At 63.2% G+C, this 57,023-nt stretch carries 50 protein-coding genes and 3 pseudogenes (2 of these 53 cut by a window edge); 37 read left to right on the forward strand and 16 right to left on the reverse strand.

Going from position 1 to position 57,023, the window contains the following annotated elements:
• The 9 genes and pseudogenes from J4E58_RS08670 to aspA all read right to left on the reverse strand — a co-directional run.
• On the reverse strand, positions 1-1,698 hold the 5' portion of the coding sequence (locus tag J4E58_RS08670; RefSeq protein WP_087087468.1) for an ankyrin repeat domain-containing protein. 222 nt of this gene lie to the left of the window's left edge; 1,698 of the gene's 1,920 nt are visible here — the first part of the coding sequence; its start codon is at positions 1,696-1,698; its stop codon lies off the left edge, out of view.
• Between the two features lie 71 nt (positions 1,699-1,769).
• Positions 1,770-2,762 carry an AraC family transcriptional regulator gene (locus J4E58_RS08675; RefSeq protein ID WP_085532753.1) on the reverse strand — a complete coding sequence of 331 codons (993 nt, stop codon included), beginning with the start codon at positions 2,760-2,762 and terminating at the stop codon, positions 1,770-1,772.
• Positions 2,763-2,957: 195 nt separating this feature from the next.
• Positions 2,958-3,962, reverse strand: a complete 1,005-nt coding sequence (locus tag J4E58_RS08680; RefSeq protein ID WP_007927556.1) for an asparaginase — start codon at positions 3,960-3,962, stop codon at positions 2,958-2,960.
• Between the two features lie 99 nt (positions 3,963-4,061).
• On the reverse strand, positions 4,062-5,507 hold the full coding sequence (locus tag J4E58_RS08685; protein WP_007927555.1) for a sodium:alanine symporter family protein: 1,446 nt from the start codon (positions 5,505-5,507) through the stop codon (positions 4,062-4,064).
• Between the two features lie 529 nt (positions 5,508-6,036).
• A pseudogene (locus J4E58_RS31930) lies at positions 6,037-6,244 on the reverse strand (hypothetical protein); the annotation flags it as partial.
• Positions 6,245-6,495: 251 nt separating this feature from the next.
• Positions 6,496-6,768: pseudogene (locus J4E58_RS08690) on the reverse strand (2Fe-2S iron-sulfur cluster-binding protein); the annotation flags it as partial.
• Positions 6,741-6,965 carry a hypothetical protein gene (locus tag J4E58_RS08695; protein ID WP_087087470.1) on the reverse strand — a complete coding sequence of 75 codons (225 nt, stop codon included), beginning with the start codon at positions 6,963-6,965 and terminating at the stop codon, positions 6,741-6,743. The pseudogene J4E58_RS08690 and the gene J4E58_RS08695, both read right to left, overlap by 28 nt.
• 24 nt (positions 6,966-6,989) lie before the next feature.
• Entirely contained in the window at positions 6,990-7,715 is a 726-nt protein-coding gene (locus tag J4E58_RS08700) for a hypothetical protein (RefSeq protein WP_087087472.1), read from the reverse strand.
• Positions 7,716-8,003: 288 nt separating this feature from the next.
• A complete protein-coding gene (aspA, locus tag J4E58_RS08705; RefSeq protein ID WP_007928510.1) occupies positions 8,004-9,428 on the reverse strand; it encodes an aspartate ammonia-lyase in 1,425 nt (474 codons plus the stop codon).
• A 181-nt stretch (positions 9,429-9,609) separates the two neighbouring features.
• Between aspA and J4E58_RS08710 the strand changes: the two genes are divergently transcribed.
• From J4E58_RS08710 to J4E58_RS08730, 5 genes are all read left to right on the forward strand, one after another.
• A complete protein-coding gene (locus tag J4E58_RS08710; protein ID WP_009041373.1) occupies positions 9,610-10,527 on the forward strand; it encodes a LysR substrate-binding domain-containing protein in 918 nt (305 codons plus the stop codon).
• 392 nt (positions 10,528-10,919) lie between these two features.
• Positions 10,920-11,411: a 5-(carboxyamino)imidazole ribonucleotide mutase gene (gene purE, locus J4E58_RS08715; RefSeq protein ID WP_007928512.1), complete on the forward strand. Its 492-nt coding sequence runs from the start codon at positions 10,920-10,922 to the stop codon at positions 11,409-11,411.
• Between the two features lie 11 nt (positions 11,412-11,422).
• Positions 11,423-12,505: a 5-(carboxyamino)imidazole ribonucleotide synthase gene (locus J4E58_RS08720; protein ID WP_007928513.1), complete on the forward strand. Its 1,083-nt coding sequence runs from the start codon at positions 11,423-11,425 to the stop codon at positions 12,503-12,505.
• Between the two features lie 107 nt (positions 12,506-12,612).
• Positions 12,613-12,858, forward strand: a complete 246-nt coding sequence (locus tag J4E58_RS08725; protein ID WP_007928514.1) for a GlsB/YeaQ/YmgE family stress response membrane protein — start codon at positions 12,613-12,615, stop codon at positions 12,856-12,858.
• An 86-nt stretch (positions 12,859-12,944) separates the two neighbouring features.
• Positions 12,945-13,481, forward strand: a complete 537-nt coding sequence (locus J4E58_RS08730) for a DUF3299 domain-containing protein (RefSeq protein WP_087089253.1) — start codon at positions 12,945-12,947, stop codon at positions 13,479-13,481.
• 132 nt (positions 13,482-13,613) lie between these two features.
• Here the strand turns inward: J4E58_RS08730 and J4E58_RS08735 are convergent, their stop codons facing one another.
• Together J4E58_RS08735 and J4E58_RS08740 are read right to left on the reverse strand one after the other, a co-directional pair.
• The gene (locus J4E58_RS08735; protein WP_087087475.1) at positions 13,614-14,513 is read right to left on the reverse strand and encodes a D-hexose-6-phosphate mutarotase; all 900 of its coding nucleotides are present in this window, start codon (positions 14,511-14,513) and stop codon (positions 13,614-13,616) included.
• Positions 14,514-14,585: 72 nt separating this feature from the next.
• The gene (locus J4E58_RS08740; RefSeq protein ID WP_003229628.1) at positions 14,586-14,990 is read right to left on the reverse strand and encodes an acyl-CoA thioesterase; all 405 of its coding nucleotides are present in this window, start codon (positions 14,988-14,990) and stop codon (positions 14,586-14,588) included.
• A 388-nt stretch (positions 14,991-15,378) separates the two neighbouring features.
• Between J4E58_RS08740 and J4E58_RS08745 the strand changes: the two genes are divergently transcribed.
• The 10 genes and pseudogenes from J4E58_RS08745 to J4E58_RS08790 all read left to right on the forward strand — a co-directional run bounded on the left by J4E58_RS08745 (position 15,379) and on the right by J4E58_RS08790 (position 27,218).
• On the forward strand, positions 15,379-16,677 hold the full coding sequence (locus tag J4E58_RS08745) for an MFS transporter (protein ID WP_028683641.1): 1,299 nt from the start codon (positions 15,379-15,381) through the stop codon (positions 16,675-16,677).
• Between the two features lie 252 nt (positions 16,678-16,929).
• On the forward strand, positions 16,930-17,928 hold the full coding sequence (locus J4E58_RS08750; protein ID WP_007928520.1) for a phosphate ABC transporter substrate-binding protein PstS family protein: 999 nt from the start codon (positions 16,930-16,932) through the stop codon (positions 17,926-17,928).
• A 219-nt stretch (positions 17,929-18,147) separates the two neighbouring features.
• Positions 18,148-20,433, forward strand: a complete 2,286-nt coding sequence (locus J4E58_RS08755) for an ABC transporter permease subunit (protein ID WP_009041368.1) — start codon at positions 18,148-18,150, stop codon at positions 20,431-20,433.
• 15 nt (positions 20,434-20,448) lie between these two features.
• Positions 20,449-22,119, forward strand: a complete 1,671-nt coding sequence (pstA, locus tag J4E58_RS08760; RefSeq protein ID WP_007928524.1) for a phosphate ABC transporter permease PstA — start codon at positions 20,449-20,451, stop codon at positions 22,117-22,119.
• Positions 22,120-22,225: 106 nt separating this feature from the next.
• Positions 22,226-23,059 carry a phosphate ABC transporter ATP-binding protein PstB gene (pstB, locus tag J4E58_RS08765; RefSeq protein WP_007928526.1) on the forward strand — a complete coding sequence of 278 codons (834 nt, stop codon included), beginning with the start codon at positions 22,226-22,228 and terminating at the stop codon, positions 23,057-23,059.
• Positions 23,060-23,169: 110 nt separating this feature from the next.
• Positions 23,170-23,931 carry a phosphate signaling complex protein PhoU gene (gene phoU / locus J4E58_RS08770; protein WP_053263132.1) on the forward strand — a complete coding sequence of 254 codons (762 nt, stop codon included), beginning with the start codon at positions 23,170-23,172 and terminating at the stop codon, positions 23,929-23,931.
• Positions 23,932-24,098: 167 nt separating this feature from the next.
• Entirely contained in the window at positions 24,099-25,061 is a 963-nt protein-coding gene (locus J4E58_RS08775) for a response regulator (RefSeq protein WP_087087478.1), read from the forward strand.
• Between the two features lie 556 nt (positions 25,062-25,617).
• A pseudogene (locus J4E58_RS08780) lies at positions 25,618-25,938 on the forward strand (type II toxin-antitoxin system RelE/ParE family toxin); the annotation flags it as partial.
• Between the two features lie 7 nt (positions 25,939-25,945).
• Positions 25,946-26,260 carry a helix-turn-helix domain-containing protein gene (locus J4E58_RS08785; protein ID WP_172962998.1) on the forward strand — a complete coding sequence of 105 codons (315 nt, stop codon included), beginning with the start codon at positions 25,946-25,948 and terminating at the stop codon, positions 26,258-26,260.
• Positions 26,261-26,321: 61 nt separating this feature from the next.
• Positions 26,322-27,218 (forward strand): peptidoglycan DD-metalloendopeptidase family protein, encoded by an 897-nt coding sequence (locus J4E58_RS08790; RefSeq protein WP_007928535.1) that lies wholly within the window; start codon positions 26,322-26,324, stop codon positions 27,216-27,218.
• A 250-nt stretch (positions 27,219-27,468) separates the two neighbouring features.
• Here J4E58_RS08790 and J4E58_RS08795 read toward each other — a convergent pair whose 3' ends face one another.
• From J4E58_RS08795 to phoB, 3 genes are all read right to left on the reverse strand, one after another.
• Entirely contained in the window at positions 27,469-28,809 is a 1,341-nt protein-coding gene (locus tag J4E58_RS08795) for a hemolysin family protein (protein ID WP_007930300.1), read from the reverse strand.
• Between the two features lie 116 nt (positions 28,810-28,925).
• Positions 28,926-30,218: a phosphate regulon sensor histidine kinase PhoR gene (phoR, locus tag J4E58_RS08800; RefSeq protein WP_219735273.1), complete on the reverse strand. Its 1,293-nt coding sequence runs from the start codon at positions 30,216-30,218 to the stop codon at positions 28,926-28,928.
• A 135-nt stretch (positions 30,219-30,353) separates the two neighbouring features.
• Positions 30,354-31,043 (reverse strand): phosphate regulon transcriptional regulator PhoB, encoded by a 690-nt coding sequence (phoB, locus tag J4E58_RS08805; protein WP_007896474.1) that lies wholly within the window; start codon positions 31,041-31,043, stop codon positions 30,354-30,356.
• Positions 31,044-31,194: 151 nt separating this feature from the next.
• Here phoB and J4E58_RS08810 point away from each other — a divergent pair, with 151 nt between their 5' ends.
• Positions 31,195-31,578 (forward strand): hypothetical protein, encoded by a 384-nt coding sequence (locus J4E58_RS08810; protein WP_007930297.1) that lies wholly within the window; start codon positions 31,195-31,197, stop codon positions 31,576-31,578.
• A 69-nt stretch (positions 31,579-31,647) separates the two neighbouring features.
• On the opposite strand, the gene ubiA is transcribed toward J4E58_RS08810, so the two are convergent.
• Complete coding sequence (gene ubiA, locus J4E58_RS08815; protein ID WP_087087482.1) at positions 31,648-32,538, reverse strand: 4-hydroxybenzoate octaprenyltransferase; 891 nt, start codon at positions 32,536-32,538, stop codon at positions 31,648-31,650.
• Positions 32,538-33,044, reverse strand: coding sequence for a chorismate lyase (locus tag J4E58_RS08820; RefSeq protein ID WP_219735271.1), 507 nt, complete (start codon positions 33,042-33,044; stop codon positions 32,538-32,540). Before J4E58_RS08820 ends, ubiA begins: the two co-directional genes overlap by 1 nt.
• A 273-nt stretch (positions 33,045-33,317) precedes the next feature.
• Between J4E58_RS08820 and J4E58_RS08825 the strand changes: the two genes are divergently transcribed.
• The 21 genes from J4E58_RS08825 to tssM all read left to right on the forward strand — a co-directional run.
• Positions 33,318-33,485 (forward strand): rubredoxin, encoded by a 168-nt coding sequence (locus J4E58_RS08825; RefSeq protein WP_007930291.1) that lies wholly within the window; start codon positions 33,318-33,320, stop codon positions 33,483-33,485.
• A 38-nt stretch (positions 33,486-33,523) separates the two neighbouring features.
• Positions 33,524-34,672 carry an NAD(P)/FAD-dependent oxidoreductase gene (locus tag J4E58_RS08830; protein WP_087087486.1) on the forward strand — a complete coding sequence of 383 codons (1,149 nt, stop codon included), beginning with the start codon at positions 33,524-33,526 and terminating at the stop codon, positions 34,670-34,672.
• Positions 34,673-34,860: 188 nt separating this feature from the next.
• Complete coding sequence (locus tag J4E58_RS08835) at positions 34,861-35,136, forward strand: HU family DNA-binding protein (RefSeq protein WP_087087488.1); 276 nt, start codon at positions 34,861-34,863, stop codon at positions 35,134-35,136.
• Positions 35,137-35,765: 629 nt separating this feature from the next.
• Positions 35,766-37,322, forward strand: a complete 1,557-nt coding sequence (gene tssA, locus J4E58_RS08840) for a type VI secretion system protein TssA (RefSeq protein ID WP_087087491.1) — start codon at positions 35,766-35,768, stop codon at positions 37,320-37,322.
• A gap of 33 nt (positions 37,323-37,355) precedes the next feature.
• On the forward strand, positions 37,356-37,859 hold the full coding sequence (gene tssB / locus J4E58_RS08845; protein WP_007930286.1) for a type VI secretion system contractile sheath small subunit: 504 nt from the start codon (positions 37,356-37,358) through the stop codon (positions 37,857-37,859).
• A 29-nt stretch (positions 37,860-37,888) separates the two neighbouring features.
• Positions 37,889-39,364, forward strand: a complete 1,476-nt coding sequence (tssC, locus tag J4E58_RS08850; protein WP_007930285.1) for a type VI secretion system contractile sheath large subunit — start codon at positions 37,889-37,891, stop codon at positions 39,362-39,364.
• Between the two features lie 14 nt (positions 39,365-39,378).
• Positions 39,379-39,786 (forward strand): type VI secretion system baseplate subunit TssE, encoded by a 408-nt coding sequence (gene tssE / locus J4E58_RS08855; protein ID WP_087087493.1) that lies wholly within the window; start codon positions 39,379-39,381, stop codon positions 39,784-39,786.
• A 10-nt stretch (positions 39,787-39,796) separates the two neighbouring features.
• Positions 39,797-40,303 carry a PAAR domain-containing protein gene (locus J4E58_RS08860; RefSeq protein WP_087087495.1) on the forward strand — a complete coding sequence of 169 codons (507 nt, stop codon included), beginning with the start codon at positions 39,797-39,799 and terminating at the stop codon, positions 40,301-40,303.
• Positions 40,304-40,306: 3 nt separating this feature from the next.
• Positions 40,307-41,146, forward strand: a complete 840-nt coding sequence (locus J4E58_RS08865; protein WP_087087497.1) for a hypothetical protein — start codon at positions 40,307-40,309, stop codon at positions 41,144-41,146.
• A 420-nt stretch (positions 41,147-41,566) separates the two neighbouring features.
• Complete coding sequence (locus J4E58_RS08870) at positions 41,567-41,917, forward strand: hypothetical protein (RefSeq protein ID WP_256583122.1); 351 nt, start codon at positions 41,567-41,569, stop codon at positions 41,915-41,917.
• A gap of 20 nt (positions 41,918-41,937) precedes the next feature.
• A complete protein-coding gene (locus J4E58_RS08875; RefSeq protein ID WP_143481859.1) occupies positions 41,938-42,357 on the forward strand; it encodes a hypothetical protein in 420 nt (139 codons plus the stop codon).
• Between the two features lie 24 nt (positions 42,358-42,381).
• A complete protein-coding gene (gene tssF, locus J4E58_RS08880; protein ID WP_007930278.1) occupies positions 42,382-44,169 on the forward strand; it encodes a type VI secretion system baseplate subunit TssF in 1,788 nt (595 codons plus the stop codon).
• Positions 44,133-45,140: a type VI secretion system baseplate subunit TssG gene (gene tssG / locus J4E58_RS08885; protein ID WP_087087505.1), complete on the forward strand. Its 1,008-nt coding sequence runs from the start codon at positions 44,133-44,135 to the stop codon at positions 45,138-45,140. The genes tssF and tssG overlap by 37 nt, the downstream gene beginning before the upstream one ends.
• Before the next feature lie 11 nt (positions 45,141-45,151).
• Positions 45,152-47,806, forward strand: a complete 2,655-nt coding sequence (tssH, locus tag J4E58_RS08890) for a type VI secretion system ATPase TssH (protein ID WP_087087507.1) — start codon at positions 45,152-45,154, stop codon at positions 47,804-47,806.
• A 10-nt stretch (positions 47,807-47,816) separates the two neighbouring features.
• A complete protein-coding gene (locus J4E58_RS08895) occupies positions 47,817-49,334 on the forward strand; it encodes a sigma-54-dependent Fis family transcriptional regulator (protein ID WP_085532817.1) in 1,518 nt (505 codons plus the stop codon).
• Between the two features lie 95 nt (positions 49,335-49,429).
• Positions 49,430-49,570, forward strand: coding sequence for a hypothetical protein (locus J4E58_RS08900; RefSeq protein WP_007930271.1), 141 nt, complete (start codon positions 49,430-49,432; stop codon positions 49,568-49,570).
• Between the two features lie 17 nt (positions 49,571-49,587).
• Positions 49,588-50,781, forward strand: coding sequence for a type VI secretion system-associated FHA domain protein TagH (tagH, locus tag J4E58_RS08905; protein ID WP_087087509.1), 1,194 nt, complete (start codon positions 49,588-49,590; stop codon positions 50,779-50,781).
• Between the two features lie 5 nt (positions 50,782-50,786).
• The gene (tssJ, locus tag J4E58_RS08910) at positions 50,787-51,287 is read left to right on the forward strand and encodes a type VI secretion system lipoprotein TssJ (protein ID WP_007930268.1); all 501 of its coding nucleotides are present in this window, start codon (positions 50,787-50,789) and stop codon (positions 51,285-51,287) included.
• Positions 51,288-51,289: 2 nt separating this feature from the next.
• A complete protein-coding gene (gene tssK / locus J4E58_RS08915; protein WP_087087511.1) occupies positions 51,290-52,621 on the forward strand; it encodes a type VI secretion system baseplate subunit TssK in 1,332 nt (443 codons plus the stop codon).
• Positions 52,622-52,626: 5 nt separating this feature from the next.
• The gene (gene icmH / locus J4E58_RS08920; protein WP_007930266.1) at positions 52,627-53,496 is read left to right on the forward strand and encodes a type IVB secretion system protein IcmH/DotU; all 870 of its coding nucleotides are present in this window, start codon (positions 52,627-52,629) and stop codon (positions 53,494-53,496) included.
• Between the two features lie 14 nt (positions 53,497-53,510).
• Positions 53,511-57,023, forward strand: the 5' portion of a protein-coding gene (gene tssM, locus J4E58_RS08925) for a type VI secretion system membrane subunit TssM (RefSeq protein WP_009046206.1). Its footprint extends 15 nt past the window's final position; 3,513 of the gene's 3,528 nt are visible here — the first part of the coding sequence; the start codon lies at positions 53,511-53,513; the stop codon falls past the right edge of the window.

The raw sequence follows: 57,023 nt of genomic DNA on the forward strand, positions 1-57,023 counted from the left end.
GAACGTCAGCAGGCTCTGGCCGCCGGGTTGCTGGTTGGAGCAGGTGCCACGACCGTAGTTCAGGTTGAGATTGGCACCGGCTTCGATCAGTTGCCTCATGGCCGTGTAGTTGTTGCCCCAGAACGCCCGGTACAGTGCGGTTTCGTTGTCATCCACGGTGTGCAGTTCGAGGTTCTGCGGGTGTTGCAGCAGCCAGGTGAAGCCTTCGAGGTTGCGCTTCTGCTCGGCCAGTTGCATCAGCGGGGTGTAGCCCCGGCTGTTTTGCTCGTCGACGGCGACCCCGGCTTCCAGGAGGAATTTGAGGCGTCCGCCCTGGTTCAGGTCGGGGCTGTCCTTGAGGTCGCGCTCCATGGCCTGCAGGGCCAGGGTGGTCCATTTGTACTGGCCGCTGGTATGGGCGCCGTGGGCCAGCAGCAGTCGGGCGATCTCCAGGTTTGGGGCATCCAGGGCGTGCAGCAGGGCACTGCGCCCGTCGTCGGCCATGACTTCGCCACTGACGCCACCGGCCAGCAAGCGCCGGACCTCGGCCGCGTCGCCGGCATCCACAGCGGCCACCAGCGGCCAGAAGCCCTGGCACGCCTGCGGGTTGGCGGACTTCAGGCCCAGGCGCTGCAGCACCCGCGGCGGCACGCTCAACTGGCGTTGCAGGCGCAGGCCGCAATACAGCCGATAGCGTTCGATGGCGCGGCCCTGGTGGATGTTGTCCAGCGGCCGTTGTTCGAACTGGGCCCAGTCCAGGTCGGCCAGGTTGAGGTAGGTCGGCATGCGCCCGGGTTCCCGGCGCAACACCTCCAACAGCCAGGGGCGGGCGGTTTTCAGCTGGCCGGCCTCGCTGGTCCAGTAGGCGATGTCGTTGAGCAGGCCCGGGTATTCGCTGCGGTCCTGGGCCATGGTGCGAAAGTCATGGGCGGCGAAGAAGTCTTCCACCTGGCGGATGCCCGGCCCCTTGTCCTTGGCTTTGCGCAGTTGCTCGTGGAGTTCGCGGAACTGGGTCCAGACGTCGTCCGCCGTGGCTGGTGGCGTATAGGCATTGAAGGTGATCGGGCCCGTGCCGCTGCTGAAGGGCCGGAACCACGCAGGAAAGCGCTGCAGGGCGTACAACCACTGTTGCTCGATCTCGCTACCGATCGGTTGCAATGGGGTGAAGTCCATCTGGGTCAGGTCGCGGCGGTGACTGACGGCCAGCATCGGCTGCTTCGGATAGCGCTGGTCGATCAGCAGATAACGCTGGCTGAGCTGCCAGTCCGGGCTGATGCAGTCGAAGCTCAAGGGCGTCAGGCTCAGCCCGACTTCGAGCTGATTGCTCGGCGGCCAGTTGTCCGAGACCTGGATCGGGTCGTCCGGCGAGACGCAGGCTCGCAGTTCCTCGGGGCTGAACAGCGGCAAGGGTGGCGACTTGTAGATGCGCTGCTGGTACTGCGCGTCCTGGTAGGCGTTGAGATAAAACAGCCCGCGGTACTGGCTGAGCACGATCCGCGCCGGAAGCTGCTCAAGGCCTGGCAGGGGGAACGGCTTGATCTGCAGGGTGGCGGTTTCCGGTTCGTCCAGGACGATACCGCGGGAGACTTGCCACCATTTGATCTTGGCCAGGTCCAGGTCGAATGCCTGGACGGCGGGCGCGATGGCGAGCATCAGCAGCGCCAGGCCGCTCGCGCAAAAGCGGATGTGCCTGGCAACGATGCCTGTAAAGAAGTTCACGTTTGCAGTCCCTTGCCGATATGAAAGGCCGGCAATGTAATGCAATCGGCGGTTTTATGCCGGGGTTTGTGTCAGGGCCGGAACTGGCTCGGGGCGACGCCGCTCCAGCGCACGAAGGCATGGCGGAAGCTTGCGGTTTCGCTGAAGCCCAGGGCTTCGGCGATGCGGTAGATCGGCAGGTCGTCCTCGCAGAGCATCTGCTTGGCTCGCTCGAAGCGCAGCTCGTCGAGCAGTTCCTGATAGCTGCACCCCAGGTCCTTGAGGTGCCGGCGCAGGGTGCGGGCCGAGCAGTTCATCTGTTCGGCCAGGCCTTCCAGGCCCGGCGCGGCGTCCAGTTGCGCAGCCAGCAGCTGGCGGATGCGCCCGAGCCAGGCCTGGCGCCCGGTGAATTCGGTGTTCTGCTTGCGGCAGCGTTCGGCCATGGCCTGGTGGGTGATGGCGTCCGCCAGGGGCAGCGGCTGTTCGAGCCAGCGCCGGTCGAAGGCGAAGGCATTGCAGGCTGCATCGAATTGCAGCGGGCAGTCGAAGCGCTCGGCATAGCGGCGCTGGTAATCGGGGGCGGGGTAGTCGAAGCGGGCGCCGCGCAAGGGCAGCGGATGGCCCAGCAGGTCGTCGCAGATGACCTTCAACGACACCAGGCAGAACTCGATATTGAAGGTCGCCAGCGCCGGGTTCTCGCGGTAATCCGCGGCGGTCAGCCAGATCAGCTCGCCGTCCGCTTCCAGGCTCAGCTCGAAAAGTGTTCCCAACAGCGCCGGATAACGCAGCGCCAGGCGCAAAGCGTCACCTAAGGTGGCACTGGTGAGCAGGGCATAACCGAGCATGCCGTAGCTGGAGACGTGCATGCGCCGGCCCAGCTCCAGGCCGATATCCCGTTGCAGGGCCACGGCGTTGGCGCACACCAGCATTTCCTGGTTGGTGGTGATGCGGGTGTCGGCGCGGCTCAGGTCGGCGGCGTTGATGCCGCTGCCGGCCAGCAGCGCGTCGCTGGGCAGCCCTTGGTCCTTGAAGGTGTTGAGCACCAGCGAGACGGCGTTGAGGGTGGTGAGGTGGGAGTGCAGCATGTCCGTTTCCAGCCCGGGGGATGCTGAAAACGGAGCAATTTGTATGCCGCGCCTGCGACAAATTCCAACGATGGCGTGGGGCGGCGGCTGGATCGCCGCGTTGCGGCTATCGCGAGCAAGCTCGCTCCTACAAGGGACTGTGGAGCTTCTGTAGGAGCGAGCTTGCTCGCGATGAAGGTGAACGATGACGTGCTGTCAGCTCAGCTCGCCGCACAGGTCCAGTTCCACCAGGCGCCGCACTTCGGCGCTGTCCAGGCCGGCGCCCAGCAGGGCGTTGAGCTTGCCGAAGGCCGCTTCGCGGGTCATGCCGCCACCGGACAGCACGCCGACGCCGCGCAGACGGCTGCCGGCCTCGTAGATGTCCAGCTCCACGCCGCCTTCATGGCATTGGGTGATAGCCACGACCACGATGCCCTGTTCCCGGGCGCGTTGCAGGCTGGCCAGGAACTGCGGGTTATCGCTCGGCCCGGTGCCACTGCCGAAGCACTCCAGCACCAGCGCCTGGATGCCGCTGCCCAGCAGGGCGTCGAGCTGTTCGGCGGCGATCCCCGGCACCAGCGGCAATACGCCGACCCTGGCCAGTTGCTTGGCCTGGCGGTAATCCAGCTGCGCTGGAATCGAGGTCGCCTTGGCTGCGCCACCCTGGCGCTGCAACGCCGCGAACGGATGACGGCCGAAGCTGCGGATTTTCGCGCAGCGGGTCGGCGCCAGCAGTTCACCGTGGAAGTACAGGTGCACGCCCGGCGCCAGGCCCTGGCCGAGAGCGACCAGGGCGCCGCCGAGGTTTTCCCAGGCATCGCTGTCGGTCACCCCGGCCGGCAGCATCGAGCCGGTGAACACCACGCGGGCGGGCAGGCCCAGCAGCTGGAAGCTCATGGCCGCGGCGCTGTAGGCCAGGGTGTCGGTGCCGTGCAGGATCAGCACGCTGTCGCAGCCCTGCACGTCGACCGCATCGACCACGGCTTCGCGCAGGCGCTGCCAGTAGGCGGGGGTCATGTTGGCGCTGTCGATCAGCGGCGCCATCTCGCGAAAGCGCCAGTCGGGCACCACCAGCTCGGGCTGGCTGTGCAGGTAGTCGCGCATCCGCGCCTCGAAACCCGAGGCCGGGGCCAGGCCGTGGGCGCTGGCCTGCATGCCGATGGTGCCGCCGGTGTAGAGCACCATGACGTTCTGCGCGGCAGGATAGGTGTTGGCATTCATTGGGGAGTCTCCGGAACGATGACAGCGTGCGGTCGAGCATGAAGCTGACCGCCGCTTGTGTCACGCCGGGCGCAAGACATGCGCCCGGTTTTTACCCGATCAGCGTTGCGCTGCGGGAATACCTTGCGGCTGAACGTCGGCCTCGGCAGCAACCGACGGGCTGGTCGGCCAGGCCTTCAGGTCCAGGTCCAGATCGGTAAATTTGCTGGAGTCGAACACTGGCTGGCTGACGCCGGCGCGGCGCTGCTCGTCGTAGTCGCGCATCACGCGCAGGCCGACCTTGAACAGCATGGCCAGGGCCACCAGGTTGACGAAGGCCAGGCAGGTCATGGTGATGTCGGCGAAGGCGAACACGGTCGACAGGTCCTGCATCGAACCCCAGACCACCAGCGCCAGCACCAGGCCGCGGAAAGTCATCAGCGCAGCGCGGTTGCGGGTGAGGAACTGCAGGCTGTTCTCGCCCAGGTAGTAGTTGTAGAGGATGCAGGTGAAGACGAACAGCGACAGCGCGACGCTGACGAACATGCGGCCCCAGTCACCGACCACGGCGGCCAGCGAGTTCTGGGTCAGGACGATGCCGTCACCTTCGAAGCCTGGGGTGTAGAAGCCCGACAGCAGGATCAGCAGCGCGGTGCAGGTGCAGATCACGAAGGTGTCGAGGAACACGCTGAAAGCCTGGACCACGCCTTGGGCGCCCGGGTGCTTCACGGCGGCCACGGCGGCGACGTTCGGCGCACTGCCCAGGCCCGCTTCGTTGGCGAATACGCCACGCTTCACGCCCATGACAATTGCGCTGCCGAGCAAGCCGCCGAAGGCCGGGTCGAGACCGAAGGCGCTCTTGAAGATGGTTTCCAGCATGGCTGGGACCTGTTCGATCTGGGTGCCGATCACGTACAGGGTCACGCCGATATAGGCCAGAGTCTTGATCGGTACCAGCAGGTCGGACACCGAGGCGATGCGCTTGATACCGCCGATGAAGGTGATGGCCAGCAGCACCGCCAGGACGATACCGGTGTGTTGTGGGTCGAAGGCAAAGGCGTTCTGCAGCGAGTGGGTCACGGTGTAGGACTGCAGGCCGATGAAGGCGAAGCCGTAGGTGACCAGCAGCAGGATCGAGAACACCACCGCCATGCCTTTGAGCTTCAGGCCGTGCTGGATGTAGTAAGCCGGACCTCCACGGTACAGGCCGTCGCCATCGGCGCGCTTGTAGACCTGGGCCAGGGTACATTCGAAGAAGCTGCTGGACATGCCGACCAGTGCGGTCACCCACATCCAGAACACCGCACCCGGACCACCGAGGGTCACGGCGATGCCGACACCGGCGATGTTGCCTGCTCCGACACGGCCGGCAAGGCTGAGCATCAGGGCCTGGAACGAGCTGAGTTGCCCGGCGCTGCCTTTGAGGCTGTCGCGGAACACCGCGAACATGTGGAAGAAATGGCGCAATTGAACGAAACGCGAGCGGATCGTGAAGTAGCTACCGAGCCCGACAATGAGCACGATCAGTACTTTCCCTGAGAGGAAGTCGTTGATGACTTCGAGCATGGAGTATTCCTCGCTGTTTTTTGTAAAGGCAGAAGCTGGGCGGTCCGAAACATCGAGTTACACACCGTCGCGCGGGCAGCACGACAGGTGGGGCGAGTGTTCGTCCCGGTTCCAATTCGCGGGTTGTTATTAGTTCGGGTTTCCCATGGGGTTGAGCCTCGTTACCGACGGCTGTCCATGTGAAGAGGGGGCGCACTATACCGGTGCGCGCGCCCGCCGTCTGCATGTAGCGCGTCGAGCCGAGGAACGGCAGGCGGGGAAAGGGGCTGAATCGGTTCTTGCGCCGGAGCCTCGGCACGCTTTACCGCCTCCGTAGGAGCGAAGCTTGCTCGCGATGAACGTCAACGAAAATGCGGTGTGGCTGGCAGAGCGCCGCTTTGCGGCTATCGCGAGCGATCGAGCGTCGACCGGCCGCTCCTACAGAAGATTCCCGTCGCAGACGATACCGGCGACAGCTTTGTGTTTTCGTAGGAGCGGGCCGGTCGACGCTCGATTGCCCACGATGGGCGGCGGCGCGGTCCGGCAGGCCTCAGAAGTAGTAGCCGATATTGACGTTGGTCCGGTAGTACCACTGGTTGCTGCCCACCGAGCTGGTGCTGGTGAAGCCGCTGCCGTTCTCCGCGCCACCGTAGGGGTTGGCGTTCCGGGCCCAGGAACTGCGCGCCCACGGTGTACATCTGCGAGTCGTCCCAGCCTCTTTGGTTTTTCATCATCCGGCTGTAGCCGCTGCCGAGCTGGCGAGGCTGCGAACGGCACCGCAGGGGCCGCCATCCGGGCGCTGCGGTGCATCAATGGAAGCGCGGTTGGCAGGTTTTGCGGCTGCTGCGCAACCGATCGCAGCCTCGCAGGCTCGGCAGCGGCTACAACAGCCGTTTTGCAGCCTCTCAGCGGTTTTGTGGGTTTGGTGGTACGTAACGGCCGTACAGCCTTTGCCTCGCAACGATTACGTAGCAATTACGTAACCGTTACGTAGCAATTACATAGCGCGCTAGAGATCCCGCACCAGGCGCCGGCTCTTGCGGCCGGAGACGCAGACCATCATCGATCGGTTGGCTGTCCGTTCGGCCTTGGTCAGCACGCCGTCGCGGTGGTCAATCTCGCCTTCCACCACCCGCGTTTCACAGGAGCCGCAGACCCCTTCGCGACAGCTATGGTCGATGTCGCAGCCGGCTTCGAGCAGCACATCCAACAGGCTCAGGCCGGGCTCCACGGACAGAGGCTTGCCGGACTTTTTCAGCTCGACGCTGTAACTGCTCTGGGCGGGCATTTGCTCAAGAACTGTTGCAGTCCTTGTTGATATGCCTGGGACGGCATGAGGTCACTGTGTTTGGCGATGTGATAGGCCAGGCCCTTATGTTCCAGCTCGGCGCAGGCCACGGCGTAGAAGTCGGGCGTTTCCCGCAGGTGCGCGATCTGCTCCCAGGCCAGCGTGCTCTTGCCGCCCTTGGCGTTGCTCAACGTAAAGCCCCGGTCGCTTGCCGCTCAGGCTGGAAACTGCGGTATATGCTGTTCCACCCACTCGAACAGGCGCTCGTCGAGCAGCGGTCGGTAGCGGTCGTAGGTGTCCTGGTGGCTGTTGAAGAGTGGGTCCTGATTGATCCGCGCGGCCAACGCGCTGGGGCTGTCGCTCCCGGCATGGCTCGCCCTCAGGTGTTTCTGTCGCTGATCGGCCTGTTCCAGGGTGTCCGCCAGGGCGTCCAGTTGCAGGTGCCTGAATTGGGCGATGACCTGGGGCAGGTGAAAGTGCAGGGCACTGTCAAAGCCTTCCCAGTCCTCAAAGGCCAGCCACTCGTGGAGCACCATGAAGCAGCGCGGTGCCGGTGCCAGTTGTTCCAGCGGCTCGAAGGCCAGCCAGTACTGGCGCGGCAGCTGCTCCTCGGTTTCGATGGCCTGGGCGATCAGGTCCAGGGCCCGGCCCTTGTCTCGGTGATGTTTGCGCAGGATGCGCTGGGTCAGGGTGAAGCCCGCTTCTTCTATAGCGTGCAGGGCACGGTTCAGGTCGTAGCCGGCGTTGTGCAGGTGTTCGCGGGCTTGCTCGGGAGGCAGGCCGGACTTGTCCATCAGTAACTGCAACAGCTCGGACTTGTAGAGCTCGGCGGCTTGCTGGGGATTGCCCGCGCAGCGGGCCAGCAGGGTTTGGGCGTGGCGCAGGCCGATGGGGATCAGGTTGCGCAGTTGTTGAAGGGCCTGGATGTGCGTCGGGTCCATCGACGGGATGCCTTGGTATTCGTTGCCGGTCGCGGCGGGAGGTCGATTATCTACCCTGATGGCCGGTTGTGCTTGGCCAAAGCCTGGGCGAAGTATCGCGAAGGCCTGGATCTGTAGCCGCTGCCGCAGGCTGCGATCGACCGCGAAGCGGGCGCGGCGGTTTCAAGGGCAGGTAAAGGAGCAGGCAAAAAAAAGGGCTTGGAGAAGAATCTCCAAGCCCTCAAAAGGTGAGAGGTGTCTAGTCCCTCGACCTGGTGAGCGGTGCCCTGTGGCCAGGGCGGGCGTTGGTCAGGCTTTGAGCGGGACCAGACGCGGGGCAATCATGTTTTCCGGGCGCAGGATGTCGGCGAGCATGGCGTCGTCGAGCAAGCCTTCTTCGCGCACCAGTTCCAGTACGCCGCGGCCGCTTTCCAGGGCGATGCGGGCGATACGGGTGGCGTTTTCATAGCCGATGTACGGGTTCAGCGCGGTGACCAGGCCGATCGAGTGCTCGACCAGTTCGCGGCAGCGCTGCTCGTTGGCGGTGATGCCGGTGATGCAGTGCTCGCGCAGCATGTCCATGGCGCGTTGCAGCAGGCGGATCGAGTCGAAGATCTTGAAGGCGATCAGCGGCTCCATCACGTTCAGTTGCAGCTGGCCGCCTTCGGCCGCGATGGTCAGGGCCAGGTCGTTGCCGATGATCTGGAACGCCACCTGGTTGACCGCTTCCGGGATCACCGGGTTGACCTTGCCGGGCATGATCGAGCTGCCTGGCTGACGCGCTGGCAGGTTGATCTCGTTGATCCCGGTACGCGGGCCGCTGGACAGCAGGCGCAGGTCGTTGCAGATCTTCGACAGCTTGACCGCGGTGCGCTTGAGCATGCCGGAGAACAGCACGAAGGCGCCCATGTCGGAGGTGGCTTCGATCAGGTCGGCGGCCGGTACCAGCGGCTGGCCGCTGATGGTGGCCAGGCGCTGGACGGCCAGGGCCTGGTAACGCGGGTCGGCGTTGATGCCGGTACCGATGGCGGTACCGCCCAGGTTCACTTCGGTCAGCACTTCCGGCGCCAGGGTCTTCAGGCGGGCCAGGTCTTCGCTCAGGGTGGTGGCGAAGGCGCGGAACTCCTGGCCCAGGGTCATCGGCACGGCGTCTTGCAGCTGGGTACGGCCCATCTTCAGGACGTGGCTGAATTCTTCACCCTTGGCGGCGAACGACTGGATCAGGCTGTCGAGGCTGGCCAGCAGCGCGTCGTGGCCCAGCAGCAGACCCAGGCGGATCGCAGTCGGGTAGGCGTCGTTGGTCGACTGCGCCATGTTCACGTCGTTGTTCGGGTGCAGGTACTGGTATTCGCCCTTGCTGTGGCCCATGGCCTCCAGCGCGATGTTGGCGATGACTTCGTTGGCATTCATGTTGGTCGAAGTGCCAGCGCCGCCTTGAATCATGTCCACCACGAATTCTTCGTGGAAGTCGCCGCGGATCAGACGGGCACAGGCTTCGCTGATGGCAGCGTGCTTGGCTTCGCTCAGGTGACCCAGCTCGCGGTTGGCGTCAGCAGCTGCCTGCTTGACCATTGCCAGGGCCACGACCAGTTTTGGGTAGTGCGAAATCGGAACGCCGGAGAGGCGGAAGTTGTTCACCGCTCGCAGGGTCTGGATGCCGTAATACGCTTGAGCAGGTACTTCGAGTACGCCAAGCAGGTCTTTTTCTGTGCGGAAAGATGCAGCGGAGGACATGATAGAAATCATCTCGATATGGACCCGGTCTGTGCCGGAACGCTGCGAATCCTAGGCCTGCGGGAAAATTTGGGCCAATGCTGTTAAACACTGGCCTATGCATAAACGGCATAATGCCCATGTGACGCCGCTTGCGCGGCAAGCGTGTGACCTAAAATGGTGCGCTCCCCGGGAGGACGTGATGAATCTGGAAAGCAAATGGCTCGAGGACTTCAGTGCCCTGGCCGCCACCCGCAGCTTCTCGCAGGCCGCCGAACGGCGCTTCGTGACCCAGCCGGCTTTCAGCCGACGGATCCGCAGCCTGGAAGCGGCGCTGGGGCTGACCCTGGTCAACCGCTCGCGCACGCCGATCGAACTGACGGCGGCGGGGCAGCTGTTCCTGGTGACCGCGCGCACGGTGGTCGAGCAACTGGGCGAAGTGCTGCGGCACTTGCATCACCTCGAAGGCGGGCAGGGCGAAGTGATGCAGGTCGCCGCGGCGCACTCCCTGGCCCTGGGTTTCTTCCCGCGCTGGATCGCCCAGTTGCGTAACGAAGGCCTGAACATCGCCACGCGGCTGGTGGCGACCAACGTCGGCGACGCCGTGCATGCCCTGCGCGAAGGCGGCTGCGACCTGATGCTGGCCTTCTATGACCCGGACTCGGCCATGCAGATGGACCCGGAAATCTTTCCTTCGCTGCACCTGGGCCAGACCGAGATGCTGCCAGTGTGCGCGGCGGATGCCGCCGGCAAGCCACTGTTCGACCTGGAAGGTGAGGCCAGCGTGCCGCTGCTGGCGTACAGCGCCGGGGCGTTTCTCGGGCGTTCGGTGAACCAGCTGCTGCGCCAGCGCAACCTGCGGTTCACCACGGTCTATGAAACCGCCATGGCCGACAGCCTCAAGAGCATGGCCCTGGAAGGCCTGGGGATTGCCTGGGTGCCGCACCTGAGCGTGCGCGCCGAACTGGCCCGCGGTGAACTGGTGGTCTGCGGCGGCGCGCAATGGCATGTGCCGCTGGAGATCCGCCTGTACCGCTGCGCCCTGGTGCGCAAGGCCAACGTCCGGTTGCTGTGGCGCAAGCTCGAAGGTGGCGCGGCGCAGGGCACAGGCAACACCTGACCTGTAGCCGCTGCCGAAGGCTGCGCTCGCTCTGGGCGGCACTCCGTCGCAGGGGCCGCAAAACCTGGCGACGCGGTCTGTCTGAAGGAGTGGGAATACCCCCTTTGCGCCGGCTTCGCCGTCGATCGCAGCCTGTGGCAGCGGCTACAGGAATCTGGCAACGATCCTGGCCCATGCTGACTGACCCTGAAGTCAATAAAACCGCCGCTTTGCGCCTGAAACATGGTGTATGACAGATGGTCGGCAAAAGTGCGTTTAATGCACCTTTTTCGGTATACTGCGCGGCCTTCGGCCGGTTCGCCCGGCCATAATTCGTACATTCAAGCCACGCATTCCGCGTGGCTTGTTGTTTTTGACGCGCCCGCGGGCGCCCAGAGAGAAGAGGCACGACGATGAGTGCATTGGTTGGCGTGATCATGGGCTCCAAGTCCGATTGGTCCACCCTTAGCCACACCGCCGATATGCTGGAAAAGCTCGGCATCCCTTACGAGGTGAAAGTGGTCTCTGCCCACCGCACCCCGGACCTGCTGTTCCAGTACGCCACCGATGCCGAAGCGCGTGGCATCGAGGTGATCATCGCCGGTGCCGGTGGCGCGGCCCACCTGCCAGGCATGTGCGCGGCCAAGACCCATCTGCCGGTGCTGGGTGTTCCGGTGCAGTCGTCGATGCTCTCGGGCGTCGACTCGCTGCTCTCCATCGTGCAGATGCCCGCGGGCATTCCGGTCGCCACCCTGGCCATCGGCAAGGCCGGCGCGATCAACGCCGCGCTGCTGTCGGCGAGCATCCTTGGCGCCAAGCATCCGCAATTTCATACTGTGCTGAAAAAATTCCGCGCTGAGCAGACAGACAGCGTCCTGGACAATCCAGACCCACGCATCGCCTGAGGTTTTTGACGATGAAGATCGGTGTAATCGGTGGCGGCCAACTGGGTCGCATGTTGGCTCTGGCGGGCACTCCGCTGGGGATGAACTTCGCTTTCCTCGACCCGGCTCCGGACGCCTGTGCCGCTGCCCTGGGCGAACACCTGCGAGCCGACTACGGCGATCAGGATCACCTGCGCCAGCTGGCTGACGAAGTGGACCTGGTGACCTTCGAGTTCGAAAGCGTGCCGGCGGAAACCGTGGCCTTCCTGTCGCAGTTCGTCCCGGTCTACCCGAGCGCCGAAGCCCTGCGCATCGCCCGCGATCGCTGGTTCGAGAAGAGCATGTTCAAGGACCTGGGGATTCCGACCCCGGCGTTCGCCGACATCCAGTCGCAAGCCGACCTGGAGGCCGCCGTGGCCAGCATCGGCCTGCCGGCCGTGCTGAAAACCCGCACCCTGGGTTACGACGGCAAGGGCCAGAAAGTCCTGCGCAGCCCTGAAGACGTGGTCGGCACTTTCGCCGAGCTGGGCAGCGTGGGGTGCCTGCTGGAGGGCTTCGTGCCGTTCACCGGCGAAGTCTCGCTGATCGCCGTGCGCGCCCGCGATGGCGAAACCCGCTTCTACCCGCTGGTGCACAACACTCACCACAGCGGCATCCTCAAGCTGTCCGTGGCCAGCAGCGATCACCCGCTGCAGGCCCTGGCCGAAGACTACTCCAGCCGCGTGCTCAAGCAGCTGGACTACGTCGGCGTGATGGCGTTCGAGTTCTTTGAAGTCGACGGTGGCCTCAAGGCCAACGAGATCGCGCCACGGGTGCACAACTCCGGGCACTGGACCACCGAAGGCGCCGAGTGCAGCCAGTTCGAAAACCACCTGCGGGCCGTCGCCGGCCTGCCGCTGGGCTCGACCGCCAAGGTCGGCGAGAGCGCGATGATCAACTTCATCGGCGAAGTGCCGGCGGTGGAGAAAGTCATCGCCATCGACGATTGCCACCTGCATCACTACGGCAAGGCTTTCAAGGTCGGGCGCAAGGTCGGTCACGCCAACCTGCGCTGCAAGGACAAGGCAACCCTCGAGGCGCAGATCCTCAAGGTCGAAGCGCTGATCGCCGAATAACTTCCTGAGGCCGCGGTGGAACCAATCGGGGCCGCCGTTCTCTGATGGCAGGATGCCAATGCGCTAACTAGGCTTTGGCATACCTAACTCATACAGAGGGAAATGCCATGGGAATTATTGGAACCATCTTTATCGGCTTGATCGTTGGCCTGCTGGCTCGCTTCCTGAAACCGGGCGACGACAGCATGGGCTGGATCATGACCATCCTGCTCGGTATCGGCGGTTCGCTGGCAGCCACCTACGGCGGCCAGGCCCTGGGCATCTACCAGGCGGGCCAGGGCGCGGGCTTCATCGGCGCGCTGGTTGGCGCGGTCGTGCTGCTGGTGATCTACGGCCTGGTCAAAAAGAACTGATTTAGCGACAAAGCCCTCTCTGCTGCGCAGGTAGAGAGGGCTAGAATGCCCGGCGTTGTCTTGTCCCTTTCTTGCCGAGCTCCTTCATGCGCCGTCTTCTGTTGACTCTTGTTCTGCTGGGCTCGGGCCTGGCCCATGCCGGCGAACTGCCGGAAACCGACTGGCTCGAACTGATGCCCAAGTCGGACCAGAAAGCCCTCGAGCAAATGCCGGAAATCGATCACAACTCCCCCGAAGCCAATGGCACCTTTACCGAAAAGGGCGGCCTGAAGCAGAGCAAGGGGTTGCCGGCGGTGATGTATTCGACCAAGACCGTGCCGGCCATGAACGGCAAGGACATCCGCATCGGCGGTTATCCGGTGCCGCTGGAGTCCGATGCCAAGGGGCGCAGCACGCTGTTTTTCCTCGTGCCTTACCCGGGCGCCTGCATCCATGTGCCGCCACCGCCGCCCAATCAACTGGTGCTGGTGCGTTTCCCCAAGGGCGTGAAGCTGGACGATATCTACACGCCACTGTGGGTCACCGGCCACCTGAATATCGAGACGGTCAGCAACGACCTGGCCGACGCGGCCTATGCGCTGGATGCGCAGAAAGTGCGGGTGGTGCAGGAGTCGGATCTGTAAGACGTGATGCCTTCCCCGTAGGAGCGAAGCTTGCTCGCGATGGACTTCAACGATTACGCGGGTTCACTGAAATCTTGCGGTGTGTTGGCCGCGTATCGCGAGCAGGCTTCGCTCCTGCAGAAGAATCCGGCGTTACAGCGCTACGCTGGTAACGCTCACGCCCAGGGTATGACTGGCGCCCGGCGCCAGGGTCACCACGTCATCCATCACGTTGGCGGTCTCGATGCACAGCATGCGTTGCCAGCCATCGTCGGCCATGTCGCTGAACTGCTCGGCGCGGGCGATCCACGGGTTCCAGATCACCGCCGAGCGCGAGCCGTTGCTGGTCAGCTGGATGCGCCGCTCCCAGGCCGGGTCGACGATGCTCAGCTGTGGCGGAGGGGCGAGGTAGATACGGTCGGTCTCGCCGGTGAAATGCAGGTCGCCGGACTGCTGTGCAGTCTTCCAGTCGTCCAGGGTCTCGATGTAATTCAGGCCGTCCAACCCTTCGACGTGCACCTTGCGCACATCGCTGACCGCGAAGTAGCTGTGCAGCGCCTGGCTGATGGTGACCGTGTCGTCGCCCAGGTTGTGGCTGGTGAGGTTGATGTGCAGTTGCTCATCGAGGCGGATGCTCAGCTTCAGCTCGACCTGGTGCGGCCAGCCTGGCAGCCCGCCTTCGGGGATCGGCAGTTGCAGCTCCACCAGCAGGCTTTCGCCTTCGGCCTGGATGCCCAGCAGCTCCCAGTCGGTGGCGCGGACCAGGCCGTGGGCCCCGGCCGGCTCGCTGCCCTGGCGCATGGCCTGGACGCTTTGCGGGTTGCGCGCGAAGTTACCGAACCACGGCCAGCACACCGGAACGCCGGCGCGGATGCTTTTGCCGGTCTTGAACACGGCCTCGTCGTTGAGCCAGATCAGCGGCGGTTGCCCGGCCAATTGATAGCTGAGGATGTGCGCGCCTTGCTGGGCCACCAGCAGTTCGGCCTGACCGTGGCGGATGCGCCAGCAGTTCAGTTCATCCAGTTTCACCGTTTCAACGTGAGGGGTAGGCATGGTGCTGTTCTCGTTCAAAAGCAGGGCTGCTATGGACCACGTAACAGCCGCCGGGTTTAACCCACGCCGAATTTAACGGGCCCTGGGTGGAACCGAGCGGGTGCGGCCACTGCCGTCAATGGCAACGAACACGAACACCGCCTCGGTGACCTTGCGCCATTCGCTGGACAGCGGATCGTCGCTCCAGACCTCGACCATCATCTGGATCGAGCTGCGACCGATTTCCAGGGTCTGGGTATAAAAGGAAAGCTGCGCGCCGACCGCGACCGGCACCAGGAATGCCATGCGGTCGATGGCGACGGTGGCGACACGCCCGCCGGCCACGCGACTGGCCATGGCGGTACCCGCCAGGTCCATCTGGGCCACCAGCCAGCCGCCGAAAATATCGCCAAAGCCGTTGGTTTCGCGGGGAAGCGCGGTGATTTGCAAGGCCAGGTCGCCTTGCGGGATTGGATCTTCTTGTTCGAGCTCTATCATGCCGGGGGTGCCTCTGACCCGTGACTCTTCATTGGTACTTCAGGTGAATAGCCGTCTTGAGGAAAAACGATTCAGCCCGAACATACTACGTTCGTCACGTTCTTCGTAAGGCGTACTAAAGGGAAACTCTGCGAAACCGGCTGGCCCAGTCGGCGCCTGGGGCGCCCAGCGGCGTTTTCGCACAGCAACCCTTGCCGGGGCGGCGTTGCTCCAATGCCTGCGAGTATATCGGTCGACAGGCTCGGCGACGACCATCCGGTTCTGATTTTGATTGTCAATTGTGCCCGTCTATGTGCTTTTTCGAACAATTTGCTATCGTGCCGAACCTGCCAGGCCACAACCAGCGCTGTTGCGGCTTCCAGAACTGACTATAAGAGAAGCCCTTGCCATGACCACTGTGCCTTCGAGCGTCGCGCAGCCCGCGCAACCTGCTCGTCCGTTGACCCGCAATGACTACAAGACCCTGTCGCTGTCCGCCCTGGGCGGCGCGCTGGAGTTCTACGACTTCATCATTTTCGTGTTCTTCGCCACGGTGGTCGGCAAGCTGTTCTTCCCCGCGGACATGCCCGAGTGGCTGCGCCTGATGCAGACCTTCGGCATCTTCGCCGCCGGCTATCTGGCCCGCCCCCTGGGCGGGATCGTCATGGCGCACTTCGGCGACCTGCTCGGGCGCAAGAAGATGTTCACCCTGAGCATTTTCATGATGGCGGTGCCGACCCTGATCATGGGCCTGCTGCCGACCTACGCGCAGATCGGCATGTGGGCGCCGATCCTGTTGCTGCTGATGCGGGTGATCCAGGGCGCGGCCATCGGCGGTGAAGTGCCGGGCGCCTGGGTGTTCGTTTCCGAGCATGTGCCGCAGCGACATATCGGCTACGCCTGCGGCACCCTGACCTCGGGCCTGACGGCTGGCATTCTCCTGGGTTCGCTGGTGGCCACCGCGATCAACAGCATCTATACCCCGGGCGAAGTCGCCGATTACGCCTGGCGGATTCCGTTCCTGCTCGGCGGCGTGTTCGGCCTGTTCTCGGTGTACCTGCGCCGCTGGCTGCACGAAACCCCGGTGTTCGCCGAGCTGCAGCTGCGCAAGGCCCTGGCCGAGGAAGTGCCGCTGCGCGCGGTGCTGCGCGACCACCGCAGCGCGATCATTCTCTCGATGCTGCTGACCTGGCTGCTGTCCGCCGGGATCATCGTGGTGATCCTGATGACCCCGACCGTGCTGCAGACGGTCTATCACTTCTCCCCGACCACCGCGTTGCAGGCCAACAGCCTGGCGATCGTGTTCCTGAGCCTGGGTTGCGTGGCGTCCGGTGCGCTGGCCGACCGTTTTGGCGCCGGCCGGGTATTCGTGTTCGGCAGCGCGTTGCTGCTGGCGACTTCCTGGACCTTCTACCACAGCCTGCTGGATCACCCGGACTGGCTGTTCCCGCTGTACGCGCTGACCGGCCTGCTGGTGGGCACCATCGGCGCGGTGCCGTATGTGATGGTCAAGGCCTTCCCGGCGGTGGTGCGCTTCAGCGGCCTGTCGTTCTCCTACAACCTGGCCTACGCGATCTTCGGTGGCCTGACGCCGATGGTGGTGACCGCGCTGCTCAAGGAGAGCCCGATGGGGCCGGCCTATTATGTTGCAATTATTTGCAGCATCGGGATCCTGGTCGGCCTGTACCTGTGGAAAAAGGATCGCTGATCCTGTGACCCTGTAGCCGCTGCCGAAGGCTGCGAACGACCCGAAGGGGCGCGGCGATCTTCAGGGTCCTGGAGATCCTGTAGACCTATCGCAGCCTTCGGCAGCGGCTACAAAACGCTCTATAAAGAAAGGCCAGCCTTCCATCGCGAATGCTGGCCTTTCATCTAATTGTCATATTTCAGCCATAGAGTGTTCACACGGCCTACAGATACTTGGCCCGACTTAACACACCCTATCTGCTAGGAGTAAGGCATGAAACTGAAGCGTTTGATGGCGGCAATGACTTTTGTCGCTGCTGGCGTTGCGACTGCCCACGCGGTTGCCGCTGTTGACCCTGCTATCCCGAGCTACACCAAGACCACTGGTGTGTCGGGCAACCTGTCCAGCGTCGGCTCCGATACCCTGGCCAACCTCATGACCCTGTGGGCCGAGCACTACAAAAAAGAATACCCGAACGTAAACATCCAGATTCAGGCCGCTGGCTCCGCCACCGCGCCACCTGCGCTGACCGAAGGCACCTCCAACCTGGGCCCGATGAGCCGCAAGATGAAGGACACCGAACTGGCTGCCTTCGAGCAGAAGTACGGCTACAAGCCAACCGCCATCCCGGTTGCCGTGGACGCCCTGGCGGTGTTCGTGCACAAGGACAACCCGATCCAGCACCTGACCATGGAACAGGTTGACGCAATCTTCTCGTCGACCCGCCTGTGCGGCGCCAAGGCCGACGTCAAGACCTGGGGCGACCTGGGCGTGACCGGCGACCTGGCCAACAAGCCGGTCCAGCTGTTCGGTCGTAACTCGGTATCCGGCACCTACGGCTACTTCAAGGAAGAAGCCCTGTGCAAAGGCGACTACAAGCCTAACGTCAACGAACAGCCTGGTTCGGCTTCGGTGGTCCAGTCCATCAGCTCCTCGCTGAACGGCATCGGCTACTCGGGCATCGGCTACAAGACCGCCAGCGTGAAGACCGTGGCCCTGGCCAAGAAAGGCAGCAGCGACTTCATCGAAGACACCGAAGAAAACGCCCTGAACGGCAAGTACCCGCTGTCCCGCTTCCTGTACGTGTACATCAACAAGGCCCCGAACAAGCCTCTGGCCCCGCTGGAAGCCGAGTTCGTGAAACTGGTCCTGTCGAAACAGGGCCAGGAAGTGGTAGTGAAAGACGGCTACATCCCACTGCCAGCCAAAGTCGCCGCCAAGGCACTGGCTGACCTGGGCCTGCAGGAAGGCGCTGCAGTCGTAAAGAAGTAACACCCTAGGTCCGGGCCTGTCCCGGACCTTGTAGGAGCGAGCTTGCTCGCGACATGATGGCGAGGCCAACGCAGCATCTGTGTCTGGCGGCTCCCATCGCGAGCAAGCTCGCTCCTACACCCCTCAATTTTCGATCCGCTGCCAGCTCTGCTCCGCGGCGGATTTGTTGCGTCACTGCATTGTCATCTTTCTGTCATACAGGATCGCTAGGGTGTGCGCATGAATGATCTGGCCAACTCCACCATGACTCCGACTTCTCCCCCCAAGCGCATTGACTTCAATACGCCTGAGCTGCAACGCAAGCGCCGCATCCGCGCGCTGAAAGATCGCCTGACCCGCTGGTACGTCCTCGTTGGCGGTCTGGCCGTGCTGGCCGCGATCACCCTGATCTTCTTCTTCCTCGCCTATGTCGTGCTGCCCCTGTTCCAGGGCGCCGACCTGACCGCCAAGGACCCGCTGACGCCAGCCTGGATGCAGGACGCCGGCAAGCCGCTGATGTTCTCCCTGGAAGAGCAGAACCAGGTCGGCATGCGGGTTTCCGACAAGGGCCAGGCGCTGTTCTTCGACATCGACAACGGTGCCGAGCTGCGCCGCGTCGACCTGCCGATCCCGGCCGGCACCACCGTGACCGCTATCGGCAAGGATCAGCCGGGCAGCCCGCTGGTGGTGGTTGGCCTGTCCAACGGCCAGGCGCTGGTGTTCCGTCACACCTATAAGGTCAGCTATCCGGAAGGCAAGAAAACCATCTCGCCAGCCATCGAATACCCCTACGGCGAAACCCCGATCGTGCTGAACGAGCAGGGCGGTGCCCTGGAGCACGTCAACCTCAACGCCACCGATTCGGCGCTGGTGGTGGCCGGTTCCAGCGGCGCGCAACTGCATGTGCTGCAGCTGACCCGCGAAGAAAACATGATGACCGGCGAGGTCACCAGCGAGCAGAACCGCATCGAGCTGCCGCAGATGACCGAACCGGTCAAGGCCATGTACATCGACCCGCGCCAGCAGTGGCTGTACGTGATCAACGGGCGTGCCCAGGCCGACGTATTCAGCCTGCGCGACAAGAGCCTCAACGGTCGCTACAAACTGCTGGAGGATGCCGATGCCGAAGTGACGGCCAGCACCCAACTGGTGGGCGGTATCTCGCTGATCATCGGTACTTCCAAGGGCGGCCTGGCCCAGTGGTTCATGGCCCGCGACCCGGACGGCGAACTGCGCCTGAAGCAGATCCGTACCTTCCAGATGGGCACCACGCCGATCATCGAAATCACTGCCGAAGAGCGCCGCAAGGGCTTCGTCGCCCTGGACGCCTCGGGCAAGCTCGGCGTGTTCCACAGCACCGCGCACCGCACCCTGCTGGTGGACCAGGTGGTCGAGGGCGAAGGCCTGTTCGGCCTGTCGCCACGGGCCAACCGGGTGATCGTCGAAGCCGGCGGCAAGCTGCAACCGCTGGTGCTCGACAATCCGCACCCGGAAGTGTCCTGGAGCGCGCTGTGGAGCAAGGTCTGGTACGAGAACTACGACGAGCCTAAATACGTCTGGCAATCGACCGCGGCCAACACCGACTTCGAACCCAAGCTGAGCCTTTCGCCACTGACCTTCGGTACGTTGAAGGCAGCGTTCTACGCGATGCTGCTGGCAGCCCCACTGGCGGTGGCCGCGGCGATCTACACCGCTTACTTCATGGCTCCGGGCATGCGCCGCAAGGTCAAGCCGGTGATCGAGCTGATGGAAGCGATGCCGACGGTGATCCTCGGCTTCTTCGCCGGCCTGTTCCTCGCGCCTTACGTCGAAGGCCATCTGCCGGGCATCTTCAGCCTGTTGATGCTGCTACCGATCGGCATCCTGGTGGCCGGTTTCGTCTTCAGCCGCCTGCCTGAGTCGGTGCGCCTCAAGGTGCCGGATGGTTGGGAAAGCGCGATCCTGATCCCGGTGATCATCCTGGTGGGCTGGTTCTCGCTGTACATGAGCCCGTTCATGGAGAACTGGTTCTTCGGCGGCGACATGCGCATGTGGATCTCCCATGACCTGGGCATCACCTACGACCAGCGCAACGCCCTGGTGGTCGGCCTGGCCATGGGTTTTGCGGTGATCCCGAACATCTACTCGATCGCCGAAGACGCCGTATTCAGCGTGCCGCGCGGCCTGACCCTGGGTTCCCTGGCCCTGGGCGCCACGCCGTGGCAGACCATGACCCGCGTGGTGATCCTCACCGCCAGCCCGGGCATCTTCTCGGCGCTGATGATCGGCATGGGCCGCGCGGTCGGCGAAACCATGATCGTGCTGATGGCCACCGGCAACACCCCGGTCATGGAAATGAACCTGTTCGAAGGCCTGCGCACCCTGGCGGCCAACGTCGCGGTGGAAATGCCGGAGTCGGAAGTCGGCGGCAGCCACTACCGCGTGCTGTTCCTCTCGGCGCTGGTGCTGCTGCTGTTCACCTTCGTCATGAACACCCTCGCCGAGCTGATCCGTCAGCGTCTGCGCAAGAAATACTCGTCGCTTTAAGAAAGGTAGAAGTCTGTGAAACAGAACTCCCTGAATGGATGGTTCAAGAGCGGCGCCCCGGGCGTCTGGATCAGCGGTGGCGCGGTGTCCATCGCGGTCATCATGACTATCGGCCTGTTGGCGGTGATCGCCGTGCGCGGCCTGGGCCACTTCTGGCCGGCAGACCTGGTGCATGCCCACTACGACGTGCCGGGCCAGGCCAACCACCTGGTCATCGGCGAAGTGGTGCAGAAAGAAGAAGTGCCGCGGGCACGCCTCAAGAGCGCTGGCCTGCCGGTGCCGGACGAAGGCCCCGAGTTCATGACCCGCGAGCTGATCAAGGTCGGCAACCGTGACCTGAACGGCAACGACTTCACCTGGATCGTCGGCGACTGGCTGACCAACCAGACCACGCCGCCGGAGCTGATGGCCATCGAGCGGCGCGAGTGGGGCAACTTCTACGGCTACCTGGTCAACGTCAAGCAGGATGGCAAGGTCATCGCCGAAGGCGAAGCGGCCTGGCCGGAACTGCAGGCGCGGATCGAGCGAGTGAACAAGCTGGCGGCCCAGCTCAAGACCCTGGAGAAAGTCGACATCGGCGCGATCAACGCCGGCCTCGAGCGCATCCGCCTGCACGGTCGCAAGCTGGAACTGGACGGCAAGCTCGATGCCGCCGCCCAGGCCGACATGGAAAGCGAACGTGCCGAGCTGAACGCCCGTTACCAGGACGTCGAGGCCCGCCTGAGCGACCTGCACGCGCAGTTCAACCGTGACAGCCTCACCGCCCGCGACGCCAACGGCAAAGAGATCGAGATCAGCCTGGGCAAGGTGGTGCACGCCTACCAGCCGAACGCCATGGGCACCTTCACCAAGCTGGGTTTCTACTTCAGCAAGGTCTGGGAATTCCTCAGCGACGACCCGCGTGAAGCCAACACCGAGGGCGGTATCTTCCCGGCGATCTTCGGTACCGTGATGATGACCCTGATCATGGCGATGATCGTCACCCCGTTCGGCGTGCTGGCGGCGGTGTACCTGCGCGAATACGCCAAGCAGAACACCCTGACCCGGGTGATCCGCATCGCGGTGAACAACCTGGCGGGCGTGCCGGCCATCGTCTACGGGGTGTTCGGCCTGGGCTTCTTCGTCTATGTGCTGGGCGGTTCCCTCGATCGCTTGTTCTTCCCCGAAGCGCTGCCGGCGCCGACCTTCGGTACCCCGGGCCTGCTCTGGGCCTCCCTGACCCTGGCGCTGCTGGCGGTGCCGGTGGTGATCGTGGCCACCGAGGAAGGCCTGGCGCGGATTCCCCGCACCGTGCGTGAAGGTTCCCTGGCCCTGGGCGCGACCAAGGCGGAAACCCTGTGGAAGATCGTGCTGCCAATGGCCAGCCCGGCGATGATGACCGGCATGATCCTCGCGGTAGCCCGCGCCGCCGGTGAAGTGGCGCCGCTGATGCTGGTGGGTGTGGTGAAACTGGCGCCGTCGCTGCCGGTGGACGGCAACTACCCGTACCTGCACCTGGACCAGAAGATCATGCACCTGGGCTTCCATATCTATGACGTCGGCTTCCAGAGCCCCAACGTCGAGGCCGCGCGGCCGCTGGTGTACGCCACGGCGCTGCTGCTGGTGCTGGTGATCGCGACGCTCAACCTGTCGGCAGTGTGGATTCGTAACCACCTGCGCGAGAAATACAAGGCGCTGGATAGCTAAAGCCATTAGCCACAAGCGGCAAGCCATACGCCGCTTTTGCTCAAACTTGCAGCTTGCAGCTAGAAGCTTGCAGCTAGAAGCTTGCAGCTACGAACGGAGTGAGACCATGCAACAAGAAGCACATACCCACGGCATCAACATGTCGGCCTTGGGCCGCGACAAGCAGAGCCTGAACCTGGACCAGGAAACCGTGGCCATCGAAGTCCCGGGCCTGAGCCTGTTCTACGGTGAGAAGCAGGCGCTGTTCGACGTCAGCATGAACATTCCGAAGCAGCGCGTGACCGCCTTCATCGGCCCGTCCGGCTGCGGCAAGTCGACCCTGCTGCGTACCTTCAACCGGATGAACGACCTGGTGGACGGCTGCCGCGTGGAAGGCGAGATCAATCTCTACGGCAACAACATCTACCGCAAGGGCGAAGACGTGGCCGAGCTGCGCCGCCGCGTGGGCATGGTGTTCCAGAAGCCCAACCCGTTCCCGAAAACCATCTACGAGAACGTGGTCTACGGCCTGCGCATCCAGGGCATCAACAAGAAGCGCATCCTCGACGAAGCCGTCGAGTGGGCCCTCAAGGGCGCGGCGCTGTGGGACGAGGTCAAGGATCGCCTGCATGAATCGGCACTCGGCCTGTCCGGTGGTCAGCAGCAGCGTCTGGTGATCGCCCGCACCATCGCCGTGGAACCGGAAGTGCTACTGCTCGACGAGCCGTGCTCGGCGCTCGATCCGATCTCCACCTTGAAGGTCGAAGAGCTGATCTACGAACTGAAATCGAAGTTCACCATCGTGATCGTGACCCACAACATGCAACAGGCCGCGCGTGTCTCCGACTACACGGCGTTCATGTACATGGGCAAACTGGTGGAATTCGGCGACACCGATACGCTGTTCACCAATCCGGCGAAGAAGCAGACCGAAGACTACATCACCGGTCGGTATGGCTAGCAGCAGCCGCGAGCCGCAAGCTTCAAGCGGCAAGTGAGAGCGGTTCGAGTACGACACAACATGGCTTGCAGCTTGTAGCTTGCAGCTCACAGCTTTTGCGGAGCACACACATGATTTCTAAGGAAGGCTTGACCCATCACATCTCCCAGCAGTTCAACGCCGAGCTCGAGGAGGTGCGCAGCCACCTCCTGGCGATGGGCGGGCTGGTCGAGAAACAAGTCAACGACGCCGTCACCGCGCTGATCGAAGCCGACTCGGGGCTCGCCCAGCAGGTGCGCGAGATCGACGACCAGATCAACCAGATGGAACGCAACATCGACGAAGAATGCCTGCGCATTCTCGCCCGTCGCCAGCCGGCGGCTTCCGACCTGCGCCTGATCATCAGCATCTCCAAGTCAGTGATCGACCTGGAGCGTATCGGCGACGAATCGACCAAGATCGCCCGTCGCGCCATCCAGCTGTGCGAAGAAGGCGAAGCCCCGCGCGGCTATGTGGAAGTGCGGCATATCGGCGACCAGGTGCGTAACATGGTCCGCGATGCGCTGGATGCTTTTGCCCGCTTCGACGCCGACCTGGCGCTGTCGGTGGCCCAGTACGACAAGGTCATCGACCGCGAGTACAAGACCGCGTTGCGCGAGCTGGCCACCTACATGATGGAAGATCCGCGCTCGATCTCGCGCGTTCTGAGCATCATCTGGGTCCTGCGCTCCCTGGAGCGGATCGGCGACCACGCGCGCAACATCTCGGAGCTGGTGATTTACCTGGTGCGCGGCACCGATGTGCGCCATCTGGGCCTGAAGCGGATGAAGGAAGAAGTTGAAGGCACCAGTGCCGAAAGCGCTAATGTTCCGGGTGAAGCTGACGATAAGTAAGGTTGCCCGAGAGAAGCGCCCGGCCCTTTGGCCGGGCGTTTTCGTTTATGGGGATTTAACTTGAAAAGCAGCGCCCGCGAACGAAAAGTCCCGGCGTGACTGAAGAGTTTTGGCAAAGTGCCATCAGTAAAGCGTTATGCTAGCCGGGATTTTTAAAGGGGTGGTCGATGAGTAAGGTAAGTGTGTTGGTGGTGGATGACGCTTCGTTCATTCGTGACCTGGTGAAGAAATGTCTGCGCAACTACTTCCCTGGCATCAAGATCGAGGACGCCATCAACGGCCGTAAAGCCCAGGCCCTGCTGGCCCGTGAAGCCTTCGACCTGGTCCTGTGCGACTGGGAAATGCCGGAAATGTCCGGCCTGGAGCTGCTGACCTGGTGCCGCGGCCAGGAGGCGATGAAGGCCATGCCGTTCATCATGGTCACCAGTCGCGGCGACAAGGAGAACGTGGTGCAGGCGATCCAGGCCGGCGTCTCCGGCTACGTCAGCAAGCCGTTCACCAACGAGCAACTGCTGACCAAGGTCAAACAGGCGCTGAACAAGGTCGGCAAGCTCGACACCTTGATGAACAGCGCGCCGACCAAGATGAACTCGGCGTTCGGCAATGACTCCCTGAGTGCCCTGACCGGCGGCAAGGCCGAAGTCATCGGCGCCGCGCCGACGGCTGCGGCGGTCAATCCGTTTGCCAAACCTGCCGTGGTGTCCGCTCCTGCTCCCGCCGCAGCCCCGTCTCGTGGGTTGCTCAACAGTCCGCCGGTGAAGGCGCCGGCTCCTGCCGCCGCCGCGTCTGCTGGTGGTCGTGGCCAGGGGCAGTTGCGCCTGCCCAGCGGTACTCAGCAATGCGTGATCAAGGCGCTGAGCATCAAGGAGGCGCTGTTGGTGGTGAAGCGCACCGATACGCTGCCGCAGGTGCTCGACAGCGCCGTGCTGGACCTGGAGCAGGGCGACAATGCCGAAGTGGCGCGCCTGAACGGCTACCTGCATGCGGTGGTGGCCTATGAGCCGAAGCCGGACAGCGAGTGGTTGCAACTGACCTTCCGCTTCGTCGACCAGGATGCGCAGAAGCTCGACTACATCTCCCGCCTGATCGCCCGCGGCACGGCGCAGAAGCACTTCGTCCCCGGCGCCTGACGGGTTCCTGCCCCCTGTTTCGCGGGTAGCCACGCCTCTGTAGGAGCGAGGCTTGCCCGCGATGACGTCCGTCCTGACGGCGCACTTTCCGGACGGCTGACCCCGACCCTGTAGCCGCTGCCGCAGGCTGCGATAAGGCCGAAGGCCTTCAGCGATCTCAAAACCTTGTGCTCCCTTCGGCGACAACATCCCCATACCAGTGCCAGTCTGCGTTTGAATGTGGCGCGAAACCTGCTGCAAACACTTTCCTGTACCACGCTTTTGCACGCTGACGAGGGTGATCTGGGGCGTGTCACTCAGGCGCTGTATCTGTTGCTGGATGATGGTTGTGATGTGTTGCAGGCGGCGCAGTGCAAGGCGTTGGGGGAGGGGGCAGTGGTTTGATGCCGTGTGTCCGATTCTCTGTTTTTCAGGTTGATTTATATCTGTACTGATATAGGTTGTGATCTGTGCTTTTGGCTTTTCTTGTGCCTGGCCACGCTTTGAAACAACCCGGTCGCGCGCTGTGGCGGTCGGGTTGTTTAACCTCTCTGGGGTCAGTAACGGGAGAGGTTCGATGCCTAGGCACAAGGATGTGGTGTTTGTCGGGAGCGCGCTCCGGGACCTCCGGGCTTTTCCGCTGGATGCGCGAAGGGCCGCGGGTTTTCAGCTGGATCTGTTGCAGCAGGGCGAGCCGCCCTATGACTGCCGGTCGATGAAAACCGTGGGGCCGGGGGTGTTCGAGATCAGGATCAGTGAGGATTCAGGAGCGTTTCGGGTGTTTTACGTGGCCAACCGGCCCGCGGCCATTTATGTGCTGCACGCCATGCGCAAGACCACCCGCAAGACCGAAGCGCGGGACATCGAGCTGGCTCGGGCCAGACTTCAGGAGATAAGTGCACGCCATGACCGATCACATGCATACCGAGCGTTTCGCCAGTGTCTGGGACGCGCTCGAAGGTTCGCCCCAGGAAGCCGCCAATATGCGCCTGCGCTCCAAGCTCATGCTGGAGCTGGGCAAGACCATCAAGGCCTGGGGTGTTTCGCAGAAGGAGGCCGCCAGTCGGCTCAATATCACCCAGCCGCGGCTCAACGACGTGCTCAGCGGCAAGATCAACAAGTTTTCCCTGGATGCGCTGGTCAACCTCTCCGACGCCGCGCACCTGGGGGTCGATATCAGTTTCAGTCCGTCGGCAATGGAACCTCTGGTGCAGGGTTGATTCATACAAAGTCCACGTCGGGCTGCTAGCCTGACTTCAGGCTTTCCTCAGAATCTTGCCCATGTTCATGCACCTGCTGTTTTCCTGCGGTCTGTTGCTGGCTGCCACCTCGGCCATGGCCATGACCATCTACAAGTCCACCGACGCCAACGGCGTGGTGTCCTACAGCGACCGTCCGTCGCCGGGCGCCCAGGTGTTCGTGTTTCGCGATCGCATGGTCGAGCACCTGGAACGCCAGGTGCGTCTGGACGTCGAGAAGAGCTGGGGCGTGGACAGCGTTTTTGTGCGTAACGACCTGTATGCGCCGGTGGAGATCGAGCTGGGGTTTACCGGCCTGAAGAACATCCGCAGTGCCCCCAGGCAGCCGATTCGCCGGGTACTGCCGGCCCGCAGCCGACAGCGCCTGGCACAGCTCACGGCCATGCAGGCGGGCAAGCCGCTGATCTATGTCCCGCAGTTTCGTTACTCCCTGGGCGACCCTGCAGGCGCCGCCCAAGCTTATCGTTACCCGCTGCCCTGGCGTGGCGGCCCCTTTCGCCTGACCCAGGGCGCCAACGGCCGGTACAGCCATTTCGGCCCCAAGAGCCGCTATGCCATGGACATCGCCATGCCCGAGGGCACGCCGATCATCGCGGCGCGTGGCGGGGTGGTGGTGAAGACCGAGAACCGCCAGAGCGGGCGCGGCACCGACCCTTCCGGCAATTTCGTGCGGGTGTTGCACAACGACGGCACCATGGGGGTGTACCTGCACCTCAAGCGCGGCTCGGTAAGCGTGCGTGAAGGCCAGCGGGTCGTGGTGGGCAGCCCGCTGGCGTTGTCGGGCAACACCGGCAACAGCAGCGGCCCGCACCTGCACTTCGTGGTGCAGCGCAATACGGGGCTGGGGCTGGTGTCGATTCCCTATCAGTTCAACCAGCCCATCGGTAGCCTGCCGAATTTCGCGCTGGGCAAAAAGTAGCCATGTAGCCGCTGCCGAAGGCTGCGATAAGGCCGAAGGCCTTCAGCGATCTCAAGAGCCTGCGCCCGCTTCGTCGGAGTGCCGCCCAGGTCGATCGCAGCCTTCGGCAGCGGCTACAGGATGATCGGCGGAGCAGGTGATAATCGGGGGGAGGGGATCGCGAGCAATCGAGCCTCGACCGGCTGCTCCTACAGATGAACGCGGTTCATTGTAGGAGTGAGCTTGCTCGCGATGAGGTGTCAGACCGTGCTCAATCGAGCATCAACACCTTGGCCAGGACGATTTTCGGGCCTTTCATCTTCTTGATGATGATGCGCAGGCCTTCGACCTCCATGACCTCTTCTTCTTCCGGTACCCGTTTCAGGGTCTCGTAGACCAGGCCGGCGAGGGTTTCGGCCTCGATATGGTCCAGGTCGATGCCCAGCAGGCGCTCCACCTTGAACAGCGGGGTATCGCCGCGCACCAGCAACTTGCCGGGCTGGTAGGCGAGGATGCCGCGCTCGGCCTTGCGGTGTTCGTCCTGGATATCGCCGACCAGCACTTCCAGCACGTCTTCCATGGTCAGGTAGCCGATGATCTTGCCGTCGGCTTCTTCCACCAGGGCGAAGTGCGAACCGCCTTTACGGAACTGTTCCAGCAGCTGCGACAGCGGCATGTGCCGGGAAACGCGCTCCAGCGGGCGGGTCAGCTCGGCCAGGTTGAACGATTCGGGGATGTGGTCCAGCGCCGCCAGTTCCAGCAGCAGGTCCTTGATGTGCAGCAGGCCGACGAACTCGTTGCGCTCGCTGTCGTAGACCGGGTAGCGGCTGAACTTGTGGCGGCGGAACAGGGCGAGGATCTGCTTCAGCGGCGCGTTGAATTCCACGCTGATCAGGTCTTCCCGGGAGTTGGCCCAGTCCACCACTTCCAGCTCGCCCATTTCCACGGCCGAGGCCAGTACGCGCATGCCCTGGTCGCTGGGGTCCTGGCCCCGGCTGGAGTGCAGGATCAGCTTCAGTTCTTCGCGGCTGTAGTGGTGCTCGTGATGCGGGCCGGGCTCGCCCTGGCCGGCGATGCGCAGGATGGTGTTGGCGCTGGCGTTGAGCAGGTAGATCGCCGGGTACATCAGCCAGTAGAACAGGTACAGCGGCACCGCCGTCCACAGCGACAGCAACTCGGGCTTGCGGATGGCCCAGGACTTGGGCGCCAGCTCGCCGACCACGATGTGCAGGTAGGAAATGATGAAAAAGGCGGTAAAGAACGACACGCCCTTGACCACTTCCGCCGAATCCACGCCCACGGCGCTGAGCAGCGGCGCCAGCAAATGCGCGAAGGCCGGCTCACCGACCCAGCCCAGGCCGAGGGAGGCCAGGGTGATCCCCAGCTGGCACGCGGAAAGGTAGGCATCCAGCTGGCTGTGGACGGTGCGCAGGATCTGCCCGCGCCAGCCGTTCTTGTGGGCGATGGCCTCGACCCGGGTCGAGCGCAGTTTGACCATGGCGAACTCGGCGGCTACGAAAAAGCCGTTGAGCAGAACCAGGAGCAGTGCAAAAAGAATCATGCCGAAGTCGGCGAAAAGAGACGCGAGGGTAAAACCAGGGGAAGGGTCCATGATGGAGTTTTGCGGGTTCCGTGTATTCGAAAAAGAGAGAAATGCGCGGCGCAATGGCAGGCGCAAGCCAGCCAATGTAGCGGCTGGCAGGGCGATTGCCTAGTGGCGCGTGGCTGTCACCGCTGGTCGGTCAGGGTGTCGGCACGCAATCTTTTCACCTGGGCCGGGGCGAAATGGCAGGTAAAAGTGCTGCCGTGGCCCGGTACGCTGCTGATCTCCAGGCGCGCCCGATGGCGCAGCAGCACATGTTTGACGATGGCCAGGCCCAGGCCGGTGCCGCCGGTGTTGGAGTTGCGGCTGGAGTCGACCCGGTAGAAGCGTTCGGTCAGGCGTGGCAAGTGCTTGCTGTCGATGCCGATCCCCGAATCCTGCACGCTCAGGTGCGCGCCTTGCTCGTCGCCCCACCAGCGGATGCGGATGTTGCCCTCGGCCGGGGTGTATTTCACGGCGTTGAACACCAGGTTGGAAAAGGCGCTGCGCAGTTCCGCCTCGCTGCCCTTGAGCAGGACCTGCGCGTCGGCTTCCAGGGTGATGCGCTGGTTGCGCTCCCCGGACAGCGCCTGGGCATCGCTCTTGATCGACTGCAGCAGCACGTCGATCGGCACCGGCTGGTTGTCCGACGGGTAGTCGGTGGCTTCCAGCTTGGCCAGCAGCAGCAGGTCGTTGAGCAGGGTCTGCATGCGCCCGCCTTGCTGCTGCATCTGCTGCAGGGCGCGGCTCCAGCGCGGATTCACTTCCTCGACGTTGTCGAGCAGGGTTTCCAGGTAGCCGCAGATCACCGTCAGCGGCGTGCGCAGCTCGTGGGAGACGTTGGCGATGAAGTCTTTGCGCATCTGTTCCAGCTGGTGGATGCGGGTCACGTCGCGCACCAGCATCAGGTGTTCGTTGTTGCCGTAGCGGGTGATGTACAGCTGGATGCGTACCCGGTCATTGGTCGGCGAGGGGATTTCCAGCGGCTCGTTGTAATTGTCCTGCTCGAAATATTCCTTGAAGCGCGGATGGCGCACCAGGTTGGTCACCGGCTGGCCGCTGTCCTGTGGAGTCTTCAGGCCCAGCAGGGTTTCCGCCGCGCGGTTCCACCATTCCAGGTTGCCGTCGCTGTCGAGCATGATCACCGCGTCTTTCAGCGCCGCGGTGGACTCCTGGACCCGGTCGATCACCGCTTGCAGGCGCCCGCGCACCCGTTGGTCGCGGCGTTGCAGGTGGTAGATGCTGTCGAACACCTCGCCCCATAGGCCGTAGCCATCGGGCGGTGCTTCATCGGGTTGGTGCAGGCGCAGCCATTCGTGCAGGCGCAGCAGTTGCTTGAGGGTCCAGGCCAGGTAGATCCCCAGGCCGATGGCCAGGCTCCAGCCGTAGTAACCGCTGATCAGGCCCACCAGCAGGCAGCCGGTGACCAACAGCAGCATGTGGCGAATCAGGGTGCCATGCCAGTTCTGGTTCACAAAAAATCCCTGGGAGAAAAGCAGCTCCAAGCTTCAAGCTGCAAGCTACTCGGCATTGGCTCCAGCTTGCCGCTTGTAGCTTAAGGCTTGCCGCTGCTGTTAAGCCTTGGTGGAAAAACGGTAGCCGGTGCCGCGCACGGTTTGTACCAGATTCTCGTAGGCATCGCCCAAGGCTTTGCGCAGGCGGCGGATATGCACGTCGACGGTACGCTCTTCGACATAGACGTTGCCGCCCCAGACCTGGTCCAGCAACTGGCCGCGGGTGTAGGCGCGCTCCTGGTGGGTCATGAAAAATTGCAGCAGGCGGTATTCGGTCGGACCCATCTCGGCCGGTTTGCCGTCGATGGTCACGCGGTGGCTGATCGGGTCCAGCAGCAGGCCGCCGACTTCGATCGGTGCTTCGCCGTCGGTCGGGCCAGCGCGGCGCAGCACGGCCTTGAGGCGCGCGACCAGCTCGCGAGGGGAGAATGGCTTGGTGATGTAGTCGTCGGCGCCGACCTCCAGGCCCTGGATCTTGTTGTCCTCTTCGCCCTTGGCGGTGAGCATGATGATCGGGATGTCACCGGTCAGCTCATCGCGTTTCAGGCGCCGGGCCAACTCGATACCGGAGGTGCCGGGCAGCATCCAGTCGAGCAGGATCAGGTCGGGCTTGCGGTCGACGATGATGGCATGGGCCTGCTGGGAGTTCTCCGCCTCCAGGCAGTCGTAGCCGGCCATTTCCAACGCAACGGCGATCATTTCGCGAATGGGCGCTTCGTCGTCAACGATCAGAATGCTCCTGCCAACCATGCTTAATCCTCTTGTCATTTAACTGTCTTGCGCCGCATTAGATAACGGAATTATTGCAGTCGTGTGACAGTATTTTAGGTGCTGGTGCGAGGGCTGCATTCGTGGACTAAGCTTTGGGTCCGAATCCTGACAACCACCAAAGAAGGTTTCCATGACTCAACACACGCAATCCTGGAAAGCCCTGTTGCTGAGCGCTGCGCTGGCCCTGCCGGGGCTGGCGTTCGCTGCGGAACCGGCGATGACCAAAGACGGTATGTTCGTCGACCACAAGGGCATGACCTTGTACACCTTTGCCAAGGACAGCGGCGGCAAGTCCATGTGCAACGACAAGTGCGCCGCCAACTGGCCGCCGCTGATGGCCGCGAGCGGTGACAAGGCGATGGGCGAGTGGACCGTCATCAAGCGTGACGACGGCTCCATGCAGTGGGCCTACGACGGCAAGCCGCTGTACACCTTCGTGATGGACAAGAAAGCCGGTGACATGACCGGCGACGGCAAGATGGATGGCGCCTGGAAAGTGGCCAAGCCTGATTGACCTTGGTGCTTTCATCGCGGGCAAACCTCGCTCCTACGTAGGAGCGAGGCTGGCCCGCGATAACGATCTTCAGCGAACGGCGTAATCCACGACTATCCCCAGGAAAATCGCCAACCCCGCCCAGTGGTTATGCAGGAAGGCCTTGAAGCACTTCATCCGGTCGCGATCGCGGGTGTACCAGAACTCCCAGGCAAAACACCCGGCCGCCACCAGCAAACCCAGGTGGAACCAGATACCCAACTCGAAACGCGCGCCCGCCAGCAGCAGGCACACCAGCGCCAGGCCCTGCAGGGTCAGGATGATTACCCGGTCGGCTTCGCCGAACAGGATCGCGGTGGATTTCACCCCGATCTTCAGGTCGTCGTCGCGGTCGGTCATTGCGTAATAGGTGTCATAACCCACGGTCCACAGCAGGTTGGCGATGTACAGCAGCCAGGCGGTGGCCGGCAGCTCGCCGGTCTCGGCGGTAAAGGCCATCGGGATGCCCCAGGAGAACGCTGCGCCCAGCACCACTTGCGGGTAATAGGTGTAACGCTTCATGAAGGGGTAGCTGGCCGCCAGGGCCAGGCCGCCCAGCGACAGCCAGATGGTCACCGCGTTGGTGCACAGCACCAGCAGGAAGCTGATGAACATCAGCACGGCGAAGAACACCAGGGCTTCCCTGGAGCTGATTTTGCCGCTGACCAGCGGGCGCTGTTCGGTGCGCTTCACATGGCCGTCGACCTTGCGGTCGGCCCAGTCGTTGATCACGCAGCCGCCGGCCCGGGTGAGGGTTACGCCAAGGACGAAAATCACGATATTGGCCAGCGATGGCGAGCCTTCGCCGGCAATCCACAGGGCCCAGAGGGTCGGCCAGAGCAGCAGGTAGATGCCGATCGGCTTGTCCATGCGGGTCAGTTGGATAAAGTCCCAGGCGCGTGGATTCAGGCGGTTGAGGGATTTGAGCAGGCTCTGATACATCAGCGGTTCTCCGGCTGGGCGCCGACGGCGTTCCACAGGGACGGCAGGAAGATTTCGGCGACCAGCACGCTCAGGGTTGCGCGATCGAAGCGCGAACGGCGGGCCCAGAGGTCGTCGGCCTGCACCTCGTCGGGCAGCCATGGGCGTGGGTAATGGCAGACCTCGATGGGGCGGCGCTGAAAGGCCTGGTCACAGAACAGCAGTTCGCCCAGGGAGCGGCTGCCCAACTCGTCCATGTTCAGCCCGCCGTCCTGCAGGGCACTGCGGGCCGCCACGCTGCGGGCGAATACCCAGGCCTGGCCGTGACCGCGCAGATACACCTCGCGTACCCAGCCCTGGCTGCCTGGCTGCAGGTCCAGCGCGGCGCATTCGTCGGCGCGCAGGGGCTGCCAGCCCTCGACCAGCGGCGTCACGCTGAAGCCGTCGTTGGAGAGACGGGTCAGGCGCCGGGTCAGCGAACCTTCATCGAACAGCCAGTCGAGGGTCTGTGCGTCGGGGAGGGGCATCAGCCGGCTTTGCGAGAGCCAGTCCGGGGTGGAAAATGCAGAGATTGAGTGCGGCACAGTGGGTCATTATTGGCAGCAAATGAGGCCGCGAGCTTAGCATGGCGCCAGGCGATTTTGCCGCAATGGAGCGGCCGGCCGCAGCGAACGTGCTTGCATCCGTCGGTGCTCATCAGTACAAAACGCGCTGGGCCGGACGCGCCCCCTGGCGTCATCCAGAGTCGATTCATCGACCATCCCGCCGGCAACAGCCTGAGAACCTGAGGAAACGCGTAAATGAAAAAGTGGCAATGTGTGGTCTGCGGCCTGATCTACAACGAAGCCGATGGCTGGCCGGACGACGGAATCTTGCCCGGTACCCGCTGGGAAGACGTGCCTGAAGACTGGCTCTGCCCGGATTGCGGCGTCGGCAAAATGGATTTCGAAATGATCGAAATCGGCTGATCACACCCTGTGATCCCCTGAACCTGAAGGAGTAAGGAATGAACGCACCTGTCGTCATCGTGGGCACCGGGCTGGCCGGCTACAACCTGGCCCGGGAGTTTCGCAAGCTCGATAGCGAAACGCCGCTGCTGCTGATCACCGCCGATGACGGGCGTTCCTATTCCAAGCCGATGCTTTCCACCGGTTTTGGCAAGAACAAGGAAGCCGACGGCCTGAGCATGGCCGAACCCGGCGCCATGGCCGAGCAACTGAAGGCCGAGGTGCGTACCCATACCCGCATCAGCGGCATCGACCCTGGCCACAAGCGCCTGTGGATTGGCGAAGAAGCGGTGAGCTACCGCGACCTGATCCTCGCCTGGGGCGCGGAAACCGTGCGCGTACCGGTGGAGGGTGATGCTGGCGACCTGATCTTCCCGATCAACGATCTGGAAGACTACGCGCGCTTTCGCGCGGCTGCGGCCGGCAAGCGCCGGGTGTTGCTGCTGGGCGCCGGTCTGATCGGCTGCGAGTTCGCCAACGACCTGATCCTCGGCGGTTATGCAGTGGACCTGGTGGCGCCTTGCGAGCAGGTCATGCCGACGTTGCTGCACCCTGCGGCCGCCGCCGCGGTGCAGGCCGGGCTGGAAAGCCTGGGCGCGCGCTTCCATCTGGGGCCGGTACTCAATCGCTTGCAGCGCACGGCGGATGGCCTCGAGGCACATCTGTCCGACGGTGAAGTGATTGCCTGCGATCTGGTGGTGTCGGCGATCGGCCTGCGTCCGCGCATTGACCTGGCCGCCGCCGCGGGGGTGATGGTCAACCGTGGGGTGGTGGTCGACCGGCATCTCAAGACGTCCCACGCCAACATTTATGCCTTGGGCGACTGCGCCGAGGTCGATGGGCTGAATCTGTTGTACGTCATGCCCCTCATGAGTTGTGCGCGAGCGCTGGCGCAGACCCTGGCGGGTAACCCGACGGCAGTCAGCTACGGCCCGATGCCGATCACCGTGAAAACCCCGGTCTGCCCGCTGGTGGTTTCGCCACCGCCACGCGGCCTGGAGGGCGTGTGGACGGTCGAAGGGCAGGGCGCCGACATCAAGGCGCTGTGCCGCGATGCCAGCGGCAAACTGCTGGGCTATGCGCTGACCGGGGCCGCGGTCATGGACAAACTGGCCCTGAACAAAGAGCTTCCCGGCTTGTTGGCCTAAATACCGGTCGTTCTGTCGGAATAATCATGTGTTTGCCACTACAAAGGTTGCGCAGAGACTGGCGCCACTCCTAACTGCGTGCCATCCTCACACCCGTCTGCCGCAGAGTAGAGCCTGCGGCGCCTTGGGCGCTGTTCCGGAAGAACAGCACGGACATAACAACAAAAAACCGTCAAAGAGGCTTCACTATGCGTAAACCAGAACTCGCCGCTGCAATTGCTGAAAAAGCGGATCTGACCAAAGAACAAGCCAACCGCGTTCTCAATGCCGTTCTCGAAGAAATCACTGGCGCCCTGCATCGCAAAGACAGGGTCACCCTGGTAGGTTTTGGAACCTTCCTGCAGCGTCACCGTGGCGCCCGTACCGGCAAGAACCCGCAAACCGGTGAGCCGGTGAAGATCAAGGCCAGCAACACCGTAGCCTTCAAGCCAGGCAAATCGCTGAAAGACAGCGTCAATCCATAACTGTTGCGAACTCCCTCGATAGCAGGGAGAACCGTATTGAAAAATGGGCAAACCGATAATTCGGATGCCCATTTTTTATGGATGGTTGTTCGGCATATAAAGAACGGGAATGCATGCAGCAAGTTTCGCGAGGAACTACATCTGTATTGCTCAAAAAACATACAGACTGTTTGATGGCAAACTATCGTCTTGAGTGCCATCATATTAGTGGCACTTTACAAAGTTAGGGGCATCCGCGGCTGCACTCTTTCATAAAAGTTCAGAATTAGGATTTATTTCCGTACCCGGCACTTTCGATTCTGCCTGACATTACCCCTTAATCATTGAATCGCTCTCTGGTTTATATCGCGCAAGGCTCTGGCCCGCGGCTTCTGGCGTTGCTGGTTGGAATAGGGATTCAACTGGTTGTCTAGGGGGAAACCCTGCCATATATAAGGCAATCTCTTACGAACAGCCGATGACAGTTCGTCTTGTTGTTTGAGGGGATGCTTGCTAGTGGCCATCATACTGATTACGATGCGCGCTCTTGAAAGAGCAGGCTCAATTGGATGAGTACGCTCTTTGATACTGTCAAGCACGCGAAAAATGTCTCGCGGGCGTATAGACCGTAATCTCGAAAAAGGCCATGGATGTCCTACTCAAGTAAACTTTCTGCCCATTACCTCGAACTCGCCAAAGCCTCTGTTTCCAAAGAGAGTTTTGCGGGCGAGGACGTTCGCTTCTCCAGCGAATACGAGGCACTGGAAAGTGAGCTGGGCAAAGCCCAATCCATGCACGAAAGCGGTCAGATCGACTGGCTGAAAATCCTCGAAAACAGTGAAGCGCTGCTGCGTACCCAGTCCAAGGATCTGCGGGTGGCCGCCTGGCTCACCTGGGCCTTGTATCAGCGTGAATCCTTCCCCGGCCTGCTGGCCGGCCTTGGTCTTCTGCAGCACCTGTGCGAACAGCATTGGGCGCAGATCCACCCCGCCAAGCTGCGTACCCGGGCTGCCGCCGTCGGCTGGCTGGTGCCGCGTCTTGAGCAGGTGCTGGGCGAAAACATCGCGATCAAGGAGCAACTGCCGCTGTTCCGCCGCCTGGTGGAACACCTGGAAGGGCTCGATGCCGCGCTCACCGAGCATCTGGGTGACAACGCGCCCTTGCTGCTGCCGATCTGCCGGCGGCTGTCGACCATGGTCCAGCGCGCCGCCGACAACCAGCCAGAACCCGGCGCCGTGGGCGCGGTGGTGGCCCAGGTCAAGCAGGCCGCGACCCAGCTGTTCACGCCTGGCGCGCCGATCGACAACGAGAAGGAAGCGCAGAAGGCCCTGCGTGCGATGCAGGAAAACGCCCGTCCACTGAGCGCCTGGTGGCTCAAGCAGAAGGCCACTGACGTACGCGCCCTGCGCCTGAACCGCACCATGCTGTGGTTGCCCATCGATGCCGTCCCGGAGCGCAACGCCGAGCAGATCACTGCGTTGCGTGGGCTGCCGGCCGACAAGCTCAAGACCTACCAGGAGCGTTTTGCCAATGGGCAATACGCCGACCTGTTGGTGGAGCTCGAAGCCAGCCTGGCCAGGGCGCCGTTCTGGTTCGACGGCCAGCGCATGGTCTGGGAATGCCTGCAGGGGCTGAACGCCGACCAGGCGATGCGCGAAGTGGAGTTTCACTTCGCGCTCCTGTTGCAGCGCCTGCCGGGGGTGGTCGAGTTGCGTTTCCACGACGGCGCGCCTTTCGCCGACCCGGCCACCCGCGGCTGGATCAGCGCCCATGTCATGCCCCATCTGCAAAGCGCCAGCGCGCCGCGCAAGGTCGAAGCGACCGCCAGCCAGCCAGCCTGGGAAGAAGCCCTCGAAGAGGTCTTGCCGATCCTGCGCAAGGACGGCCTCAAGGCCGCCGTGCAGGTCCTCAAGCAAGGCCTGCAGAACGCCCATGGCGGGCGGGTGAGATTTTTCTGGCAGTTCAGCCTGGCGCGGCTGTGCTTCATGGCCAAGAAATACGAGCTGGCCAAGACCCAGCTCGAAACCCTCGATCAAGAATTACTGAGCTCGGGCCTGCATGCCTGGGAGCCGGATCTTGCGTTGGAAGTGCTGCACCTCCTGCATAGCTGCTGTGAGTTGTTGCCGCAGAACCACGCAGTGCGAGAACGCAAGGAAGAGATTTATCGCAGGCTGTGCCACCTCGACCTCGAAGTGGTACTCGAATAGGCCCCAGGGCCAACAACCGCAAGGAGAAAAGCCATGGCCAAAGAAGGCTCGGTAGCCCCCAAGGAACGCATCAACGTCACCTTCAAACCCGCCACCGGCGGTGCTCAGGAAGAGATTGAACTGCCGTTGAAGCTACTGGCAATCGGTGATTACACCCAGCGCGTGGACGAGCGCAAAGTGGAAGACCGCAAGCCGATCAGCATCGACAAAATGACGTTCGACGAAGTGCTGGCCAAGCAGGAGCTGAGCCTGACGCTGAGCGTGCCTAACCGTCTTCAGGAAGAGGGCGACACCGAAGAGCTGGCGGTCAAGCTGCGCGTCAACTCGATGAAGGACTTCAACCCGGCCAGCCTGGTCGAGCAAGTGCCTGAGCTGAAAAAACTGATGGAACTGCGCGACGCGCTGGTGGCCCTCAAGGGTCCGCTGGGTAACGCCCCTGCATTCCGTAAAGCCATCGAAGGCGTACTCGCTGACGACGAATCGCGCGGTCGTGTACTCGGTGAGCTGGGCCTGAACGCCGCAGCCACCGAAGCCTGAGTCTCTATCAGTCAAGGAAGCCAAACACTATGAGCACTAGTGCAGCACAACAGAAAAGCAACGAGAACGGCGAGTACAGCATTCTCGACAGCATCATCGCCGAAACCCGCCTGACTCCGGACGACGAAGCCTACGACATCGCCAAGCGCGGCGTGTCGGCCTTCATCGAAGAGCTGCTCAAGCCTCAGAACGATGGCGAGCCAGTCAAGAAGGCCATGGTTGACCGCATGATCGCCGAGATCGATGCCAAGCTCAGCCGCCAGATGGACGAAATCCTCCACCACGAAGACTTCCAGTCCCTGGAATCGGCCTGGCGTGGCCTGCAGTTGCTGGTCGACCGCACCAACTTCCGCGAAAACATCAAGATCGAAATCCTCAACGTCTCCAAGCAGGACCTGCTGGACGACTTCGAAGATTCGCCGGAAGTGATGCAGGCTGGCCTGTACAAGCACATCTACACCGCTGAATACGGCCAGTTCGGTGGCCAGCCGGTGGGCGCGATCATCGCCAACTACTTCATGTCGCCAAGCTCGCCTGACGTGAAGCTGATGCAGTACGTGTCCAGCGTTGCCTGCATGTCCCACGCGCCGTTCATCGCCGCGGCTGGTCCGAAATTCTTCGGTCTGGAAAGCTTCACCGGTCTGCCGGATCTGAAGGATCTGAAGGATCACTTCGAAGGCCCTCAATTCGCCAAATGGCAGAGCTTCCGCCAGTCGGAAGACTCGCGCTACATCGGCCTGACCGTACCGCGCTTCTTGCTGCGCAACCCGTACGATCCGGAAGAGAACCCGGTCAAGTCCTTCGTCTACAAGGAAACCGTTGCCAACAGCCACGAGCATTACCTGTGGGGCAACACCGCGTACGCCTTCGGTACCAAGCTGACCGACAGCTTCGCCAAGTTCCGCTGGTGCCCGAACATCATCGGCCCGCAGAGCGGTGGCGCGGTGGAAGACCTGCCGCTGCACCACTTCGAAAGCATGGGCGAAATCGAAACCAAGATCCCTACCGAGGTACTGGTCAGCGACCGCCGTGAATACGAACTGGCCGAGGAAGGCTTCATTTCCCTGACCATGCGCAAAGGCAGCGACAACGCGGCGTTCTTCTCCGCAAGCTCGGTGCAGAAGCCGAAGTTCTTCGGCATCAGCGCCGAAGGCAAGGCCGCGGAGCTGAACTACAAGCTCGGCACCCAGCTGCCGTACATGATGATCGTCAACCGCCTGGCTCACTACCTCAAAGTGCTGCAGCGCGAGCAACTCGGTTCGTGGAAAGAACGTACCGACCTCGAGCTGGAACTCAACAAGTGGATCCGCCAGTACGTCGCCGACCAGGAAAACCCGAGCGCCGAAGTGCGTGGCCGTCGTCCGCTGCGCGCCGCGCAGATCATCGTCAGCGATGTGGAAGGTGAGCCGGGCTGGTACCGCGTCAGCCTGAACGTGCGTCCGCACTTCAAGTACATGGGGGCCGATTTCACCCTGTCGCTGGTTGGCAAGCTGGACAAAGAGTAACCAGGAGCTAGGTCATGACCGGATACGGCAGCCTTTTCGAACGCCTGAGTGGCGAGGCCGACAAACGTGTCGGCTGGAGCCGCGAGGTTTCCGCCATGGCGTCGGTGGCTGCCCATCTGGGCAAGATGCTCAGCACCCGTGCGGGCAGCGTGCAGACGCTGTCCGATTACGGGTTGCCCGATCTCAACGACATGCGCCTGAGCCTGCACGACGCCCTGAGCCAGGCCCGCCTGGCCATCGAAAGCTTCATCGAAGCCTACGAGCCGCGTCTGAGCAACGTGCGTGTCGTTTCCCTGCCGCGTGATCACGACCAGCTCAAGCTGGCTTTCAGTATCGAAGGCCTGCTTGAGGTGGACGGGTTCAAGCGCCAGGTCAGTTTTTCCGCGCGCCTGGATGGCAGCGGTCAGGTCAAGGTCAGTTAAGGAGACGAGGATGTCAGGTAAACCCGCAGCACGCGTCAGCGACCCCACCGCCTGCCCGCTCCCCGGCCACGCAACCAACCCGATCGCCGCCGGTTCCGGCGATGTGTTCTTCGATGGCCTCGCGGCCGCCCGCCAGGGCGATGCCTCGGCCTGTGGCGGAGCGATGTCCGGCGGCCTGGCGACCACGGTGCTGATCAACGGCAAGCCGGCGGCCACGGTTGATTCGGTCGGGACTCATGGAAATATCGTTATCGGTGGGTCGGGGACGGTGATTATCGGGAATTCCCACTCGGCGGCGTCGTTTGCTCCTCCATTACCGCTGACTATTCCTGGATTTGATGAGCAGTTTGCGCTGACAGATGAGGCGGGAGCTCCGATTGCCAATCGCCGATATCTGCTTGTTCGCGAAGATGGCTCGCAGGAAGAAGGGATTACCAACGATGCAGGGCTTACTCATCGGCTTGCTCGACATGAGCGAGCAGAGAAAGTCGAAGTCTACGTAGCCGCGGGAAGCTGATGAATGGCCACTGATACCATCAACACTTCAAGTGGTACTTTCAAAAAAGTCGCTACGGTGCAGAGTTCCCCTACCAAAGAACTTGTGCCCAAGCCGGTTGTAGTTGAGCAAGGGCTGACCGTATTTTTGGGTGGCGCTGGGATGATTGGTGGTTATAACGCCGATATGATCAACGCATTTACCGAGACCGGCATTGCTAACGCTGTCTACGGAAACTATTCATCCCTGATCACTGGGGCCGATGAGTATGTCCATCCAATGATTGATATGCTCGCCGACGCATCGTCGGTTATTTTTTATAATCAGGACAGTAGTCGGCCGGCAGAGTTTGAATATGATCAGGTGGGCGTTGTAAAAGAAAGAACCGATTTGTATGGTTTGGTCGCTGTTAAAAGCACTATGCCGGTTATAGAAAGCCAACCTGCGGATTTTTCCCTTGCTGCCATTGGCATATCAAAGAAGATTCCGACTTCCGGGCAGTTCAATATTGTCGGGTACTCATGGGGGGCGGTAATTGCGGCGCGTAGCGCTATGTATCATGCGCGCAAGGATATTATCGTCGATCACTTGGTTCTGATCGGTGCACCGATCAATCAGGACTTGAAGGATGCGGTAACCGGGCATCCGAAAATAATCAAGACAATAATTATTGACCTGGCGGATAAGGGCGATCCGATTTATGCCGGGATGACGGATGCCGAATTGGTTGGCGTTGCACCCGAGCTTGCGGGGCAGATGTCAGGGACTAACCAAGGACACTTTTACTATTCAGGGGATGATGCAGACGGTCAATTAAGGCATCGGGAACTTGCAAAGCGGCTTTATGACGAAGGGCTTCGATAAAGTGATGCGATATTTCGTTATCTTCATTTCTCTTGTCATGCTGTCTTTGAGCTTTATCGATCCCAAAGCCCCGTGGGGGGTTAGTGTCGACTTTATGGGCTTATCGCTCCCTCAGGCGGGGTATACATTTTTTTTCGTGGTTTGTATTTTTCTTTATCTTCCGATGATAGTTGTCGGTCTTTATTATTTTGTAAAAAGTGCAGTTCGTTTGGTCAGGTTTCGAGATCTCAGGGGTGGGTTCGAGCCGTTTATTTTGTTTGCGCTCATTGTGGTGAGTTTGAGCCGGTTCGGCGATTGGGTTGTTTATGAAATTTTCTAAATTCCAACCTTGTCGCTGCAATCAATGGGTGTCCCGTGAATTGTTCTAACGGGCCAATGCCAGCCATTGCTGCACCCTCGATGAAGGGTAAGGCGTTCAGGTTGCTCAACGCATTCCTTTGCTCAGTCGGCTTGCTGGCGATTCTGCTGCTGTTTGCGCTGCTGTTTACCTGGCAGCGGGATACCCCGCCAAAACTGTTCGCTCATCCCAATGCGCTGTGGGTTGGCGCGGAGGATGGTGGTGTGTTCGTCGAAATCGCCAAGGCCGAGGCGCCGGATTATTACGTTGAGATCCGGCATGAGAATGGGGACATCTGGGGTGAAGGCTGGATTCGGTACGACGGCAAAGATGGCTTTCCGCTGAGTGCCGCGGCCATCACCGGGTTTGATGGCGAGGCGCTTTATCTACAGACCAGCGTTGCGATTACCTCTGAAAAAGCGGGGGCGCAGTAATCATGGGAGAGAGGGGTCGCATGCTCAGTGCTGGCCGCCGTCGCTTGCTTGTCACAGCCCTCTGGATTCCGCTGGCCGTTCTCCTGCTCATGCTGCTGGACGAGTGTCTGAGAGGCACCCCCTTGACCGTCGAGTTGTTCGAGACCTACGCGTCGACCATGGGCATTGTGGCGTACATCGCCTTTGCCCTTCTGGAAATGCGCCTGCTGCGTGGCAAGAGCGAGCAACAAATACTCGCGCGGGTCTGGCTCGGGCCGTTGCTGTTCATCCCTTTTTACGCCGCTTCGTGGATGCTTTTTCAGTTGGGAAAAATGCTTGGCGGTGATGCCAGTGACGTTGCACCGATGTTGGGTTGGCTGGTTTTCATTCCGTGTGTCCTCATCGTGGGCTACGTGGTTTCCGGGCTGACGGTTGCGCTCTACAGGACGGTTTATTCATGAGATCCACTACCAGGCAGGTAACCCGTGTCCTTTAACCACTACTACCAAAGCGAACTCACCGCGCTGCGTCAGCTGGGTCGCCGTTTCGCCGAGCGTAGTCCGGCCCTGGCGCCGTTCCTGGGCCAGGCCGGGCGGGACCCGGATGTGGAGCGCCTGCTCGAAGGTTTCGCCTTTCTCACCGGTCGCCTGCGACAGAAGCTCGATGACGAGCTGCCGGAACTCAGCCACTCGCTGATGCACTTGCTGTGGCCGAACTACATGCGGCCGTTGCCGGCGTTCAGCATTCTGCAGTTCGACCCGCTGAAGCAGTCCGGGCCGGCCCTGCGCGTGGAGCGTGATACGCCGGTGGAGAGCAAGCCCATCGATGACGTGCGCTGCCGCTTCCGCACCTGCTACCCGACCGAAGTTCTGCCGCTGGACCTGACGGCGCTGAACTACTCGGTGAAAGGCGACGGCGCGCTGCTCAGCCTGCGCCTGGAGATGAGCTGCGACGGCCACCTCGGCGAGCTGAACCTCAGCCGCCTGCGCCTGCACCTGGCGGGCGAGCGCTACATCAGCCAGATGCTCTACCTGAGCCTGCTGCGCAACCTCGAAGGCATCGAACTGGTGCCGCTGGGCATGGACGGCAAGCCGTTCCCGGGTGTCAGCGGCAATGCCATGTCGTTCAAGATGCCCGGCAACCGCGTGCAGCCGGTGGGCTTTGCCGAGGAAGAGGCGTTGATCCCGTATCCGCTGAACACCTTCCGCGGCTATCGCTACCTGCAGGAGTATTTCGCCTTCCAGGACAAGTTCCTGTTCGTCGACCTGAACGGCCTGGACCTGCTCAAATCGCTGCCGGAGGACACCCTCAAGCAGCTGCACGGCCTGGAAGTGCGCTTCGACATTCGCAAGAGCGGCATCCAGCGCCTGCGGCCGACCCTGGACAACGTGAAGCTGTACTGCACGCCGATCGCCAACCTGTTCAAGCACGACGCCCTGCCGATCCGCCTCGACGGCAAGCAGGACGAGTACCTGCTGCTGCCGGCCGAATACGACCTGGAAAACTGCGGCGTGTTCTCGGTGGAAACCGTGACCGGCTGGAAGCCCGGCGGCCTGGGTTACCAGGAATACGTGCCGTTCGAATCCTTCGAGCACGACCCGAGTTTCGACGTCCCGCAAAGCCGCCCGCACTACAGTATCCGCCAGCGTTCCTCGCTGCTGCACGACGGCCTGGACACTTACCTGAGCTTCGGCATCCGCCACACCGAGGCCCACGAAACCCTGTCCATCGAGCTGACCTGCACCAACCAGAACCTGCCGCGCCGGCTCAAGCTCGGCGAGATCAACCAGGCGTGCGAGGAAACCCCGGAGTTCCTCAGTTTCCGCAATATCACCCCGGCCACCTCGAGCTACGCGCCACCGCTGAACCGCGACTTCCTGTGGAAGCTGATCAGCAACATGTCGCTCAACTATCTGTCGCTGGCCAACGTCGATGCGCTCAAGGTGATTCTCGAAACCTACGACTTGCCGCGCTACTACGACCAGCACCTGGAAAAGGTCAGCAAGCGCCTGTTGGGCGGGCTCAAGTCGATCCGCCACGAGCATGTCGACCGGCTGCATCGGGGCCTGCCGCTGCGCGGTTTGCGCACCGAGCTGACCATCGATCCGGAAGGCTATATCGGTGAGGGCGACATGTTCGTCTTCGCCTCGGTTCTCAACGAGTTTTTCGCTCTTTACGCCAGTCTCAACTCGTACCACGAGCTGCGGGTAAAAAGTACACAGGGAGAGGTGTACCAATGGACACCACGTATGGGTCTACAGCCCCTGCTTTAAGCGGGCTGACCCGGGTCATTCGCGAGTACTCGCTGTTTCAGGCCGTGCTGCTGGTGGTGGACCGGCTGCGCGATTCCCATCCGGGCCTGAGCGAAGAGGATCTCTACGACCAGCTGGAATTTCAGGCCAATCCGAGCCTGGGTTTCCCTGGCAGCGATGTCGATCGCGTGGAGTTTTTCGAAGAGCACGGGCAAATGCGCGCGCGCCTGCGGTTCAACCTGATCGGGCTGTTCGGCTCCAGCTCGCCGCTGCCGGCGTTCTACGGCGAGCAGGCCCTGGGCGACAGCGAAGACGGCAACCCGACCCGCAACTTCCTCGACCTGTTCCACCATCGCCTGCAACGGCTGATGCTGCCGATCTGGCGCAAGTACCGCTACCGCGCCAGCTTCAAGAGCGGTGCGCTCGACCCGTTTTCCGCCCAGCTGTTCGCCCTGATCGGCCTCGGCGGCGAGGACATCCGCAAGGCCAAGGAGCTGAACTGGAAGCGCCTGCTGCCGTACCTCGGCCTGCTCAGCCTGCGGGCCCACTCGGCGGCATTGATCGAGGCCGTGCTGCGCTACTACTTCAAGCATGCGGACCTGGTGATCGAGCAGTGCATCGAGCGCCGGGTGGAGATTCTCGAAGAGCAACGCAACCGCCTGGGCCGCGCCAACAGCCAGCTCGGCGAGGACCTGGTGTTGGGCGAACGGGTGCGCGACCGCAGCGGCAAGTTCCGCATCCATATCCGCCAGCTCGACTGGCAACGCTTCCACGAATTCCTGCCGATCGGTTTCGGCTACCAGCCGCTGTGCGCGCTGGTGCGGTTCACCCTGCGTGACCCGCTGGACTACGACATTCGCCTGGTCCTGCGCCAGGAAGAAATCCGCGAACTGCGCATCGGTGAGCAGAACGCCTGTCGCCTGGGGTGGACCAGTTGGCTCGGCCGCGAACGCGCGGACGGCGTGGTGACCCTGGGCAGCAAAATTCATTAAGGACAGATGACATGATCAACGTAGACCTGCAGCAACTGATCCAGGCGCTGGACGCCGAAACCCGCCGTGACCTGGAAAGCTCCGCTGAACGCTGCGTCGCCCGGGGCGGCAGCAAGATCCTGGTCGAAGACCTGCTGTTGGGCTTGCTGGAGCGCCCGCAAGGCCTGCTCGCACGCGCGTTGCAGGACGCCGAAGTGGATGCCGGCGAGCTGAGCGCGGCGTTGCAATCGCGGGTCGAGCACAGCGCCTCGCGCAACCCGGTGTTCGCCCCGGAGCTGGTGCAGTGGCTGCAGGACGCCTTGCTGGTGGCCAACCTCGAACTGGGCCAGAGCCAGGTCGAGCAGGCGGCGCTGATTCTCGCGCTGCTGCGCAACCCGATGCGTTACGCCGGTAGCCGCTACCAGCCATTGCTGGCCAAGCTGAACATCGAGCGCCTGAAGGATTTCGCCCTGTCGCAGAAGGAAGAGCCGGCCAGCGGCAAGCCGGCGGCGCCGGGCGAATCGCTGTTGCAGCGCTTCACCCACAACCTGACCCAGCAGGCGCGCGAGGGCAAGCTCGACCCGGTGCTGTGCCGCGATAGCGCGATCCGCCAGATGGTCGACATCCTTGCCCGTCGCCGCAAGAACAACCCGATCGTGGTCGGCGAAGCCGGTGTCGGTAAGACCGCGGTGGTCGAAGGCCTGGCCTCGCGCATCGCCGCCGGTGAAGTGCCGCAAGTGCTCAAGGGCGTCGAGCTGCTGTCGCTGGACATGGGCCTGCTGCAAGCGGGCGCCAGCGTGAAGGGCGAGTTCGAGCGCCGCCTCAAGGGTGTGATCGACGAGGTCAAGGCTTCGCCTAAGCCGATCATTCTGTTTATCGACGAAGCCCACACCCTGATCGGCGCCGGTGGCAACGCGGGCGGTTCCGACGCGGCCAACCTGCTCAAGCCAGCCCTGGCCCGTGGCGAGCTGCGCACCATCGCCGCCACCACCTGGGCCGAGTACAAGAAGTACTTCGAGAAAGACCCGGCCCTGGCCCGTCGCTTCCAGCCGGTGCAGTTGCATGAACCGACCGTCAGCGAGGCGGTGACCATCCTGCGTGGCCTGGCCCAGGTCTATGAGAAGAGCCACGGTATCTACCTGCGCGACGACGCGGTGGTGGCCGCGGCCGAACTGTCGGCCCGCTACCTGGCCGGCCGCCAGCTGCCGGACAAGGCGGTGGACGTGCTCGACACCGCCTGTGCCCGGGTGCGCATCAGCCTGGCCGCGGCGCCGGAGAGCCTGGAGCGCCTGCGTGGCGAGCTGGCCGAAGGCGGCCGTCAGCGTCAGGCGTTGCGCCGCGATGCCGAAGCCGGCCTGGTGATCGACCAGGAAGCACTGGACGCACTGGAGGCCCGCCTGGCCGAAGCCGAGGCCGAGCAACAAGCCCTGGAAACCCTGTGGAGCGAACAGCGCACCCTGGCCGAGCGCCTGCTCGAACTGCGCCAGCAACTGGCCAAGGCCCGCGATGCGGCCAACCAGCCGCCGCGGGTGTCGGTGGAAGAAGACGCCGAAGGCACGGTGATCGAAACCCTTGCCGCTGAAGTGGAAGAAGGACAGAGCGTCGAGGCACTGGAAGCCGCGCTCAACGAAACCCATCGCGCCCTGAGCGATGCCCAGAGCCAGGAGCGCCTGGTCAGCTTCGAAGTCTGTCCGCGCCTGGTGGCCGAAGTGATCAGTGCCTGGACCGGCGTGCCGCTGACGCAACTGGCCCGCGAGCACAACGCCAAGGTCGCGAGTTTCGCCAGCGACCTGCGCGCGCGCATTCGTGGTCAGGAGCAGGCGGTGCATGCGCTGGACCGCTCGATGCGCGCCACCGCCGCTGGCCTGAACAAGCCGGACGCGCCGGTGGGCGTGTTCCTGCTGGTGGGCCCGAGCGGCGTCGGCAAGACCGAAACCGCCCTGGCCCTGGCCGACCTGCTGTACGGCGGCGATCGCTTCATCACCACCATCAACATGTCCGAGTTCCAGGAGAAGCACACCGTGTCGCGCCTGATCGGCGCGCCTCCAGGCTACGTCGGCTACGGCGAAGGCGGCATGCTCACCGAGGCGGTGCGGCAGAAACCCTATTCGGTGATTCTGCTCGACGAGGTCGAGAAAGCCGACCCGGACGTGCTCAACCTGTTCTATCAGATCTTCGATAAAGGCGTAGCCAACGACGGCGAAGGGCGCGAGATCGACTTCCGCAACACCCTGATCCTGATGACCTCGAACCTGGCCAGCGACCGCATCAGTGCGCTGTGCGAGAACGGCGAGCGGCCGAGCGCCGAGACCCTGGAAGAGACCATCCGCCCGGTGCTCAGCAAGCACTTCAAGCCGGCGCTGCTGGCGCGCATGCGTGTGGTGCCGTACTACCCGGTGGGCGGCCCGGTGCTGCGCGAACTGATCGAAATCAAGCTGGGCCGTTTAGGTGAACGCCTGAACCGTCGCCAGCTGGATTTCACTCACTGCCAGAACCTGGTCGACCATCTGGCCGAGCGCTGCACCCAGAGCGAAAGCGGCGCGCGCCTGATCGACCATCTGCTCGACCTGCACGTACTGCCGCTGGTGGCCGACCGCCTGCTGGACGCCATGGCCACCGGCGAGAACCTCAAGCGCGTGCACGCGACGCTCGACAGCAGCGGCGGCGTGACCTGCGAGTTCGCCTGAGGTGGGTGTGATGTTCACTCGTGTACCGCAACCGCTGATCTACGCCGAGGCGCTGCTGGCGCAGTTCGCCAGCCTGTCGCGGGCGGCCGACGGTGGCGCGCTGCTGGGCGATTTCGTGCGCGGCGTGGCCGGGCTCAGCGGTTGCGAACTGAGCCAGCTGTACCTGCTCGATGCCACTCATACCCGGCTCGGCCTTAGCGCCGAATGCCTGGGCGGCATCCTGCAACCGCGGGAAGCGGCGAGCCTGCCGGCGGACTACAACGGTGAGCAGTTGCTGCAGTTCGCCCTGTGCCAGAACCGCGTGGTGAGCCTGGTGGGGCTGAGCGGCAGCCTGCACGAAACGAGTTTCCTGCCGGCCCGGGACACGCCCTGGCAGTCGCTGTTGTGCGTGCCGCTGGTGAACACGCAAAAGGCTGTCGAGGGCCTGCTGCTGTGCGCCAGTCGCGAACATATCGACCTGCAGGGCTTCGCCGATTCCATGGGCCAGCTGGGCTCGTTTGTGCTTGGGCAACTGCATCTGCTGCAACGCCTGCGGCGTCCGGTGGGCGACGCGGCGCCTGTGGCCAGCACCCCGGTCAGCGCCAGCGGCTACGGGTTGATCGGCAACAGCACGGCCATGCGCCAGACCTACCAGTTGATCAGCAAGGTGCTGCACAGCCCCTACACCGTATTGCTGCGTGGCGAGACCGGTACCGGCAAGGAAGTGGTGGCGCGGGCCATCCACGACTACGGCCCGCGGCGCTCCCAGGCGTTCATCGTGCAGAACTGCGCGGCGTTCCCGGAGAACCTGCTGGAGAGTGAGCTGTTCGGCTACCGCAAGGGCGCCTTCACCGGCGCCGATCGCGACCGTCCGGGGCTGTTCGACGCGGCCAATGGCGGCACCCTGTTGCTGGACGAAATCGGCGACATGCCGCTGTCCCTGCAGGCCAAGCTGCTGCGCGTGCTGCAGGAGGGCGAGATCCGTCCGCTGGGTTCCAACGACACCCACAAGATCGACGTGCGCATCATCGCCGCGACCCACCGCGACCTGGCGGTGCTGGTCAGCGAGGGCAAGTTCCGCGAGGACCTGTACTACCGCCTGGCGCAGTTCCCGATCGAGTTGCCGGCCCTGCGCCAGCGCGAAGGCGACATCCTCGACCTGGCCCGGCACTTCGCCGACAAGGCCTGCGCCTTCCTCCAGCGCGACCCGGTGAGTTGGTCGGAAACCGCCCTCAATCACCTCTCGGGCTACACCTTCCCGGGCAACGTGCGCGAGCTCAAGGGCCTGGTGGAGCGGGCGGTGCTGCTGTGCGAAGGCGGCGAGCTGCTGGCCGAGCATTTCTCCCTGAGCATCGAAGCGTTGCCGGAGGAACCCGGGCTGAACCTGCGCGAACGCCTGGAGAAGGTCGAGCGTCATCTGCTGCTCGATTGCCTGCGCAAGAACGATGGCAACCAAACCCTCGCGGCCCGCGAGCTGGGGTTGCCCAGGCGCACGCTGCTGTACCGCCTCGGGCGGCTGAACATCAATCTTGGCGACTTCGAGGGTTAGCGCGACATGACTTTCCCCAGCGCCTTTTTCGTTTCGCCAAGCGTCGCCCGCAAGGGTCGGCGCTTTGTGCATTGTCTACCCATGGAGATCCTCTGATGTCTGTTCGTCACTGGCAAGCCGCCCTGCTGGCTCTGATCGTTCTCAGCGGCCTCGGCGGCTGTAGCGGCAATTACAAATTCAACGACAACACCTATCGCCCATTGGGTGATCCGCAGGCGGTCAATCGCGGCAAGTGACCGCAAGGAGCATCATCATGGAACTGGTTTTCGAAATGCTGAACACCAAGCAGTTCGTGCCCACGGAGTTGAGCAGCAAAACCTTCAAGCAGGCCGGCGGGGTGATCGGGCGGGGCGAGGATTGCGACTGGATCATTCCGGACCGCAAGCGTCACCTGTCCAATCACCACGCGATCGTCAGCTACCGCGACGGTACGTTCTTCCTCACCGATACCAGCAGCAACGGTATCCAGGCCAGTGACAGCGGCGCGCGCCTGCGCAAGGGCGAGCCCCAGCGTATCGAGCACGGCAGCGTCTATGTGCTGGGGGATTTCGAGATCCGTGCGCGCCTGGTGCGCGATCCGGCGACCTTCGACGCCGAAGTCGGGCGTCCGCAGGCCGCTGGCAGCATCATTCCCGATGACGCCTTCCTCGACCTTGACCCGCTCAACGCGCTGGACCAGCAGGAGCGGGTGTATTCGGAAATCGACGAACTGACCGCGCTCAACACGCCGCGCCAGGAACCACGCCAGCGCGCGGACTATGCGCGGATCGACATGGAAAGCCTGCTGGTGCCGGAACTGGTGGCACAGCCCGAGGCGCCGGTCGCCGTCGAGCCGGCCCCGGTGGAACGCCAGAGCGAAGGCTTCTGGGAGCATTTCGGCGCGGCGCTGGGGGTGGACCTCAAAGGCCTCGATCACGACGCCCGCGAAGCCCTGGCAATCGATGCCGCGCGCCTGCTCAAGCAAAGCATCGGTGGCCTGCAGCAGAGCCTGCGCACCCGCAGCGAGCTGAAAAACGAACTGCGCCTGGCCCTGACCACCGCCCAGGGCGGCAGCAAGAACCCACTGAAGTTCGCCGTGGACGCCAGCGAAGCGCTGGGCATCCTGCTGCAAGGCAACAAGCCCGGCCAGCTGCCGGCCGAGCAGGCGATTTCCCGCGCCTTCCGCGATCTGCAGGCGCACCAGGTGGCGCTGCTGACCGCCAGCCGCGCGGCCGTGCGCGGCACCCTCGAGCATTTCTCGCCGCAGCAGCTGACCCTGCGTTTCGAGCGCGACAACAAGCCGTTGCTGGCCACCTCCGGCAGCCGCTGGAGAGCCTACAACCGCTATCACCAGGCCCTGCGTCAGGACGATGACTGGAGCGAACGCCTGCTGGCCCGTGACTTCGCCCAGGCCTACGAAGAACAGATCCGCCTGATCTCCACCCTTCACACCGAACACCAAGGATGATGCGCATGTCTCGCTGCTCGACCCTGTTACTCAAGACGCTAGCCATGCTGACCGCCCTGGCGCTACTGGCCGGCTGCTCGTCGCTGTCGCCGTACTCGACCATGACCAAGCTCAACCTCAAGCTGACCGCCAGCGACCAGCTCAACCCGGACCTCAACGGTCGCCCGTCGCCGATCGTGGTGCGGCTGATCGAGCTCAAGCATCCGGTGGCCTTCGAGAACGCCGATTTCTTCAGCCTCTACGAGCGCGCCAAGGAGTCCCTGGCCCCGGACATGGTGGCCAGCGAAGAACTGGAACTGCGCCCGGGTGAAACCGTGGAACTCAAGCTCAGCGTCGAAGAAGGCAGCCGCTACGTCGGCGTGCTGGCGGCCTACCGCGATATCTCCGAAGCCCAGTGGCGCTATGTGGTGCAGCTCACTCCGGTGGAGCTGACCGAAGCCGATCTGACCCTCGACCAGGCCGGTATCCGCACCAGCAACGCAACGCTCGCCAAGGCGGACAAGTAATCATGAACGTGCATAAAGTCATTTGGCAGGAAGGCATGTTGCTGCGCCCGCAGCACTTCCAGCACAACGATCGCTACTACGACTACCAGATGAAAACCCGCACCCAGTTGCTGGGCAGTTATTCCTGGGGATTCCTGAGCCTGGAGATCGACCTGCAGTTCCTCAACATGGGCAAGCTGGTGATCAGCCAGGCCTCCGGCATCCTGCCCGACGGCAGCCTGTTCGAACTGGGCGGCAACACCGAGCCGCTGGCCCTCGACGTGCCGCCGAACACCGGCAACACCCCGGTGTACCTGGCCTTGCCGCTGGTGACCGGCAACCACATCGAGGCGCGCCGTCCGGAGCAGTCCGATGTGCTGGCGCGCTACACCGCCTACGAGGCGGAAGTGGCCGACTCCAACGCCGGCGACGATTCCAGCAGCCAGGTCAGCTGCGCCCGGCCGGACTTCCGCCTGCTGCTGGGCGAGCAACAGAGCGACCAGGCCTATGTGAAGCTCAAGCTCTGCGAAGTCCTCGACACCACGCCCGACGGGGTGATCAGCCTCGACCCGGACTTCGTGCCGACCTTCATCCACGCCCATGCCTCGAGCTACCTGCTGTCGTGCCTGAAAGAAGTGATCAGCATGCTCAGCCACCGTGGCGACACCATTGCCGACCGGATCCGTTCCAACGGCAAGGTTGGCGGCGCCGAAGTCGGTGACTTCATGATGCTGCAACTGATCAACCGCACCGAGCTGCTGCTGCGCCACTACCTGGGCCTGGAGCAGGTGCACCCGGAAGAGCTGTACCGCACGCTGCTGACCATGCTCGGCGATCTGGCGACCTTCGCCAGCGACAGCAAGCGCCCGCGCCTGGACAGCCGCTACCAGCACAGCGACCAGGGCGCGAGCTTTCGCAAGTTGATGGACGCGATCCGCCAGGTGCTGTCGATGGTGCTCGAACAGCACGCCATCGAGCTGGTGCTGCAGGCGCGTCAGTACGGGATCATCGTGTCGCCGTTGCACGACCACAAGCTGCTGGGGTCGGCCTCGTTCGTCCTGGCCGCCAGTGCCAACTGCGACTCCGAAGAACTGCGCCATCGCTTGCCGGCGCACCTCAAGGTCGGCCCGGTGGAGCGGATTCGCCAGCTGGTCAACCTGCACCTGCCGGGGATCAAGGTCAAACCCTTGCCGGTGGCGCCACGGCAGATCGCGTTCCACTCCAACAAAACTTATTTCATCCTCGAACTCAGTTCCGAAGACCTGGCGCAACTGGAGCGTTCCGGCGGTTTCGCCTTCCACGTGTCCGGCGAATTCGCCGAGCTTGAACTGAAATTCTGGGCCATCAGGAACTGACCGACATGATCAAGGACATGGAACACAACCAGGACGACAAGACCGTCCTGCTCGATCGCCAGGGCCATGGCCCGGCGCAGAGTCCGCTGACCGATTTCGCCGCGCCGCCGCGCTTCGAGCAACTGGAAGAACGGATGATCTACGCCGCGCGCCTGCGCCCGGCCGAGGCCTTCAACATCAGCCTGAACGCGCTGGTGGCGGCGGCCTCGGATCTGTTGTCGGAAGTGGTGCGCCTCAAGCACAGCGACACCCGCGAAGACCTGTACGCGCTCAACGAGCGCCTGACCTCGGCCCTGAAGCTGTTCGAGGTGCGCGCCCTGCACAACGGTGCCGAAAGCAGCCAGGTCATGGCCGCCCGCTACGTGCTGTGCACCGTGGTCGACGAGGCGGTGGTCACCACCCCGTGGGGCAATGAAAGTGAGTGGTCGCAGATGAGCCTGCTCAGCAGCTTCCACAACGAGACCTTTGGTGGCGAGAAGTTCTTCCAGCTGCTGGACCGGCTGTCGAAGAACCCGGTCAAGCACCTGCCGATGCTGGAGCTGATGTACTTGTGCCTGTCGCTGGGCTTCGAGGGCAAGTACCGGGTCATGGCCCGCGGCATGCTCGAACTCGAAGGCATTCGCGATGCGCTGTACCGGCAGATCCGTCAGCTGCGTGGCGACGTGCCGCGCGAGCTGTCGCCACACTGGGAAGGCTTGCACGACAAGCGCCGCAGCCTGGTACGCATCGTGCCGTGGTGGATGGTCGCGCTGTTCACGGTGGTCTGCCTGGTGGTGATGTATTCGGGGTTCGCCTGGGTTCTGGGCGAGCAGCGCGAGACCGTTCTGCAACCTTATCAGCAGCTTGACCCGGCCGTGGTCCAGCCCCAGCCGTAATACAGGGACGTGTGATGAAAAACTTCTTCAAGAAAGTCGGCGCCTTCCTGCGCAAGACGTGGGTCTGGACGCTGTTGCTGGTGCTGTTCGTGGCACTGCTGGTGTGGTTCGTCGGGCCGCTGCTGGCGGTCAACGACTACAAGTTCTGGGAAAGCGCGACCTCGCGCCTGCTGACCATCAGCGTGCTGTTCCTGATCTGGGGCCTGACCATGGTCTTCGTCAGCTGGCGCGCCGGGGTCCGCAAGAAAGAAATGGAAGACAGCGAAGACGGCCAGGAACGCCTGCGCCGCGAAGAGCTGATCGACGAGGAACAGAAAGAGCTGCGCAGCCGCTTCAAGGAAGCCATGCGCACCCTCAAGACCTCCAGCCTGTACCGCGGGCGCAGCGAGCGCTGGCGCAACGACCTGCCCTGGTACCTGCTGATCGGTCCGCAGAGCAGCGGCAAGACCAGCCTGCTGGACTTCTCGGGCCTTGAGTTCCCGATCAACAAGATCGACCGCAAGCTGACCCGCGACACCGTCGGCACCCGGCATTGCGACTGGTACTTCGCTGACCACGGCGTGCTGATCGACACCGCCGGCCGCTACCTGACCCAGCCTGACGCGGAAGTCGACGCCAGCGCCTGGAGCACCTTGCTCAACCTGCTGCGCAAGCGCCGTCGCGGGCGTCCGCTCAATGGCGTGCTGGTGACCATTCCGGTGGAGCTGCTGCTGAGCGGCAACGAGCAGGATCTCGAGACCCTGGCGCGCCAGGTCCGCGCGCGCCTGCAGGACGTGCACCAGAAGCTGCATGTCGATGTGCCGGTGTACCTGGTGCTGAGCAAGGCCGACCAGTTGCTGGGCTTCGACGAGTTCTTCGACCAGCTGAGCCGCGAGGAAAGCGACCAGGTGCTCGGCACCAGCTTCCGCAAGGAACAGAACGGCACCGACGTCGCTGTGCTGCGCCAGGAGTTCGAAGAGCTGCTGCGGCGCCTGAACAGCCAGGTGATCATGCGCATGCACCAGGAGCGCGACACCCAGCGCCGTGGCCGCATCCTCGACTTCCCGCACCAGTTGGGCCAGATCGGCGAGCACCTGTGCCTGTTCGTCGACATGGCGTTCACCGGCAACCGCTACCAGCGGGCCAGCCAGCTGCGCGGTTTCTACCTGACCAGCGCGCCGCACCTGACCGAAAAGCTCGACCCCGACACCGCCAGCATCGGCGCCAGCCTGGGCATGGCGGCCGGCGTGCTGCCGACCCTGCGCAGCGGCCGTTCGCGCTTCATTCACCACCTGCTGAGCCGGGTGATTTTCCCCGAGGCCGACCTGGCTGGCCTGGACAAGCGCGAGCGCAATCGCATCCATTGGGGCCAGCGTGCGCTGTACGTTGGCGCGCTGGTGGCCCTGGCCTTGTTCGGCCTGCTCTGGGCCGGCGGTTTTTCCGCCAACTACGAGCGCCTGGAAAACCTGCGCTCCCTGGCGCAGAACTGGAACCAGCAGCGCACGGCGCTGACCGCCCGCGACGACGCGATGGCGGCGCTCAAGACCCTCGACACCAGCTTCGAAGCCACCAAGGTGTTCCCGGCCAAGGGCGACGTCTCGCTGCACGAGCGGGTCGGCCTGTACCAGGGCGAGGAAAGCAACCCGGTGGTGCTCAGTGCCTACGAGCGTGAGCTGCAAGCGCAGCTGTTGCCACGGGTGGCGCAGATGCTCGAAGGGCAGATCCGCGGCAACATGCGCGACCGCGACCGCCTGCTCAACAGCCTGCGGGCGTACCTGATGCTGAACATGCAGGACCGTCGCGATCCGTCCTGGCTCAAGGATTGGGTGGCCAGCGACTGGTCGACGCGCTACGCCGGCAACACCGCGGTGCAGAACGGCCTGAACGCGCACTTCGAACGCCTGCTCAAGCTGCCGTTCAGCTACCCGCTCAACGACACGCTGGTGGCCCAGGCGCGCCAGGTGCTGCGCAGCGAGTCGCTGGCCAACGTGGTCTACCGCGTGCTGCGCGAACAGGCGCGGAGCCTGCCGGAGTACCGCCTGAGCCAGCACCTGGGGCCGCAGGGCAGCCTGTTCGTCGGCACCGACTACGCGATCCCGGGCTTCTACACCCAGCAGGGTTACCAGCAGTATTTCTCGGTCCAGGGCACGGCGCTGGTCACCGATATCCTGCGTGACAACTGGGTGCTGGGCGAAGGCAGCGGCATCAGCGGCATGGACCTGCGCCGCCTGATGGTGGAGCTGGAGCAGCTGTACTTCCGCGACTACGCCAACTTCTGGAGCGAAGCGGTGGGCCAGGTCGGCCTGCAGCCGTTCAACGATGCCGGCGAAGGCGCCGATCAGGTCGCCGGCCTGACCTCGGCCAACTCGCCGGTGCTGCAACTGTTGGTGGAAGTGCGTGAGAACACCCGCTTCCAGGCCATCGCCGAAAGCGCCGAAGACGTGACCGCCGCGGCGGATAAAGCCGCGGAGAAGGGCGGGGCGCTGGGCAAGGTCGCGGCGGCTGCCGCGGGCAAGGCCCAGGAAGCTTTGGCCAAGAACCTGCCGGACACCGCGAAGAAGTCGCTGCAACGTCGCTTCGAACCGCTGCACCGCCTGCTGGACGACAACAACGGCCCGGCGGCGGACCTGACGCCGGCGCTGCAAGCGCTGAACGACCTGCAACTGCAACTGGCCGGCCTGGCCCGTGCCAGCGCGCCCGAGCAGGCGGCGTTCGAGATGGCCAAGACCCGCATGAGCGGCCAGCGCGATGCCCTGAGCAACCTGCGCAACGCCTCGGTGCGCCTGCCGCGTCCGGTGAGCGTGTGGTTCAACGTGCTGGCGGAAGACACCTGGCGCCTGGTGCTCAACGACTCCTACCAGTACCTGAACCAGCGTTATCAGAGCGAGCTGTACAGCTTCTACGGCAAGGCCATCAGCAAGCGCTATCCGTTCAGCGCCCACAGCACCAGCGATGTCGCCATCAGCGACTTCCGCGAGTTCTTCAAGGCCCAGGGCATCGCCGACCGCTTCTTCGAAAACTACATGCGGCCTTTCGTCAGCGGCGATCCGGGCAACTACCGCCTGCGCAGCATCGACGGCCACAGCCTGCCGATGTCCAAGGTCTACCTCGACCAGATGGCCGCGGCCCAGGTGATCCGCCAGAGCTTCTTCTCGGAGAACCCGGCGGAGCCGCAGGTGCAGTTCAAGCTGGAGCCCTACACCCTGGACCCGGCGGTGAGCCGTTCCGAGTTCCGTTTCGGCGACAAGACCATGGAATACCGCCACGGCCCGATCGTGCCGGTGTCCTTCAAGTGGCCGACCGATGCCGAAGACGGCCGCACCAGCCTGGTGCTGGACAAGATGGCCGGGCGCCCGGTGGGTATCGAAAAGAACACCGGCCCCTGGTCGCTGTTCCGTCTGTTCGACCTGATGCAGACCGAGTACCTGACCGGCCGTGACGTGCTGGTGCTCAAGGCCGACCTGGGCGGCCTGCGCGCCAACTACCTGCTGATGAGCCAGCGCACGCCGAACCCGTTCGACATGGGTGTGCTGCGTACCTTCCGCATG

The organism is Pseudomonas sp. FW305-25, assembly GCF_017351415.1.
GTDB classification, from domain to species: domain Bacteria; phylum Pseudomonadota; class Gammaproteobacteria; order Pseudomonadales; family Pseudomonadaceae; genus Aquipseudomonas; species Aquipseudomonas chlororaphis.

Excerpts from the sequence above, each read along its gene's own strand:
- J4E58_RS08675 (WP_085532753.1), bottom strand. The coding sequence starts at position 2,762 with ATGCTGCACTCCCACCTCACCACCCTCAACGCCGTCTCGCTGGTGCTC.
- J4E58_RS08680 (WP_007927556.1), bottom strand. The coding sequence starts at position 3,962 with ATGAATGCCAACACCTATCCTGCCGCGCAGAACGTCATGGTGCTCTAC.
- J4E58_RS08685 (WP_007927555.1), bottom strand. The coding sequence starts at position 5,507 with ATGCTCGAAGTCATCAACGACTTCCTCTCAGGGAAAGTACTGATCGTG.
- J4E58_RS08700 (WP_087087472.1), bottom strand. The coding sequence starts at position 7,715 with ATGGACCCGACGCACATCCAGGCCCTTCAACAACTGCGCAACCTGATC.
- aspA (WP_007928510.1), bottom strand. The coding sequence starts at position 9,428 with ATGTCCTCCGCTGCATCTTTCCGCACAGAAAAAGACCTGCTTGGCGTA.
- J4E58_RS08710 (WP_009041373.1), top strand. The coding sequence starts at position 9,610 with ATGAATCTGGAAAGCAAATGGCTCGAGGACTTCAGTGCCCTGGCCGCC.
- purE (WP_007928512.1), top strand. The coding sequence starts at position 10,920 with ATGAGTGCATTGGTTGGCGTGATCATGGGCTCCAAGTCCGATTGGTCC.
- J4E58_RS08720 (WP_007928513.1), top strand. The coding sequence starts at position 11,423 with ATGAAGATCGGTGTAATCGGTGGCGGCCAACTGGGTCGCATGTTGGCT.
- J4E58_RS08725 (WP_007928514.1), top strand. The coding sequence starts at position 12,613 with ATGGGAATTATTGGAACCATCTTTATCGGCTTGATCGTTGGCCTGCTG.
- J4E58_RS08730 (WP_087089253.1), top strand. The coding sequence starts at position 12,945 with ATGCGCCGTCTTCTGTTGACTCTTGTTCTGCTGGGCTCGGGCCTGGCC.
- J4E58_RS08735 (WP_087087475.1), bottom strand. The coding sequence starts at position 14,513 with ATGCCTACCCCTCACGTTGAAACGGTGAAACTGGATGAACTGAACTGC.
- J4E58_RS08740 (WP_003229628.1), bottom strand. The coding sequence starts at position 14,990 with ATGATAGAGCTCGAACAAGAAGATCCAATCCCGCAAGGCGACCTGGCC.
- J4E58_RS08745 (WP_028683641.1), top strand. The coding sequence starts at position 15,379 with ATGACCACTGTGCCTTCGAGCGTCGCGCAGCCCGCGCAACCTGCTCGT.
- J4E58_RS08750 (WP_007928520.1), top strand. The coding sequence starts at position 16,930 with ATGAAACTGAAGCGTTTGATGGCGGCAATGACTTTTGTCGCTGCTGGC.
- J4E58_RS08755 (WP_009041368.1), top strand. The coding sequence starts at position 18,148 with ATGAATGATCTGGCCAACTCCACCATGACTCCGACTTCTCCCCCCAAG.
- pstB (WP_007928526.1), top strand. The coding sequence starts at position 22,226 with ATGCAACAAGAAGCACATACCCACGGCATCAACATGTCGGCCTTGGGC.
- phoU (WP_053263132.1), top strand. The coding sequence starts at position 23,170 with ATGATTTCTAAGGAAGGCTTGACCCATCACATCTCCCAGCAGTTCAAC.
- J4E58_RS08775 (WP_087087478.1), top strand. The coding sequence starts at position 24,099 with ATGAGTAAGGTAAGTGTGTTGGTGGTGGATGACGCTTCGTTCATTCGT.
- J4E58_RS08785 (WP_172962998.1), top strand. The coding sequence starts at position 25,946 with ATGACCGATCACATGCATACCGAGCGTTTCGCCAGTGTCTGGGACGCG.
- J4E58_RS08790 (WP_007928535.1), top strand. The coding sequence starts at position 26,322 with ATGTTCATGCACCTGCTGTTTTCCTGCGGTCTGTTGCTGGCTGCCACC.
- J4E58_RS08795 (WP_007930300.1), bottom strand. The coding sequence starts at position 28,809 with ATGGACCCTTCCCCTGGTTTTACCCTCGCGTCTCTTTTCGCCGACTTC.
- phoR (WP_219735273.1), bottom strand. The coding sequence starts at position 30,218 with ATGCTGCTGTTGGTCACCGGCTGCCTGCTGGTGGGCCTGATCAGCGGT.
- phoB (WP_007896474.1), bottom strand. The coding sequence starts at position 31,043 with ATGGTTGGCAGGAGCATTCTGATCGTTGACGACGAAGCGCCCATTCGC.
- J4E58_RS08810 (WP_007930297.1), top strand. The coding sequence starts at position 31,195 with ATGACTCAACACACGCAATCCTGGAAAGCCCTGTTGCTGAGCGCTGCG.
- ubiA (WP_087087482.1), bottom strand. The coding sequence starts at position 32,538 with ATGTATCAGAGCCTGCTCAAATCCCTCAACCGCCTGAATCCACGCGCC.
- J4E58_RS08820 (WP_219735271.1), bottom strand. The coding sequence starts at position 33,044 with ATGCCCCTCCCCGACGCACAGACCCTCGACTGGCTGTTCGATGAAGGT.
- J4E58_RS08825 (WP_007930291.1), top strand. The coding sequence starts at position 33,318 with ATGAAAAAGTGGCAATGTGTGGTCTGCGGCCTGATCTACAACGAAGCC.
- J4E58_RS08830 (WP_087087486.1), top strand. The coding sequence starts at position 33,524 with ATGAACGCACCTGTCGTCATCGTGGGCACCGGGCTGGCCGGCTACAAC.
- J4E58_RS08835 (WP_087087488.1), top strand. The coding sequence starts at position 34,861 with ATGCGTAAACCAGAACTCGCCGCTGCAATTGCTGAAAAAGCGGATCTG.
- tssA (WP_087087491.1), top strand. The coding sequence starts at position 35,766 with ATGTCCTACTCAAGTAAACTTTCTGCCCATTACCTCGAACTCGCCAAA.
- tssB (WP_007930286.1), top strand. The coding sequence starts at position 37,356 with ATGGCCAAAGAAGGCTCGGTAGCCCCCAAGGAACGCATCAACGTCACC.
- tssC (WP_007930285.1), top strand. The coding sequence starts at position 37,889 with ATGAGCACTAGTGCAGCACAACAGAAAAGCAACGAGAACGGCGAGTAC.
- tssE (WP_087087493.1), top strand. The coding sequence starts at position 39,379 with ATGACCGGATACGGCAGCCTTTTCGAACGCCTGAGTGGCGAGGCCGAC.
- J4E58_RS08860 (WP_087087495.1), top strand. The coding sequence starts at position 39,797 with ATGTCAGGTAAACCCGCAGCACGCGTCAGCGACCCCACCGCCTGCCCG.
- J4E58_RS08865 (WP_087087497.1), top strand. The coding sequence starts at position 40,307 with ATGGCCACTGATACCATCAACACTTCAAGTGGTACTTTCAAAAAAGTC.
- J4E58_RS08875 (WP_143481859.1), top strand. The coding sequence starts at position 41,938 with ATGCTCAGTGCTGGCCGCCGTCGCTTGCTTGTCACAGCCCTCTGGATT.
- tssG (WP_087087505.1), top strand. The coding sequence starts at position 44,133 with ATGGACACCACGTATGGGTCTACAGCCCCTGCTTTAAGCGGGCTGACC.
- tssH (WP_087087507.1), top strand. The coding sequence starts at position 45,152 with ATGATCAACGTAGACCTGCAGCAACTGATCCAGGCGCTGGACGCCGAA.
- J4E58_RS08895 (WP_085532817.1), top strand. The coding sequence starts at position 47,817 with ATGTTCACTCGTGTACCGCAACCGCTGATCTACGCCGAGGCGCTGCTG.
- J4E58_RS08900 (WP_007930271.1), top strand. The coding sequence starts at position 49,430 with ATGTCTGTTCGTCACTGGCAAGCCGCCCTGCTGGCTCTGATCGTTCTC.
- tagH (WP_087087509.1), top strand. The coding sequence starts at position 49,588 with ATGGAACTGGTTTTCGAAATGCTGAACACCAAGCAGTTCGTGCCCACG.
- tssJ (WP_007930268.1), top strand. The coding sequence starts at position 50,787 with ATGTCTCGCTGCTCGACCCTGTTACTCAAGACGCTAGCCATGCTGACC.
- tssK (WP_087087511.1), top strand. The coding sequence starts at position 51,290 with ATGAACGTGCATAAAGTCATTTGGCAGGAAGGCATGTTGCTGCGCCCG.
- icmH (WP_007930266.1), top strand. The coding sequence starts at position 52,627 with ATGATCAAGGACATGGAACACAACCAGGACGACAAGACCGTCCTGCTC.